Raw genomic sequence first — 57,671 nt, forward strand, 5'->3', positions numbered from 1 at the left:
CCCCCGACACGATCGCCTCGCGCAAGATCGCGGTGCTGTCCCCCGACGCCGTCGACGTCGTCGGAACGCAGCGCTTCATCGAGCTCATGCAGCAGCGCGGTGCAGTGGCGTGGGGCCAGGGGGCGGCGCGGTGTCAGACGGCGAGTTGCCCAGGGCCAGCAGCGTTTCCGCGGTGCGTCGGGATAGCTGCCAGCCGCCCTGGAAGGGGGTGAACTCCATCGGGAACGTGAACTTGCCGTTGTTCGCCCGCGGGGTGTTGACGCTGACCGTCGCCATCACGTCGGAGGGATTCTTGTCGGACCACGCGAGGTTGTTCGCCGCGAAGGTCATCGGGAGGTAGCCGTTGTCCCGCAGCGCGTTGGTGAATTTGTCCAGGGTGGCCGCGCTCTCGGGGGTTGCCCCCTCGACCAGGCTCACCTTGTTGATGCCCGGAACGTTCGGGTCGGCGAGCCGGTTCAGCACCTCGGTAAGCGCTTCGGGCGGGGGCAGCGGGGCGGTCGGCGGAGCGACGATGACCGGACTCGACGCGGCGGGCACCGGCGCAGACGGACTCGAAGACGCGACCTTGGGTTCCTTGTGCGAGCACCCCGCGAGCCCGATGGCCGCCACGGCGATGGCGGCACTTAACGCAACGGACGGGTTTCGATGCATCCGGTCGACTCAGTGGCGTGCTATTAGCGCACGCCTGATTCTTGCAGTGGCGTGGCTGCGAGCGTCGAGCCAACGGGTGCAATGCAAGTCACACCTGCCGTCGCCGCGGCGACGTCCGCGACGGCCGCCACGCCTGTGGCGAGGGCTTTTGGGATCACAGGTGTCCTTTCGGTGGTCCCGAATCGACGCTGAGGTTACCAGCGGGAGCAATGACGCGAATTTTGACGGCATTTGACTCCGCACATCTGGCGGCAATCGCCGGTAGCGTTGATGTATCCACCGCGTTATTCGGGGCGGGAAAGGAGCGCAACATGGGTGACTCAGAGCGTTCTGAAGCATTCGGCACAGCTAGCGAAACCGACATGTCCAGCGACGATGCTGCCGAATTGGAACAGTTACGCCGTGAGGCAGCGATGCTGCGCGAGCAACTGGACCACGCGGTGGGGCCGCACGGCGCCGCCCGCTCGGCCCGCGACGTGCATCAGCTCGAAGCCCGCATCGACTCGTTGGCCGCACGCAATTCCAAATTAATGGAAACTCTTAAGGAGGCCCGCCAACAACTGCTCGCACTGCGCGAGGAAGTCGACCGGCTCGGCCAGCCGCCCAGCGGCTACGGCGTTCTCCTCGCCGCGCACGACGACGACACCGTCGACGTGTTCACCTCGGGCCGCAAGATGCGCCTGACATGCTCGCCGAACATTGACGCCACATTGCTGCGCAAGGGCCAGACCGTCCGGCTCAACGAGGCCTTGACCGTCGTCGAGGCCGGCACGTTCGAATCGGTCGGCGAGATCTCCACTCTGCGTGAGGTGCTCGCCGACGGCCACCGCGCGCTCGTCGTCGGACACGCCGACGAGGAACGCATCGTCTGGCTGGCCGAGCCGCTGGTCGCCGAGGACCTGCCCGACGGCGTTCCCGACGCTCTCAACGACGACACCAAGCCCCGCAAGCTGCGCCCCGGCGACTCGCTGCTGGTCGACACCAAGGCCGGCTACGCCTTCGAACGCATCCCCAAGGCCGAGGTCGAAGACCTGGTGCTGGAAGAGGTGCCGGACGTCAGCTACCAAGACATCGGCGGGCTTACCCGCCAGATCGAGCAGATCCGCGACGCGGTCGAGCTGCCGTTCCTGCACAAGGAGCTCTACCGCGAGTACGCGCTGCGCCCGCCGAAAGGCGTGCTGCTCTACGGGCCTCCCGGCTGCGGCAAGACGCTGATCGCCAAGGCGGTCGCCAACTCGTTGGCCAAGAAGATGGCCGAGGTGCGCGGCGACGACTCTCGCGAGGCGAAGTCGTACTTCCTGAACATCAAGGGCCCCGAGCTGCTGAATAAGTTCGTCGGCGAGACCGAGCGGCACATCCGGCTGATCTTCCAGCGGGCGCGTGAGAAGGCGTCGGAGGGAACGCCGGTAATCGTGTTCTTCGACGAGATGGACTCGATCTTCCGGACCCGCGGCACCGGCGTCTCGTCGGACGTCGAGACCACCGTGGTGCCGCAGCTGCTCAGCGAGATCGACGGCGTGGAGGGACTCGAGAACGTCATCGTGATCGGTGCGTCCAACCGCGAGGACATGATCGATCCCGCGATCCTGCGGCCGGGACGTCTGGACGTGAAGATCAAGATCGAGCGGCCCGATGCGGAAGCGGCACAAGACATCTACTCGAAGTACTTGACCGAGGCCCTGCCGGTGCACGCCGACGACCTCGCCGAGTTCGGCGGTGACCGTACGGCCTGCATCAAGGCGATGATCGAAAAGGTCGTCGACCGGATGTACGCCGAGATCGACGACAACCGGTTCCTGGAGGTCACCTACGCCAATGGCGACAAGGAAGTCATGTACTTCAAGGACTTCAACTCCGGGGCGATGATCCAGAATGTCGTCGACCGGGCGAAGAAGAACGCCATCAAGTCGGTGCTGGAGACCGGACAACCGGGGTTGCGCATTCAGCATCTGCTCGATTCGATCGTCGACGAATTCGCCGAGAACGAGGACCTGCCCAACACCACCAATCCCGATGACTGGGCGCGGATTTCGGGCAAGAAGGGCGAGCGGATCGTGTACATCCGCACCCTGGTCACCGGCAAGTCGTCGAGCGCGTCGCGCGCCATCGACACCGAGTCGAACCTGGGTCAGTACCTGTAGCGCTAACCGCTACCGGGTCAGTCGAATTCGAGCGAGTAGCTGTTGGTGAGGTCGTCCTGCGTGACCTGGGCGGGGCGAGTCCTGGTATCCACCCGCAGCGTTTCGGTGAGCACGCGCGGCTCGTAGCGCCACCCGTCGGGCAGGTTCAGGCGGCCGGCCAAGCCGGGCAGGTCGGCCCTCGACAGGTTGGGGTCGACGACCTGGCTCCACGTCTGCATCACCCAGCGCCGCCCGTCGGGGTCGACGAGTTCGTAGACCTCTGCACCGGCGTCGAAGACGAAGACGGTGTTGCGGCTCACCTCGTTGGCGCTGTAGGGCGCGGGGTTCATCGACGACATCGCGACGGTGGCCTGCTTGATCATTTCGATTCCGCCGAAGGTCTTCCGCTCCTGCGGGCCCTGCGGCTCCTTTTCGATGGCGTTCATCAGCCAGTAGCGCGGACCGTTGAGCAGGGCTGCGGCCGCGCCGTTTTCGGCGGCGATGGCCTGTGCGTCGAGCTTGGACCACAGCTCGGCCGGACAATCGTTGAGCGGGAAGCTGTTGTAGACGGTGGCCTGCGGGCCGGACTCACCGACCTGGACGAGAAGCACCTCGCCGTAACGTTTTCCGGACAGATCCTCGGCCATCAGGCGAAATTAATCATTGGCGTGAGCGCCGTCAACAGCGCCGTCAACAGCGCGCCCGTCAACAGCACACGCGGTCAACGCGACGGCGCCGCGGTAGCGGTTGCGCGCGATCAGTGTGGTGCGCAGGTCGTCGATCAGCGGGTCGAGGAATGTCGAGCGGTACTCGGCGTCGCCAGCCGCGCGGGCACTGATGTACATGAACGTCAGCGCGCCGAGGAAAAGCGTCATGTGGATCAGCGAATCCGGCACCTGGAGCGTCAATCCCAACACCGTCGAAGTGCTCTTGTAGGTGTGGGTCCACTCGTTGAGCAGCTCAGGGCTGAGGATGATCAGCCCCAGGATGAAGTAGATGACGGTGGTGACCACCGCCACCACCAGGATCTGCGCCAACTGCGAGGCGGCGAGCACGAACACGACATTGGCGCGTTCGGTCCTTTTCAGCGGGGCGCAGTCATGCGTATCGAGCATCGTCGCGAACGGCGTCTGGGCGAGCTTCTCAGTGCCGGCGAGCTTCTCGGTGTCGTCGGGCCCGGTGTCATCGGGGCCGGTGTCATCGGGCCCTGTGTCATCGGGGGGCGTGTCGCTGGGCCGCACAGTCGTCGAGCGCAGCATCGGCCGCACTCGTTCGAGGGTGGCCGACACGACGAAGGCCGCGGCGATCGACACCAGAAACGCCATCGCCAGCACCAGCCGCTTGCCGCTGATCGTCGCGGCCATCAGCCAGACGTAGGTGTTGAAGAACACCAACGCGGTCAGCAGCACCACCGGCAGCGCCCGCACCGCCAAGGCGCCGACGGTGGCAAGGTGCGAGAGCATCATCCGCACCGCCCAGCCCACCACCGAACCCGCGCCGGCGCCGGTCAGGATCAGCACCGCGGCCACGACGACCGCTTCCTGCACCAGCTGCGAGGGCCCGCCCACGGTCGCCGCGACGCACGCCACGACGACGACCGCGACGGTCGCGACGGCCGCGCGGGTGCGGCCGCTGCGTGACCGGGACACCACCCAGCCGACAACGGCCATCAGCGGAAGCGCCAGCCCGATGATTGCGAGCACGATCCATTCGGAAGTTGTCGGCTCGCCGGTGATCTCGACATCGTTGCCGCCGGTGATCAAGTAGACCGGCAGGACGCAGGCCTGCAACGTCGCGTAGGCAGCCAGCATGGGAGCCGACCGCGGCCAGAGCCGTCGCCACCGCGCCCGCCTGGTGAGCACCGAGGGCAGGCCCCGCTCCAAGAACCAGCTTTCGGCCGCGGAGCCCGCCGTCTCGCGGCTGTCCGTCCGGCGGCCCGAACTCTGGCGCAGCGAGAGGTCCATGCCGGCTCACCCTAGTGTCGAAACGGCCCGCGCGGAGGCTGTTGCCAGGCTCAATTCGGAGCCCGGGAACATGACCGGTCATGTGCCCGGCTTACCCCCGCTGCGGGGGCCGCGTCGTCGCCGGGCCTATCTTGAAGTAATGCAACGGATTATCGGGACGGAGGTTGAGTACGGCATTTCGTCGCCGTCGGACCCGACCGCCAACCCGATCCTCACCTCGACGCAGGCGGTGTTGGCCTATGCCGCCGCCGCCGGTATCCAGCGCGCCAAACGGACTCGTTGGGACTACGAGGTGGAATCGCCGCTGCGTGACGCCCGTGGCTTCGACCTGAGCCGGTCGGCCGGGCCGCCGCCCGTGGTCGACGCCGACGAGGTCGGCGCGGCCAACATGATCCTGACCAACGGCGCGCGCCTCTACGTCGACCACGCCCACCCGGAATACTCCGCGCCGGAGTGCACCGACCCGCTGGACGCGGTGATCTGGGACAAGGCGGGCGAGCGGGTGATGGAGGCCGCCGCCCGGCACGTCGCGAGCGTGCCCGGAGCGGCGAAACTGCAGCTCTACAAGAACAACGTCGACGGCAAGGGCGCGTCCTACGGGTCGCACGAGAACTACCTGATGTCCCGCCAGACGCCGTTCTCGGCCATCATCGCCGGTCTCACCCCGTTCCTGGTGTCGCGGCAGGTGATCACCGGATCCGGCCGCGTCGGCATCGGGCCCTCCGGTGACGAGCCCGGGTTCCAGCTGTCCCAGCGGTCCGACTACATCGAGGTCGAGGTCGGGCTGGAGACCACGCTCAAACGCGGCATCATCAACACCCGCGACGAACCGCACGCCGACGCCGACCGGTACCGCAGGCTGCACGTCATCATCGGCGATGCGAACCTCGCCGAGACGTCGACCTACCTGAAACTGGGCACCACGGCGCTGGTGCTCGACCTCATCGAAGAGGGCCCAGAACACGGGATCGACCTGACCGACCTGGCGTTGGCCCGGCCGGTGCACGCCGTCCACGCGATCAGCCGCGACCCGTCGCTGCGGGCCGCGGTGGCCCTGGTCGACGGGCGCGAGCTGACCGGCCTTGCGCTGCAACGCATCTACCTCGATCGGGTGGCCAAGCTGGTCGACAGCCGCGACCCCGACGCGCGTGCGGCCGACATCGTCGAGACGTGGGCGCACGTGCTCGATCAGCTCGAGCGCGACCCGATGGACTGCGCCGAGCTGCTGGACTGGCCGGCCAAGCTGCGGCTGCTCGAGGGGTTCCGCCAGCGGGAGAACCTGAGCTGGTCGGCGCCCCGGCTGCACCTCGTCGACCTGCAATATTCGGACGTCCGGCTGGACAAGGGCCTCTACAACCGGCTGGTGGCGCGCGGCTCCATGAAGCGTCTGGTCAACGAACACCAGGTTCTCGACGCGGTCGACAACCCGCCCACGGACACCCGCGCGTACTTCCGTGGCGAATGCCTGCGCAGGTTCGGCGCCGATATCGCCGCGGCCAGTTGGGACTCGGTGATCTTCGATCTGGGCGGCGATTCGCTGGTGCGCATCCCGACGCTGGAGCCGCTGCGGGGCAGCAAGGCACACGTCGGAGCGCTATTGGACTCCGTGGACAGCGCGGTCGAACTGGTGGAACAACTAACCAGCTAGGCCCGTTAAACCGGGAAACGTCGGCGTTGACCGGTACTGTAGAGAAACAGGCCCAGACCTAGCAGGAGGCGGCGATGGCTCAGGAGCAGACCAAGCGTGGCGGTGGCGGCGGTGACGACGACGATGTCACCGGTACCACAGCCGCGGGCCAAGAGCGCCGCGAGAAGTTAGCCGAGGAGACCGACGATCTGCTCGACGAGATTGACGACGTCCTTGAGGAGAACGCGGAGGACTTCGTCCGTGCGTACGTCCAAAAGGGCGGACAGTGACCTGGCCGTTCTCTGATCGTCTGCCCATCAACTCGGCATTTTCCGGAACCTCAGGGTTAAACCCGTCCTCGTTCGCTGATTTGTTGCGCCGCCAAGCGCCCGAGCTGCTGCCGGCGGTCCTCGGCGGGGGTCAATCGGGGAGCGTTCAATCGGGGGGTGGTCCATCGGGGAGCGGTCAACCCGGTGGGCAATTTGCGCATGGCACCACGATCGTCGCGCTGAAATACCCCGGCGGTGTCCTGATCGCCGGTGATCGGCGTTCCACGCAGGGCAACATGATCTCCGGCCGTGACGTGCGGAAGGTGTACATCACCGACGACTACACCGCCACCGGCATCGCCGGCGTCGCCGCGATCGCGGTTGAGTTCGCCCGCCTTTACGCGGTGGAACTCGAGCACTACGAGAAACTCGAAGGGGTACCGCTCACCTTTGCCGGCAAGGTCAACCGGCTGGCGATCATGGTGCGCGGCAACCTGGCGGCCGCGATGCAGGGCCTGGTGGCCCTGCCGCTGCTGGTGGGCTACGACATCCACGCGGCCGATCCGGAAAGCGCCGGCCGCATCGTCACTTTCGACGCCGCCGGCGGCTGGAACATCGAAGAAGAGGGGTATCAGTCGGTGGGGTCGGGGTCGATCTTCGCCAAGTCTTCGATGAAGAAGCTGTATTCGCAGGTGACTGATGCCGATTCGGGGTTGCGGGTCGCCATCGAGGCGCTCTACGACGCCGCCGACGACGATTCGGCCACCGGCGGCCCGGACCTGGTCCGCGGCATCTATCCGACCGCGGTCACCATCGGCGCCGACGGGGCGGTCGACGTACCCGAGGGCCGCATCTCCGAGCTGGCTCGTGAGGTCATCGAAAGTCGTTCGCGCGCTGACACTTTCGGCCCTGACGCCGAGCCGCGGGGTGACAAGTGAGTTTCCCGTACTTCATTTCTCCCGAGCAGGCGATGCGCGAGCGCAGCGAGCTCGCGCGCAAGGGCATCGCCCGGGGCAAAAGCGTGGTGGCGCTTGCCTACTCGGACGGTGTGCTGTTCGTTGCGGAAAACCCGTCGCGGTCCCTGCAGAAGATCAGCGAGCTTTACGACCGCGTCGGCTTTGCGGCCGCGGGCAAGTTCAACGAGTTCGACAACCTGCGCCGCGGCGGCATCCAATTCGCCGACACCCGGGGTTACGCCTACGACCGCCGCGACGTCACCGGCCGGCAGCTGGCCAATGTCTACGCGCAGACGCTGGGCACCATCTTCACCGAGCAGGCCAAGCCGTACGAGGTCGAGTTGTGCGTCGCCGAGGTCGCGCACTACGGCGAGACGAAACCACCTGAGCTGTATCGGATTACCTACGACGGGTCGATCGCCGACGAGCCGCATTTCGTGGTGATGGGCGGCACCACCGAGCCGATCGCCAACGCGCTCAAGGAGTCCTACGCCGAGAACGCCGATCTGCACGACGCCTTGCACATCGCGGTGGACGCGCTGCGGGCCGGCAGCGACGGCTCGAACGGCGACCAGGCCTCCCTCGAAGGGGCCAGTCTGGAGGTCGCCATCCTGGACGCCAACCGGCCGCGTCGCGCATTTCGCCGGCTTGGGCGCTCCACCCTGGAACGCCTGCTCGACCAGGCCGGTTCGAAGGGCCCGAAATCCGACTCGAAATCCGACTCGAAATCCGACGACGAATCCGACGACTGACCCCCCGTAACATCCGTGGGCGCGGCATGCTCACGGTCGCGGTCTGAGAACCAGTACCCTCAATTGTGTGCAGCGTCGAATTATGGGCATCGAGACCGAGTTCGGTGTCACCTGCACGTTCCACGGCCACCGGCGGCTGAGCCCGGACGAGGTCGCCCGCTATTTGTTCCGCCGCGTCGTCTCCTGGGGCCGCAGCTCCAACGTTTTCCTGCGGAACGGCGCGCGCCTGTACCTCGATGTCGGCAGCCATCCCGAGTACGCCACCGCCGAATGCGACAGCCTGGTCCAGCTGGTCACGCACGACCGGGCAGGCGAATGGGTGCTGGAAGACCTGCTGGTCGACGCCGAGCAGCGGCTGGCCGACGAGGGCATCGGCGGCGACATCTATCTGTTCAAGAACAACACCGATTCGGCGGGCAACTCCTACGGCTGCCACGAGAACTACCTGATCGTGCGGGCCGGTGAGTTCTCCCGGATCTCCGACGTGCTGCTGCCCTTTCTGGTCACGCGCCAGCTGATTTGCGGGGCCGGCAAGGTGCTGCAGACCCCCAAGGCCGCAACGTTCTGCCTGAGCCAGCGCGCCGAGCACATCTGGGAGGGCGTCTCGTCGGCCACCACCCGCAGCCGTCCGATCATCAACACCCGCGACGAGCCGCATGCCGACGCCGAGAAGTACCGGCGGCTGCACGTCATCGTCGGCGACTCCAACATGTGCGAGACCACCACCATGCTCAAGGTGGGCACCGCGGCGCTGGTGCTGGAGATGATCGAAGCCGGTGTCCCGTTCCGCGACTTCTCGCTGGACAACCCCATCCGCGCCATCCGCGAGGTCAGCCACGATGTCACCGGCCGCCGGCCGGTGCGGCTGGCGGGCGGGCGACAGGCCAGCGCGCTGGACATCCAGCGGGAGTACTACAGCCGCGCCGTCGAGCATCTGCAGGTCCGCGAGCCCAACGCGCAGATCGAGCAGGTCGTCGACCTGTGGGGCCGTCAGCTCGACGCCGTCGAGAGCCAGGACTTCGCGAAGGTGGACACCGAGATCGACTGGGTGATCAAGCGCAAGCTGTTCCAGCGGTACCAGGACCGCTACGACATGGAGCTGTCCGACCCGAAGATCGCCCAGCTGGATCTGGCGTACCACGACATCAAGCGGGGCCGCGGGGTCTTCGACCTACTGCAGCGCAAGGGTCTGGCCACCCGCGTCACCACCGACGAGGACATCGCGGAAGCCGTCGACCAGCCGCCGCAGACCACCCGCGCCCGGCTGCGCGGCGAATTCATCAGCGCCGCCCAGGCCGCGGGCCGCGACTTCACCGTCGACTGGGTACACCTCAAACTGAACGACCAGGCCCAGCGCACCGTGCTGTGCAAAGATCCGTTCCGGGCCGTCGACGAGCGGGTCAAACGGCTGATCGCGAGCATGTAACTCTGGAGCAAATGACGACCTCGAAAGTCGAACGGCTGGTAAACCTCGTCATCGCCTTGCTGTCCACCCGCGGCTACATCACCGCCGACAAGATCAGGTCCAGCGTGGCGGGCTACTCGGATAGCCCCAGCGCGGAGGCGTTCTCGCGGATGTTCGAGCGCGACAAGAACGAGTTGCGCGACCTCGGCATCCCCCTCGAGGTCGGCAGGGTCTCGGCGCTGGACCCCACCGAGGGCTATCGGATCAACCGCGACGCCTACGCGCTGCCGCCCGTCGAACTCACGTCGGACGAGGCGGCCGCGGTCGCCGTCGCCACCCAGCTGTGGGAGTCGCCCGAACTGATCACCGCGACCCAAGGCGCGTTGCTGAAGCTGCGCGCCGCCGGCGTGGACGTCGACCCCTCGGATGAAGGGTCCCCCGTGGCCATCGCCTCCCCGCCCGGGGTGCCGGGCCTGCGGGGGTCGGAGGATGTCCTCGGAATCCTGTTGTCGGCCATCGATTCTCGCCAGGCCGTGCAGTTTCCGCACCGGCCGTCGCGGGCCGAACCGTTCACCACGCGCACCGTCGAGCCGTGGGGCGTCGTCACCGAGAAGGGCCGCTGGTATCTCGTGGGCCACGACCGCGACCGCGACGCCGTCCGCACTTTCCGGCTGTCGCGGATCGGCGCCGAGGTCGTGCCGATCGGTCCCGCCGGCGCGGTCACCGTGCCCGACGATGTCGACCTGCGCAAGATCGTGGCCCGGATCGTCGCCGAAACGCCGACGGGCGGGCAGGCGCGGGTGTGGGTCGCCGAGGGGAGGGCCACCGCGCTGCGCCGGGCCGGACGGTCCACCGGTGAGCGGCAGCTGGGCGGCCGCGACGGCGAGATCCTCGAATTCGAAATCGGCTGGAGCGACCGGCTGGCGCGCGACATCGCGGGCTACGGCGCCGACGCCGTCGTGCTCGAGCCGCAGTCGCTGCGCGACGATGTGGTCGACCGGCTGCGCGCCCAGGCGGGCCTCGGAGGATTGGGGGAGGCCTCATGACCCCGGTGTCCACCCGCCTGGTTCGGCTGCTCAACATGGTGCCGTATTTCCAGGCCAACCCGCGGGTCACCCGCGCCAAGGCCGCCGCCGACCTCGGGGTGTCGGCCAAGCAGCTCGAAGAGGACCTCAACCAGCTGTGGATGTGCGGTCTTCCCGGCTACTACCCGGGCGATCTCATCGATTTCGAGTTCTCCGGAGACAAGATCGAGGTGACGTTCTCGGCGGGCATCGATCGGCCGCTGAAGCTCACGTCGCCCGAGGCCACCGGCCTGCTGGTGGCGCTGCGGGCGCTGGCCGACATTCCCGGCGTGGTCGATCCGGAGGCCGCGCGCAGTGCGATCGCGAAGATCGAGGCCGCCGCGGGCGCGGTCGGGCACGACGCCACGGGTATTGCGGCGGCGGTCGATGAGCAGGCACCTGTCGAGAGCCGGGCCGCGGCCGCAGTACGCGCGGCGGTGCAGTACAAACACGCGCTTTCCATCGACTACTACGCCGCGTCGCACGACACGTTGACCAGCCGCATCGTCGACCCCATCCGGGTGCTGCTGATCGGCGGCCAAAGCTACCTGGAGGCCTGGTCGCGGGACGCCGAGGGGGTTCGGCTGTTCCGCTTCGACCGGATCGTGGAGGCCACCGAGCTGGGCGAGCCGGCCGCCGCGCCCGAGTCGGCGCTGCACGCGCCGCCGGACACGTCCCTGTTCGACGGCGATCCGTCGCTGCCGTCGGCCACGCTGCGGGTGGCGCCCTCGGCGTCGTGGATGCTCGAGTACTACCCGATGCGCGACGTGCGCGAGTTGCCGGACGGCTCGTGCGAGGCGGTCATGACCTACGCCTCCGAGGACTGGATGACGCGCCTGGTTTTGGGCTTCGGCTCGGCCGTGCGGGTGCTCGCTCCCGCGTCGCTCGCGCAGCGGGTGCGGGATTCCGCGGCGGTGGCGCTGGAGTCCTATCAGGTCGCGGCCCAGGGGTGAAGCAGCGCGGGACCTGCGCGCCTCGGCGCGGGGAAACCGGCAGTTCTCGCTACTGCGGTAGCATCGGGTGGACGTCTGGAGGTAATCAAAGTGGGCAGTCTTAGTCCGTGGCACTGGGCGATCCTCGCTGTCGTAGTGGTCCTGCTCTTCGGTGCCAAGAAGCTCCCCGATGCGGCGCGCTCGCTGGGTAAGTCGATGCGCATCTTCAAGTCCGAGATGCGGGAAATGCAGACGGAGAACAAGGACCAAACGCCGTCCCTGCAAACCCCGTCGGAGACCCCCGCGGTGAACCCCCAGCCCGTGCAGTCGGAGCGGGTCGACCCGCCGAAGGCGAGCGAGCAGGGTCACCACGAAGCGCGCCCCGCGTAGCCCGGCGTAGTCGCGGTTAGCCGTCGCGGTTGCCCGAGCGCCACTGACCGAGCGTCGTGAAACTTTTCAAGACTTCAGCGCGCACCGCTGCCTTGCTGAAGCGGCTCAACCCTCGTTACCGGCGCAGCCGCACCAACCCCGATGCGACCATGTCGCTGGTCGATCACCTGACCGAGCTGCGCGCGCGATTGTTGATCGCCTTGGCCGCGATCCTGATCACCACGATTTTCGGGTTCGTCTGGTATTCGCATTCGATCTTTGGGCTGGAGAGCCTCGGCGAGTGGTTGCGCCATCCCTACTGTTCGCTGCCGCAGTCGGCGCGCGCCGAGATCAGCCCCAACGGGCAGTGCCGCCTGCTGGCCACCGCCCCGTTCGACCAATTCATGCTGCGGCTCAAGGTCGGGATGACAGCCGGGATCGTGCTGGCCTGCCCGGTGTGGTTGTACGAGCTCTGGGCGTTCATCACGCCGGGGCTCTATCAGCGCGAGCGCCGCTTCGCGATCGCGTTCGTGATCCCGGCCGCGGTGCTGTTCATCGGCGGCGCGGTGCTGGCCTACTTCGTGCTGTCCAAGGCGCTGGGCTTCTTGTTGACCGTGGGCAGCGACGTGCAGGTGACCGCGTTGTCCGGGGACCGCTATTTCGGCTTCCTGATCAACCTGCTCATCGTGTTCGGCGTCAGCTTCGAATTCCCGCTGCTAATCGTGATGCTGAACATGGTAGGGCTGCTGACCTATGAGCGGCTCAAGTCGTGGCGGCGCGGCCTGATCTTCGCGATGTTCGTGTTCGCGGCGGTGTTCACGCCCGGTTCCGATCCGTTTTCGATGACGGCGCTGGGGGTTGCGCTGTCGGTGCTGCTGGAATTCGCCATCCAGATCGCGCGCCTGCACGACAAGCGGAAGGCCAAGCGCGAAGCGCAGGCGGAGATCCCCGACGACGAAGCATCGGTCCTCGAGGAGCCCGAGCCCATACCCGAGCCGTCGTTCACTGCCGGGCAGCATGACGACGTCACTTAGGCCCGCGTGACCGAGCTGGCCGAGCTGGCCCGGTTCAGCGCGGAGCTGCCATTTGGCCTCGACGACTTTCAGCAGCGGGCGTGCGCGGCGCTGGAAAGGGGTCACGGCGTGCTGGTCTGCGCGCCGACCGGCGCCGGCAAGACGGTCGTCGGCGAATTCGCCGTGCACCTGGCGCTGGCGGCCGGCGGCAAGTGCTTCTACACCACGCCGCTGAAGGCGCTGAGCAACCAGAAGCACACCGACCTGACGCTGCGTTACGGCCGCGACCGGATCGGGTTGCTCACCGGCGACATGTCGGTGAACGCCGACGCGCCCGTTGTGGTGATGACGACCGAGGTTTTGCGCAACATGCTCTACGCCGATTCGCCTGCGCTGCAAGGTCTTTCGTACGTGGTGATGGACGAGGTGCATTTCCTCGCCGACCGGATGCGGGGCCCGGTGTGGGAGGAGGTGATCCTGCACCTGCCCGACGAGGTGCGGGTGGTCAGCCTGTCGGCCACGGTGAGCAACGCCGAGGAGTTCGGCGGCTGGATCCAGACGGTGCGCGGCGACACGACGGTCGTCGTCGACGAGCACCGGCCGGTTCCGCTGTGGCAGCACGTCCTGGTGGGCAAGCGCCTGCTGGACCTGTTCGATTACGAGAACGAGAAGCCGGCCGCCGATCGTCAGCCGCGGGTCAACCCCGAACTGCTGCGGCACATCGCGCATCGCCGCGAGGCCGACCGCATGTCGGACTGGCAGCCCCGCCGCCGCGGCGGTGCAGGACGCGCAGGCTCGGGCCGGCCGCGGTTCTACCGCCCGCCGTCGCGGCCCGACGTAATCGCAACCCTGGATTCCGAGGGCTTGTTGCCGGCGATCACGTTCGTGTTCTCCCGGGCGGGTTGTGACGCCGCGGTCCAGCAGTGCCTGCGTTCGCCGCTGCGGCTGACCACCGAGGAAGAGCGCGCACAGATCGCGGAGGTGATCGAGCACCGGTGCGGCGACCTCGCCGACTCCGACCTCGCAGTGCTGGGCTACTACGAATGGCGGGAGGGGCTGCTGCGCGGGCTGGCGGCCCACCACGCCGGGATGTTGCCGGCCTTTCGGCACACCGTCGAGGAGCTGTTCACCGCCGGCTTGGTCAAGGCGGTGTTCGCCACCGAAACCCTGGCGCTCGGCATCAACATGCCCGCCCGCACGGTGGTTCTCGAGCGGCTGGTGAAGTTCAACGGCGAGCAGCACATGCCATTGACGCCGGGCGAGTACACCCAGCTGACCGGGCGCGCCGGCAGGCGCGGCATCGACGTCGAGGGCCACGCGGTGGTGCTGTGGCATCCCGCCGAAGAAACCACCGAGCCCTCCGCGGTGGCCGGCCTGGCGTCGACGCGCACTTTCCCGCTGCGCAGTTCGTTTGCGCCGTCGTACAACATGACGATCAACCTGGTCCAGCACATGGGCCCCGAGCAGGCTCACCAGCTGCTGGAGCAGTCGTTCGCCCAATATCAGGCCGACCGGTCCGTCGTCGGCGTGGTGCGTGGTATTGAACGCGGGCGCCAGCTGCTCGACGAGATCGCCGCCGAACTGGGCGGGGCCGATGCGCCGATCTTCGAATACGCCCGGTTGCGGGCCCGGATTTCCGAGCTGGAGCGCGCGCAGTCGCGCGCGTCGCGGTTGCAACGACGGCAGGCGGCCAGCGACGCGCTGGCCGCGCTGCGTCGCGGGGACATCATCAGCATCACCCACGGCCGGCGCGGGGGACTGGCGGTGGTGCTGGAGTCGGCCCGCGACACCTCCGATCCGCGGCCGTTGGTGCTCACCGAACATCGCTGGGCGGGACGCATTTCGTCGGCGGATTATTCGGGTGCCTCGGCGCCGGTCGGATCGATGTCACTGCCCAAGCGGGTCGAACACCGGCAGCCGCGGGTCAGGCGCGATCTGGCGTCGGCCCTGCGATCCGCCGCCGCCGGGCTGGATGTCCCGACAAAGCGCCGTCGCGGGGGCGGCTCCGACGACGACGGCGCGTTTCACGACCCGGAGCTCGCGTCGTTGCGGGAGCAACTTCGCCGGCACCCCGCCCACAACAGTCCCGGCCTGGAGGAGCGGATGCGACAGGCCGAGCGCTACCTGCGCATCGAACGCGACAACGCCCAGTTGGAGAAAAAGGTTGCCGCAGCGACCAATTCGCTGGCCCGGACCTTCGACCGGATCGTCGGTCTGCTCACCGAGCGTGCGTTCATAAAAGGCCCGGCCACCGATCCGCGCGTCACCGATGACGGCCGGTTGCTGGCCCGCATCTACAGCGAGAGCGACCTATTGGTCGCCGAATGCCTGCGCACCGGCGCATGGGCGGACCTAAAACCGGCCGAGTTGGCGGCGGTGGTCTCGGCGGTGCTCTACGAGAGCCGCGGCGGGGACGGCCCCGGCGGCCCGTTTGCCGCCGACGCACCCACATCGCGATTGCGGCAGGCGCTGAATCAGACGTCGAAGCTGTCGCTCGCGCTGCGCGCCGACGAGCAAACCCACCGGATCGGCCCGAGCCGCGAACCCGACGACGGCTTTGTCACCGTGGTTTATCGCTGGGCGCGGACCGGCGATCTGGCCGCGGCGCTGGCCGCCGCCGATCCGGCGGGCACCGGTTCGCCATTGTTGGCGGGCGATTTTGTACGGTGGTGCCGCCAGGTGCTCGACCTGTTGGACCAGGTCCGCAACGCCGCCCCGGACGCTGAGCTGCGAGCAACCGCCAAGCGCGCTATCAATGAGGTTCGGCGCGGCGTCGTCGCAGTTGACGCCGGGTAGGCTGAGCCCGAGCTACGGTGGCAGCCAAAGACCAGAGGCGAGGAGACACGATGAGCGGACCCCACGGATCGGACCCGGGCCAGCAATGGCAACCGCCCGGCGAGGGTGGCGATCGGTCCCAGGAACCGACCCAGGTGGGTTCGCCGTGGCAACAGCAGCAGCCCGCCCAGGAGCCGACGTGGCAGGCCCCGGCGTACACGCCCCCTGCCGAATACCCGCAGTACCAGCAGCCGACCGAACAGGCCTACCCCCAACAGCCCGGTCAGTATGGTCAGCCGGGTCAGTACGGCCAGCCTCAGTACGGGCAGCCCGGCCAGTACGGCCAGCCTCAGTACGGTCAGCCCGGCCAGTACGGCCAACCGACCCAGTACGGCCAGCCCCCGTACGGTCAGCCCGGCCAGTATGGCCAGCCGGGTCAGTACGGCCAGCCCGGCCAGTACCCGCAGCAGTACCCGACCTACGAGCAACCGGGTAAGAAGCGTTCGGTCGCGCTGATCGGCGGCATCGCCGGGGTGATCGCGTTTCTGCTCATCGCCGTCGTGCTGGTGCTCGGCTTCTGGGAGCCCGGGTTCTTCGTCACCACCAAACTGGACGTCAACAAGGCGCAGCAAGGCGTGCAGCAGGTCCTTACCGACGAGACCAACGGCTACGGCGCGAAGAACGTCAAAGACGTCAAGTGCAACAAGGGCCAGGACCCGACCGTCAAGAAGGGTGGCACGTTCGACTGCAGCGTCAGCATCGACGGTGCCACGAAGCACGTGACGGTGACGTTCCAGGACAACAAGGGCACCTATGAGGTGGGCCGGCCCCAGTAGTCCGCCCCCAGTAACCCGTCAGCCGGGCAGCGCGTCCAGCGCTTTCTGCAGGCGGCCGATCGACGACCCGACGCCCAGCTCGGTCGCCAATTCGGCGGTCCGCTTGGGGTGAGCGGCGGCCAGCGGTAGCTTGTCGGTCGGTGTTGAAAGCGTGACTGGCGCGTCGGTGGCCACGCGCACCACGTGGCCCGCGGCCTCGATGTAATCGGTGGCGGCAAGCAATTTCGCCCGTAGGCCTTTGGCCATCTTGGATTTCGGATCGTGTGCGGCGGCGAGGATCCGCTCCAGCGAGCCGTGTTGGGCCAGCAGGGTGGCCGCCGTTTTCTCGCCCACGCCGGGCACACCGGGCAGGCCGTCGGACGGATCGCCGCGCATCAGCGCCAGTTCGGCGTAGGCGGCCCCGGCCCGATCCGCCGGGACGCCGTATTGTTCGGCCACCTCGGCGGGCCCGAACAGCGTCGCCTTCGACAGCCCGCGGCCCAGGTAGAGCACCCGGACCGGGACGGGATCGTCGGCGACCACCTGCAGCAGGTCGCGGTCTCCGCTGACGACCACGACTGGGTCGCGGCGCTCGCGCGCCGCCAGCGTGCCCAGCACGTCGTCGGCCTCGAAACCTTCCGCGCCCGCCGTCGGAATCCCGAAAGCGTCCAGCAGTTCCATGATCATGTCGATCTGGGGGGTCAGGTCGTCGGGCACTTCCTCGATGTCGGGCTCACCCGGCGGCTCCGGCTCGGCGACCCGATGCGCCTTGTACGACGGGATGAGGTCCACCCGGAATTGCGGTCGCCAATCGAGGTCGAGACAGACCGCCAGCCGGGCGGGCCGCTGCTGGGTGATCACCACGGCCATCGAGTCGATGAAGCCCCTCACGGCGTTGACCGGCCGGCCGTCGGAGGCCGTGATCGACGACGGCACCCCGAAATACGAGCGGAACCACATGCTGGCGCCGTCGAGCAACAACACGGGTGCGGGCATGCCGGCTATGGTCTCACGCCGCCGAACTCCGGCGCGGGTTAGCCTGGCTGCCATGGATTCTGACCGATTCGACGCCGCGGTGTATGCCCGCCGGCTGGCCGCTGCGGCCGCCGCGACCGCCGACGCCGGGCTGGCCGGACTGGTGATCACCCCGGGCTACGACCTGCGCTACCTCGTAGGGTCGCGAGCCCAGACGTTCGAGCGGCTCACCGCGCTGGTGCTGCCGGCCTCCGGTGCGCCGACAGTCGTGGTGCCGCGGCTGGAGTTGGCGTCGTTGCGTGCGTCGGCCATTCCGGAACTCGGCCTGGCGGTGCGTGATTGGGTCGACGGCGACGATCCGTACCGGTTGGTGGGCGCCGCGCTGGGTGGCGGCCCCGTCGCGACGGCCGTCACCGATTCCATGCCGGCGGCGCATTTGTTGCCGCTGGCCGGTGTGCTCGGCGTGCTGCCGGTGCTGGCCACCGGCGTGCTGCGCGGGCTGCGGATGGTCAAGGAGGAGTGCGAGATCGATGCGCTGCGCAAGGCCGGCTCGGCCATCGACAGGGTGCATGCGCGGGTGCCGGAGTTGCTCCGGCCGGGACGCACCGAGGCCGACGTTGCCGCTGACATCGCCGATGCCATTGTGGCCGAAGGGCATTCGGATGTGGCGTTCATCATCGTCGGCTCCGGTCCGCACGGCGCCGACCCGCACCACGGCTATTCGGATCGTGAACTGCAGATCGGCGACATCGTCGTCGTCGACATCGGGGGAGCCTACGAGCCCGGATATCATTCGGACTCCACCCGCACCTACAGCATCGGCGTACCTAAACCCGATGTGGCCCAACATTATTCGGTGCTGGAGCGAGCCCAGCGCGCGGCGTTCGACGCGGTGCGTCCGGGAGTGACGGCCGAGCAGGTCGACGCGGCCGCCCGCGATGTACTGGCCGAGGCCGGGCTCGCGGAGTTCTTCGTGCACCGCACCGGCCACGGCATCGGGCTCTCGGTCCACGAAGAGCCCTACATCGTCGCGGGCAATGACCTTCCGCTGGCCGCGGGCATGGCGTTTTCCATCGAGCCGGGCATCTACTTCCCCGACCGCTGGGGCGCCCGCATCGAGGACATCGTCGTGGTGACCGAGGACGGCGCGCTGGCCGTCAACAACCGGCCGCACGAGCTGATCGTGGTGCCCGCGTCATAGCGATCGGGACAGCGGCCGTGCGCGTAGGTTGGGCGTGGTGTCAATCCTGGACCTAGCCCTGCTTCCGATCCGCATTGCACGACACGTCACCGACGCGGTGTTGCATCCCGCCTCGCCCCCGCCGGCGCCGCCCGCCCAACTCGTCGTGGTCGACGGCATGCCCGAGGGGGCGCCGCCCGCAGCGCGCCGGCCCGAGCCGCAACTTCCGGCGCCGGCCGGATGGCCGTTCGGCGAGGAGTTCCCGCGCACCTGCGGTAGCGGCCGGGTGGCCGGCGGCGCCCTGTTCTGGACCGACTTCCTCTACGACGACCACGGGGCGACGGGCCTGCCGGTCGGCGACCTGAAAATCCAGGCGCCGCCGCGCGGTACCTACGTCTATCCCGACGGCCCCGCGGCCGGCAACGGCGCCGACATCTTTCGCGTCGCCATCGGGCTCACCGACACCCACACGTGGTGGCGGATCGACTGGAACACGCTGGTGGACGCCTCGGTGCCAATCGCGGTGTTCGCCTTCGACACCGGCCCGAGCCGGTCGGCGCCGGAGCAGTGGCCGGCCGGGGCGGGCGTGCGCTCCGCGGGTATCGACCGGGCCCTGCTGGTTTCGGGCCGCAGCGCCGCGCTGATCGACCTGACCACGGGTGTTAGCACGCCGGTGCAGCACAGCGTCGACATGGCGTCGCGTTCGTTCGTGGCGCAGGTCCCGCGGGCGTTGGTGGACCCGGCAGGCAGCTGGACCGTGCGGCTGGTCGCGGGTTTGGCCAACGCCCCGGGGGACGGGTTCGCCGATGTGCCCGCCGGGCACGGCGCGCTGCCTGGACAACCGAACGTCTACAACGTGGCGTTTCGCACCAACGCGCAGGAACCGCCGCACCTGAACTTCTGGTCCGATGCCGCCCAGGCCGCGGCCCTGACCCGCGGCGACGTCTCGGAGTTCGCGGTGACGGTGCAGTGGGAGCAGCTGGCGGCGGGCGAAACCACGCCCGAACCGGTGATCACCGGCCCGTCGACGCGGTGGTACGTGTCCTCGGTCGAGCTCGGGCAGGGCGTAGAACAAGGCTGGGCGGCCAGCGATATTTTGAGTACCAAGCCGCAATTCCTCGGCCGGGTTCAGCCGTATGCGGTATGCCTGCCTTCGACGTATGCGCCTGGCCTGCCGTTGACTCTGCTGCTGCACTCGCTTGCGTTGGGGCAGAGCCAATTTGCCGCGATCGATCCGCGGCTGCTGCACGAGATGTGCGAGGGCCGCAATTCGGTGGTGGTAACGCCGCTGGCCCGGGGCCCGTCGACCTGGTACTTCGACACCGGCGAGCTCGACGTGTGGGAAGTGTGGGCGCGGGTGGCCGAACAACTGGGTACCGACCCCAATCGCACTGTGGTCTCGGGTTATTCGATGGGCGGCTATGCGGCCTACAAGTTCGGGCTGAGCTATCCGGAGGTGTTCGCGCAGGCCGTCGTGCTTGCCGGCCCGCCGACGTGCGGCGTGCGCCTGCTGCCCGATGTCGACATTCCAGCCGACCTGGACCCGGATTCGCCGTGCGCCCGCGAGGGCGACACGTGGAAGTTACTGGTGAACGCCCGCTGGCTGCCGTATGTCATTGCCCACGGGTTGGTCGACGAACTGGTGCCGTTCGCCTCGGCCGCCGAGCAGGTGCTCGAACTCGACCGCCTCGGCTACCGACACCGGTTCACCGTGTATCCGTTTGAGGATCACATCGCCTGGGTGTTTCAGGACAAGTTCGAGGATCCGATCGCTCACATGGGAACCGGTGTGCGCCAAGCTGATCCGGGGCATATCACGTTCGCGTGGTATCCACAGCTGGTGCGGGCCGACCTGGGTATCGGGCCCGATCGGGCGTGGTGGGTCTCGGAGCTGACCGCGGATCCGGCGGTTGCCGCTCGGCGCGGCGTGGTCGCGTCGGTGGATGCGCGGTCGTATGCCCGGCCGGATCCCACGCACACCGTTCGGCATCGCCGCGGCGTCATCCTCAACTTCGAGCCCTCGCCCGGGTTGTACAGCGAGCTGGATTGGCGCGTGGGATTGCCCGTCGAACCGCTGCCGTATCTGACGTTGCGATTAAGTGGGGTTGCCAGTCTCACAGTGGATCTGCGGCGCGCCGGGTTGGCGTCGTTGCCGTCGTCGACGATCACGGTCGCCACCGATTCCGCCGCGCGGATCACGCTTGGCGAACTACCCGCCGGGGTTGAGGTGCGCCTCGACGGTGAGCCGGCGGGATCGACTGTGGCGGTGCCACCGGGGCGGCACCGAATCACGTTGGGGGCGGCGGCTCGCTAACCGAACGTGGCAGAGCCGGGCCGCACCGCTCGCAATTGCGCGGCGTTGCGCTCCTCCATGTCCGTGAACCCGTTCGCGGCCAGGTGCGCGTTCTTGCCGACCGTCGTCGCCGTTTCCTGGTGTGCCTGCAGGGTTTTCACATGCTGAGCATGCGCCGACGTGACCGCCTCGTGAAACGATTCGGCCGCGGCGAACTGACCGAACATCCCGGGCGTCAGCGGCCCACGCGCCAGGTGACCCGCCGCCTCCTGGGCGTGCCCACCCGCGCGGTGCGACTCGTTGCCGCCCGAATGCAGCAATCCCGTGTCGACTTCCATCGCTAATCCCTTCCGAACAGGAGTAACTCTAATACGGAGGATTTGCTGGTCAATTCACCTTTGGCCGATTGTCGTTGTGCTGCAGGCCTTGAACCACGCGAGGTGATAGTTCGCGGATGTCTTGTCTCCGGTGATGAGTGCATCGATGGCGGCCAGCAGCTGCCAGTTGCCAATGTCGGTGGGGTCCACGTGGTCCGGATAGTTGTCGAGAACGCGGGTGCTGATGGTGGTCAGGTGCTCGTGCAGCTGGTCGACTTCCTTGTCCAGCACGCCGGTTCCCGCGGACGCCGCTTTGGCCAGCGTGTGGGCAAGCCGCGGCAGACCGTCGCGCCATTGGGTGGCTTGGTTGAGCTCCCAGCCGAGTTCGTCGATGTCGGGTAGTCGCCGAGCCCGCGGCGACGTGACGACTGGTTCGTCGTCCTCGGGGATGTGGTGGATCGGGGTGTAGCCGGCGGCGACGCTGACTTCGCCGAGGAGGGCCTCCAAGTCGCCTCGGCGTCGTTCGGGGGGCAGCAGCTTGACCGCGGATGGGAGATCGATGCCCGGGGGGATCCAGCCGCAGGCCAGATCGGTTGCCAGCACGGTGGTGTTGTCGGGGCGGTCGCCGGCTGCCCAGGCCAGCCGGGGCTGTTGGCGGGCGACGGCGAAGACCAGTCGCTGCAAGCGGGCCCTCGCGGTGGCGTTGGCCGATGCCGCGCCCGCAACCGCGCCGGTCGCCGTGGCCGCGACGGCCTGGGATCCAAGACTCGACGGCGAGGATTGCGGCATCGGCACGGCTTCTCGACGCACCACGGTCGGTTGGGCCGGCGTGGCCTGCCCGGCTGTCGGATGGACGGGCGCCGAAGCCGGCGTCGTCGAAGGCGGTGCGCTCGGCGGCGCGGAGGGCGCTGTGGCTGCTGAGATCGAGGGCCTGATGTCGGAGGCGTACGCGGGGAGAGGACCCGACGGCGGGGGCGCGGCCGCAACCGGTCCTCCCGTCGTGGCTGGCCCCGCCACCACCTGCGGCGCAGGCGTTGCGTCGGCCGTTGGCGCGTGCGCGACGGGCGGCGGTGCATCGAACGCCTGCGCGGTCACCGGGGCACTCACGCCGGCCGACGGCGTCGTTGCGGCCGCCGGGTCTGTCGGCGCCATTTGGGGCGGCGGAATCGCACCCGCCGCATTCGATAACGGCGCGCCTGTCTGCAGTCCCTGGTCGAAGCTCTGCAGCAATTGCGCAGGGGTCGTGCCTTGCACCGGGCCCGTCGGCGCCATCGGCGTGCCACCGGTCATGGGTGCCGGCGCGGCTACCGGCTGTGCCGAAACCTGCGGTGCACCCGGTAGCGACGGATTTGGCAACGATGAAGCAGAAGCGACAGATGTTCCCGAGAATGGGGGCCCGGCTTGCGCCGTACCGGGAAGGGGAGGCGGATTCGGGGTCACCCCAGCTTGAGCGACGTTACGTAGTGACTGGGGTGCGGGCGGGGGCGCGGGGACTCCGGGCGCCGTCGGCTTCGGTCCTGGCGGGACGTAGCCGGTTTGATTTGTGGCCGTCAGCGAGTTAGGAACTGGTTGCGGAGGCGCTCCTGGTGGTGCAAGATCCCCCGTGGTTGCCGCCGAACCCAGCGAACCCGATTTGTCGAGTATTCCCCGGACCTGTTCTGCCAACTCATCTTGGTTCCCTGGCGGTCGAAACATCTGCCCGACATCAAGGCCGTGGGATTGCGCGAATTGACGAGCGGACTGCCCTGTACTCTCCTCGTCGAGGATCCGCTGCATCGCATCAAAGACATTGCCGCTATATTTCGCGGCAGCAAGGCCGGCCAGGGCTCGATACTGGTTTATTGCGGCCACAATCTGCGGCACCTTAGCTGCCGCGGGCTCTTTGGAGTCCTGGATCTCTTTGATCCGTTGATTACCCTCGTTAGCCAAATTGGTCAGATCGTGTTGGAGACTCTCCATGCTGTCGTAGGCACTGCTGTACGCGCCCTCCTTGGTGCCGTTCTTTTCGGCAATTCGCCGCGCCTGATCCTCACCTTGGCGGAAAGCATTGCGGAGATCATCAGCCGTATAGCCCTGCTGTTCGGCGAGCGGGCCGGTTTGCGCGTTACGAAGCATGTCTGCGAAGTGCACAAATCCAGCTTTGACCTGGCCGCGATTCATCTTGCCGTGTGAAAGCGCCATCAGATCCTGGTCATCAGGCCATTGATCACCAACGAGCAAGAACGACCATTCGCCGGGAGGAAAAATCATTTGCAACACCTGTCGATTGTTGCTGTTGGCTGTTCGACAGCCTGACGCAATGGGTTTAGTTCGGAATCACTAACGTCGGCGAGGTAACTAACTGTTATTTCCTGGTACAGATCAGCTAGCTTCCGAACTGCCGTCGCAAGTTCAGGAGTTGTCGCTGGTTGCTCAGCAAGTTTGGTCAGCAGGTACCTGCTGCCGGCATCGAGGGCTTGTCGCGAAGCTGTAGCGACAGCCAGAGTCGCAGTCGAGTCGCTACTACCGTTGCGGGCACCAGCCACATCGAGCGCTCGGCGTACTTGTTGATAGGTGGCGCATACGTTGGACTTCGCGGCGGCGATCTGTTGATCGTTATAGCTCGTAGTCGGTGGTGGGGAGGACTGGTTGTTGGCTGGAAACGGACGAAACAAAGAAGCTATCGCGACGCCCAGCGCCAGCAGCGCGACCAGCAACGCGACAAACCCAGCCCACGGCGTACGGCGTGCAGTCGCACTCGCTCCTGCGTGTGGCCAGGGGGGCGGCGAAGGAGCACCCAACGCGGGCGGATTGGGCAGATCTGGCACGATTTGATCGTATCGCCCATCCGCGATCACGGTAGTCACCGTCACCGAGTTCACAATTCATTTACACATATTCCGGAGCGTTGAAGTCGTTTCATCACCTGACCGCACCGTTGGGTCTTTTTCAGAATCGGGGGCATCGGACTGCAATTCGATCGCAAGCAGCTGGTACGCATTCGCGAGGCTACGGATATTCGCTGCAAGATCAGCAGGGGTCGCTGGCTCATTGTTGAGTGTCGTTAGTAGATATTGGCTACCTGCGATCAACGATTGGCGTACATTCACCGCGGTGGCCAGCTGTGTGGCATATTCCGCACCCTTATCGCGAGCACTGGTCGCCTTGACTGCGCTATCCGCCTTCTCAAAAGCCGCGCATACCTTTGACTTGGCGCCAGCGACCTGTTGGCTGGAGTACGTAGGCGCAGATGCAGCCTCGGGTTTGGCCGGTACAGGTCGAAACCAGCCAACGATTGCTACACCGAGCGTTATAAAGAGAGCTACCGTCAGCAATGCGAACATCGGCCACTGCCGCGTTCGCCGCGCCGGCGATGTGGGCGGCCACGGGGGCGGGAAAGGCGGAACGGCAGGAGGCGGGGGGACGTCCGACACGTCCTGATCGTATCGTCTGTGGACTATATGAATAGTCACCGTTCGGGCACGGTCGACGTCAAAGCGGCAGCTGGCGAATGACCGGAAGTCCCTCTTTCCTGGACGGTCTGTCGGATTCGCGACTGGCGTAACGAACGGACAGGCAACGACTGCCGTTAGCGGCTTGACTCCGCGTCGTCTTCGCGCTTGTGGTCGGGCAGCAGGATGCGTCGGCTCGCAATCGGTTTGCCCTCACCGCGTTTGGTCACCTCGGGTGTCGGCGGGGGCGTAGTGATACGGCCTTGCACCGGCGCGCCGTTCTTCACGGACGGCGCAACGACGCGCTTGGTGTCGGCCTTTGCATCGCTGCCCGTCCCGCCCGCGCCGTGCATGGCGCCCGGCGGCATCATCGGCATCGCGCCCATCGCGCCCCTTTGCACCGCGGGCTGCGTCGACGCGTTGGCTGGCGGCGGTGTAGCGCTGTGAGCCGAGGCGGGCTCGGTACCGGCGGACGGGGCGGGAAGCGGCCCAAGCATCGCGGTCGGTGTAGTGGCGCCCAGGCCACCGCCGCCTACACCGCCACCGCCGCCACCGCCAAGCTCACCGGCACCGCCTTTAGCCCCGAGCAGTTCGCCCGGAATGGCCTCGCCTGTCTGCGCAGCTCCACCATGCTGCAGCCCGCTCATACCCGCTTGCATCGCTTGCTGCCCGATCTGAGCGACCTGCTGCGTCATCTGACCCAGCGGTTGCAGCAAGCCGCCGAGGGCACCCGAAAGGCTGCCGGCAAGGCCGGACGCCATCTGCGGGATCTGCTGAAGCATCTGCGACATCTCGTTTTGGCCGCCGGCACCGGCAAGCTTCGCCGATGAATCTGCTTCGTTGGCGGGGAATTTGGTAAGGGCATCACCGGTCTTCATGCCGCGTTCGTCATAGCCCGCCTGCGCGGCGGTCATGTCACCGGGATCGCCGCTATTTGCCGCTATACCAAGGATTTTCAGCAGTTGGCTGATGTACGAGCGACCGGCAGCAAGCGGGTCGGGCGGGATGCCCGGCGGTGGCGGCGAATCACTCAGCTGTGCGAGCTGATCGAGAATTATTTGGATCCGACCGTCGCCCCCACCCATCACGCCCCCCTAGGCACTGTGGCGTGGAACAGGTTGAAGGGATGAGCACGTGCTGATGGCCGCTCGCGCAGCGCGACTGGTTTACGGCTGACCGCAGCCAAACCAGTGCCGATCACCATCGCTAAGCCTTCCTCAGCTATCGACATTTTCGGTACCCGGCGGCTGACGGGTAGTACCGCCCTCGCGTGCTGACTACCCGAATGCTGCAGGTCCGACCTACATTGTGCCCCCGCGCACACCGATTCTGAGGCTAACGACGGCTTTGACATCGGTCAATTCACCCAGTGTTGCCGATCCTCCGAAGGGCCGCCGTAGTCGGCAGAGTGGTGGTCCTGGCTGCGGCGTGGCCGTGTTGACGGTGCTTGAGAGGCCTTTTCACCTACACGTAGTAGAGCACCGCAAACAGCGCCACGAAAATGAAGACGCCGAAAAAGGCTGCGAAAGCGCCCACCGAGAATGCGGATGTACGGCGGAAGGCCATTGTCAACCCACAAAGCATGAGGGGAAATATGGGCGCAAAAAACCACAGGAAACCGAACGTCAGCATCGTCGACATCACGCCCACAAACAGCCCCGCGACGAGCTGGACCGGTCGCTCGCGAGCCCGGTCGAACGGACCTATGTAGTCGGACGACGTCACGTCAGTGCATCCGGTGCATCGGAAGGACGATGGTCAGCGAAACGAACAGCAGAATCGACCACCCGGTCAACGGCGCCAAGATCACACCGATTGCTGTACTGCGCCAAAATGCGTTTTTGGAGTAGATGTACAGAACCACGCCGGCGGCGAGAACACCGAGGGATACCAGGGGAAGGAAGGTATAAACGTCACGAGTGGACATGTGGCCATGCGTGAGCACTGCCAGCATCTTCACCATGATCGCCCACAGAACGCCACCGATGACTGCCCCAGAAAACACCGCCCGTATCCAATCGACCGGCTCTTTCATGTGACTCCCATGTGCGCGTGCTTATTTGGACGGTAACGCCGGCAGCATGACAACCGGATCATGCACGCCGATTTCCGGCGGATGGTCGACGGGGCCGAGTGGATATGTACCTGGCGGGCTCGCGACCAGCGGCGGCGCAATCGGCGCTACCGGCGGAACGTGCCCCGGATGGGGGAGCGCAGGAATCTTCGGAGCCGGAAACTGGTCGTTAAAGCCCAGTTCGATAGCCGCGTCCCCGATCGGCTTATGCCACCCAAGACCCGCGGCCGGCCCACCGGCCCCATCCACGAAGAACGGCCACGACTGGACGAGCGGCGTCGTAGTCCTTCCCGCTTGGTCGCTGTAGATCTCGATCGCGGGGAAATTCGTCACCGTTCCACCGACGCGAGGACCCCCGGCCGATGGCTCGATCGCGATGGTGCCATTTACGTCGAATGACGTTGCCTTCGCGAGACCTTCGCCGCCTGGCGAGAACGGGTCGGCGGCGCTGTACTTGACCAGGACCGAGCCGTTACTTTGTTGGACGGCCGAGATGCTGGGTGTGCCAGCGCGAATCTGGCCCGTCGTTGCGTCGACCGATGGATTCTGTCGGGCCACGATGATGCCGTTCTCGTAGTCGACAAATATCGAGACCCTCGACTCTTCGGGGCCAACTGTGGGCGAGAAACCTCGGTTATCACCGAGATTGTCGTGGAACGGCGGCCAATCGACCTGGGGGTCCCAAACCGCTCGACCCGGGATGAACAGGTTCGTGCGCACGACGCCCTGGCCGGGCACTGGTTTGATTCGCCCGACAACGATGTTCGGGGGCACACCGCCGTTTTTCGGGTCGTAGCTGTGCGGATCCAGGGCCGCGGCGGTATCCCAGTCAGCCGGGGAACTCGGCGGCCGGCCGAAAACCTTTGCGAATGCCTCGATTTCATTCTGCCGTTTGTTAGCTATGGGTTCGGCCTTGGATGGCGTCCCAGGGGCATCCACCGGCTGGATTATGGCAGGGTCATAGCCGTCGTTGTTGAGCGTAGTCAACGAGCCTTGTAGACGGTCTGAGTAACCGTTGCGTAGTGACTGAAGCTGGCCCAGCGCTGATTTGGTGTCGTCGATGGCTTGCTGTTCTAGATGAGAGATGAGCGCCTCGAGCAAGCGTCGATAACCGGGGCTCAGATGGATGTCTTTTTCCTCTTCGACCGCTTGGCCGATTTCGTTGTCGAGCTGCTCGAGCTGGCCCTCCAAATTCGAGATCTGCACCGCGCCGGTTCGCTGTGCCTCCGCTAGCGCGGCCGCGATGTTTTCCAACTCGACGCCGATCTTGGGCAGCTGTTCGGACTGCGCTCCCAGTGATTTGGTTACGCGTTCTACTTCGGCCGCGTCGTTGATCGGGTTCTCACCGTTGTCCCGATTCCACGACGCCTCGAAGCGGCGACGGGCTTCATCGAAGGCCTTGCTGGACTCGGTAGTGCAACGCGCCGCCGAATGGAACGCCTCTGCCAGGTCGGAAATCTGGGCCGGACGCCCGGCTTGCAGGCTTTGGTTGATCGCCCATGGATCACCACCGGCCTCGGCGATCAGCGCCGCGATGCTTATGTAGCGCAGCTGCATCGCACCGCCCGCACTCCCGCGACATCGCCCGCCTCCGTGTCGGCGAGCTCAAGGGCAGCCACACACGGAGTGCCCTGGGGCCCGTTTGCCTCCGAGTGCGAGATTCGGCTGTCGACGAACATCGCTACCCTTTCAGAGCTGTCAGGTTCGAGATTGCCGCGGCGACCTGTCCGCTGATGCCGAGAGGCTAATCCCAGCAATAGACGCTGGTCAATTCACTGCAGGCCGCAAACGAATGGCGAACCAACCGCGCGCTACTCGCTACGGTCGAGCAGATCCGACGACCCCAGCACCCGCTCCACTTGCACCTCAATGACCACCCGCCGTGGGTTGGCGCGGGGGGTGCGGTAGCGCTGGGCGTAGCGCAGCTCGGCGTCGCGCACGGCGTCGACGTCGCTGTTGACCTTGGACCGGCCCTCCAGCGACAGCCACCGAGCCCCATCGACCTGGCTGAGCACGGCCACCCCGCCACGGTCGGCGTTGACGGCCTTCTGAGAACCGCCAGTGGTGATCACCCGCGCGATATGCGTCTTGGGATCGAAGGTGAAACCCACGGCCACCACATGCGGCGAATTGTCAGCGCGAAGCGTGGTCAGCATCGCCAGATGACGTTCGGACAGAAACGCCAAAGCGTCGTCCGTGAGCCGCGTAGTGGTGTTCGCCATCAACGCCCACGCTAGCGCAGGTCATAATCGCAGCCGTGGATGACACGGGCGCAGGTCCGGTACTAATTCTGGGCGGTCGCAGCGAGATCGGTCTCGAACTCGCGCGGCGCCTGGCTCCGGAAAAGGCGGTGATACTGGCCGCGCGCCGAGCTGATCAGCTCGACGAGCAGGTGGCGACGCTGACCGAGGCCGGGGCCGCGGCGGTGCACACCCGAGAATTCGACGCGGACGACCTCGCCTCGCACGGCCCGCTGGTCGCGTCGATCGTCGCCGACCACGGTCCCATCGGCACCGCGGTGCTGGCCTTCGGAATCCTTGGCGACCAAGCCCGCGCCGAGGCCGACGCCGCCCACGCGATCTCCATCGTCCAGACCGACTATGTCGCCCAGGTCAGCATGCTCACGCATCTGGCCGCCGCGATGCGGGCGGCGGACACAGGAGCGCTGGTCGTGTTCTCCTCGATCGCCGGAGCGCGCGTGCGTCGCGCCAACTACGTCTACGGCTCGGCGAAGGCGGGCCTGGACGGCTTTGCCGGCGGCCTGGCCGACGCGCTGCACGGCACCGGGGTGTACCTGCTCATAGCCCGGCCGGGATTCGTCGTCGGGCGCATGACGCAGGGCATGACACCCGCGCCGCTACCGACCACCCCGCAAAAGGTGGCCGCCGCGACCGCGCGTGCGCTCGCCAAGCGCCGGCGCACGGTGTGGATCCCCTGGGCGCTGGGGCCCGCGTCCGTCGTGATGCGGCTGCTGCCGCGATTCGTCTGGCGAAGGATGCCGCGATGATCACTGTGGTCGGTATCGGCGCCGACGGCATGAGGGGGCTTGCCCCGGCATCGCGCGCCGAATTGCAAAGGGCAACAATCATTTACGGTGCAAAACGACAACTCGCCCTGCTCGACGACACCGTAGCTGCCGCCCGCCGGGAGTGGCCGTCGCCGCTGCTGCCTGCCCTGCAAGCACTGCCGCTCGACGACGACATCCACGTAGTCGCCAGCGGCGACCCGCTGACGCACGGCATCGGCGGCACTCTGATCCGCCTGTACGGCACCGAGAGGGTGCGGGTGCTGCCGCACGTCTCGGCGGTGACGCTGGCGTGCGCGCGCATGGGCTGGAACGTTCACGACACCGAGGTGATCAGCCTGGTCACCGCGCAGCCACACACGGCGGTGCGCCGGGGCGGCCAGGCGATCGTATTATCCAAGAACTCGTCCACGCCGAAAGCGCTTGCGGTACAACTGAACACCCACGGCCGGGGCGATTCCGAATACAGCGTGCTCGAAAATCTCGGCGGCCCAACCGAACGCCGCCGCGACGGCACCGCGCGCCAGTGGGCCGACGACACACCCACGGACATCGACGATCTCAACGTCATCGCCGTCCGCTACCTGCCCGACGAACGCGCGTCACCGCTGCACGACGACGCGTTCGCCCACGACGGGCAGATCACCAAACACGGAATCCGCGCGGTGACCTTGGCGGCGCTGGCGCCGCGGCCGGGGGAGCGGCTCTGGGACGTCGGCGCGGGCTCGGGCAGCATCGCGGTCGAGTGGTGCCTGCGCTGGAAGGATTGCAGTGCGGTGGCTTTCGAATGCGACGAACGACGCCGCCTCAACATCGAATCCAACGCCGCCGCCTCCGGCGTGGAAATCGTAGTGCGCGGTGAAGCCCCCGACGCGTTCGACGGCGCCCCACCACCGTCGGTCATCTTCATCGGCGGCGGCATGACCCGGCCGGGTCTGCTCGACGCGTGCCTCGACAACCTGCCCACCGGCGGCAGGCTGGTCGCCAACACCGTCACCATCGAGTCCGAAGCCGTTCTGTTGCAGGCATATTCACGCCTCGGCGGCCAACTCCGCCGCTTCCAGCATTATCGGGCCCAGCCGCTGGGCGGCTTCACAGGGTGGCGCCCGCAGCACCCGGTCACGCAATGGGCGGTGACCAAACCATGACGGTGTACTTCATCGGCGCCGGCCCCGGGGCGGCCGACCTGATCACCGTCCGCGGCCAGCGCCTGCTCGAGTGCTGCCAAACATGCCTCTACGCCGGTTCGATCATGCCCGACGAGCTGCTGGCGCTCTGCCCGCCCGACGCGAAAATCATCGACACCGGCCCGTTGACGCTCGACCAGATCATCACCGAAATCGCCAACGCACACACCGCCGGCCACGACGTTGCCCGGCTGCACTCCGGTGACCCGTCGCTGTACAGCGCGCTCGCCGAACAGTGCCGCCGACTCGACGCGCTGGGCATCGACTACGAAATCGTCCCGGGCGTACCGGCTTTCGCCGCCGCCGCGGCCGCGCTCAAACGCGAACTCACCGTTCCCGGGGTGGCGCAGACGGTGACGCTGACTCGGGTGTCCACCCTGTCGACGCCCATGCCCCCCGGGGAAGACCTACGCACCCTCGCCCAATCCGACGGCACCCTGGTCCTCCACCTGGCCGCCGCGCAGATCGACGCCATCGTGGCCCAACTACTAGAAGGCTACCGACCCGAAACACCCACCGCGGTGGTGGCTTTCGCCAGCTGGCCGCGGCAGACCGTGTTGAAAGGCACCCTCGCCAGCATCGCCGGGCAAATGCATGACGCGAACATCACCAAGACCGCCGTCATCATCGTGGGCGACGTGCTGGCCGCCGAGGGATTCACCGATAGCTACTTGTATTCGGCCGCCCGCCGCGCCAAAGGTCCACACTAATGCGGGTGCTGGTGCTCGGCGGCACCGCCGAGGCCCGCGCGCTGGCGAAAACGTTGCACCCAAAGGTCGACATCATCAGCTCGCTGGCCGGACGGGTCCCGGACCCGGCGCTGCCGGTGGGGCCCGTGCGCATCGGAGGATTCGGGGGCCTGGACGGCCTAAGGCGCTGGCTCCAGAAGGAGCGCATCGACGCCGTCGTCGACGCCACTCACCCGTTCGCGGCGACCATGACCGCCCACGCCGCCGAAGCGTGCGACGAATTGCGGATACCCCACCTTGTGCTGGCCCGTCCGCCGTGGGATCCCCGCAACGCCATCATCGTCACCAAAGACGCCGAGGCCGCGGAAGTCGTTGCACGGGAGCGCTATTCGCGCGTCTTTCTCACCACCGGTCGTTCCGGGGTCAACGCGTTCGCCGGCAGCGACGCCTGGTTTTTGATCCGCGCGGTGACCGAACCCGACGCCGCCGCGCTGCCGCGCCACCACAAGATGCTGCTGTCCCGCGGCCCGTATCGCTACGACGACGAATTGGCCATCATGCGTGAGCACCGCATCGACGCGTTGGTCACCAAGAACAGCGGCGGCGACATGACCCGCGCGAAGCTGGATGCCGCTGCCGCGCTGGGCATTCCGGTGGTGATGGTGGCTCGCCCACCGCTGCCGGCCGGGGTGAAGGCGGTGGGCACCGTGCAAGAGGCGACCGACTGGGTAACAGGACGAGCCCGGCTGGACTAGCCCGTCAGGTCGTCGCGTTCGGCATCGGCGAGCAGCGCGTCGCGGGCGCGGGCGACCCGCGACCGGATGGTGCCCACCGGGCAACCGCACACGGCCGCGGCGTCGGCGTAAGGCAGCCCCAGCAGCTGGGTGAGCAGCAGGGCCTCCCGTTGTTCGGCGGTCAGACCGGCGATCATCGTCGTCACCTCGACGAGGTCTTCGAAGCCGCGGGCGTGGCGGTCGCCGTTGAGTACCTGCTCGGGATCGGCGCCGGGCGCCGTGCGCGGCCGCGATTGGGCGTGGCGGATGTGATCGGCCACGACACGACGGGCGATGGCCAGCAACCACGTTCGGGCAGTGGAGCGTCCGGAAAACCGTTCAATCGCGCCGATTGCCCGCAGGTACGTCTCCTGCGTCAGGTCGTCCGCGACGCCCGCGTCCGACAGGTAGGTGACAAAGCGCCACACGTCTTGCTGGGTAGCCTTGATGAACGCCTCGAGCGCTCGTGCATTCCCGCGTGCAGCCGACAAAGCGAGTTCGGTAACGGCCTCGTCGTCGCTTGACGCGGTCATGGCCAACCACCTTAGTTGCGCGGGCACGGCGAGTCTACGACGGGTTGTCGTAGAGGCGGCAAGGGGGTCTCGAGACGACCGGTTGATCGGCCACAGGTGCCCACGGCGCCGAGCATGACCCGACGCGGTAGGTGCGCTGGGGTGCTCAACATCGGCATCGCTGTCGCGCCTGCGCGGCCGATGCGACCCCGCACGCTCCCGCGCCACCAGCAACGTGAACACCAGGCCCAGCAGCACCGGCACGTGACTGGCGATTCGTGCCACGGTGACCTCGCCGTTGAACGCGTCGACGATCACGTAGCTCAACAACGCGACCGAATACACGCCGGTGATCGCCGCGACGCCGATCGCGGTGACGGGCCAGATGCCGGCGGCCATCATCGCCAGACCCAACGCCAGCAGCCACGCGGTTGACTCGTGCATCAGATGCTCTCCGGACATCGCGCCGTGCATGTGCATCGACACCATGCCGAAATTGGTTCCGCTGATTTGCGCCGCGGCGATCGCGACCTGGAACGCGCCGACGCCGATCAGACCCCAGCGCCGATAGTGCGATCGCAGCCAGCGCATCCCGCGCCGATACGCGGTGGACTCGGCCGCGGCGCTCGCCAGAATCTTGTCGACGAGGTCCGGTGCCTCGCCGGGCACCATCGAGGCCAGCCGGCGGGTCTGCACCGCCGCGCCGATCAGCCAGGTGCGGCAACCTCGGCACGTTTCCAAATGCGCGTCGACCTGCTGCGCGAGCACTTGGGGACGCTCGCCGTCCAATCGCGCGGAAAGCGCCTCACGGGCAACGTCACACCGCATCCCTGCATCGTTGCGCAAGCCCGGGCCGCGCGCAAAGGGCGCGCGAAAAATGACGGGGAACCAAACCGCTCGGCAAACCGACCACTGGAGGCAAGCACCCTCACACTCACGAACACTCATCGAAGAGGTATCCGTGTTTCCGCTCGAAGGCCGCCGAAGATGACCGCCCCGATCTGGATCGCCTTTCCGCCGGAGGTGCATTCGACATTGCTCAGCAGCGGCCCGGGACCCGGGCCGCTGTTTGCCGCGGCGGCAGCGTGGACGTCCCTGGGCACCGAATATGCCACGGCAGCAGACGAACTCGTCGCGTTACTGGGCGCTGTGCAGGGTGGCGCATGGGATGGGCCCAGCGCCGAACAATACGTGGCGGCACACGCCCCCTATCTGGGCTGGCTGATCGACAGCGCCGCCAAGAGCACGGCGGCGGCCACATTGCACACGACCGCGGGCACCGCCTACACCACCGCCCTGGCCGCCATGCCGACACTGGCCGAGCTCGCGGCAAACCACGCCACCCACGCCGTGCTGGTCGCCACCAACTTCTTCGGCGTCAACACCATCCCGATCGCGGTAAACGAGGCGGATTACGCGCGCATGTGGGTGCACGCCGCGGCGACGATGAGCACCTACCAGGCCGTCAGCGAATCCACGCTCGCCGCAGTACCCGCGACCACCCCCGCTCCGCAGATTGTGGCGACTCAACCTGCCACCACGGCGGCCGACAGCAGCACCTCGTGGCAGGACGAGCTAGCGAAGGCCCTTTCGGACTTCACCCAAAGCGTCCTCTGGCCGCTCGGGAAGGAGATATACCCCGACGGCTGGCCCATTGACGCGGTTCCATTTGCCAACGCGGTGTCCTCCTTCTTCATGCAAATTCCCGGCATGAGCCCCGCGCTGGCCACAGCGTTGGGTTGGTTCATCTTTCACTCGTTGATGCTCGTCTGGCCCTTAGTGCAAGCGGCTCAGCTGGGAGTAATGCTTGCCCCGGTCATGATCGCGGCTGTTTCCGCCGCCGCTGCCGCAGGCGTGGCCGCGGCTGTCGCCGGTGCTGTGAGTGCCGCCGCCGCGGCCGCTGCTGCGCCGGCGCTAAGCGTGCCGTTGGCAACGGCACCGCCGGCGCCGATGGCCACCACGCCGGCTCCGACGCCGACAATGTCCGCCAGTACCGCGGCGAACGCGAGCAGCGCCACGGCTTCCAGTCCGGCGCCGAGTGTGGCCACGGCGTCGGGTGGCGGTCCGGTCGGCGGCGGACCCGGAGTTGGCTTCGGCCCGACGGCGACCGACGGAATCGGCGCGGGCGTCTCCGACTCGCTGTACGCCGTGGGCCTGTCCGGACTGTCGGGACGCAGTAGCGCCCAAAGCCGGGCGCGCCGCAAGTCCGAGGAACCGGCGCCCGACGACGCCGACGCACCGGCCGCCGCGGCGGCGGACAAGCGAGCCCGGGCCCGCCGACGGCGCGGGGCAACGGCCAAGGATCTCGGATACCGCTACGAATTCATGGATCCGGAGGGCGTCTGGGCATCGGCGCAGAGCGCCGGATCGCTCGGATTTGCCGGGGCCGCAGCCAAATCCGACGGACCCCAACCCGCGGGGCTGATCACCGTCACCGGTGAAGGGATGAGCGACGGCCCAACCGTGCCGATGATGCCGAGCAGCTGGGACCAGGATCAAGACCAGGATTAATCAGCCGGCGGCCCATTGTTTGGCGCGCTCGAGTTCGTCGAGGCCGAACAGGGCGAGCTCGCCGGGGACCAGCCACGCCAGCGCGTGCAGGGTATGGGCGACCCACTCCTTGTCGGACACGACGGCGATTCGCTTGAACGCCGAATGATGCGGCAACACAGTGCCCAAGCCCAGCTTGATGTCTTCGACCAGCCCGCCGGGCCCGAAGCCCTCGTAGTCCGGCTCGATGACCTCGACTATCCGGATCTCGCCGGTCTTGACCAGTTCTTCGACGGTGGGCCTGATCTCGCGCAGTTCGTCACCGCTCAGCCGCCCTGACACGCGGATGCCGATCACGCCCTCGGGCACGTCCGGCAGCAGTTCGATCATCGACCTCTCCTTCCGTCAGGCAGGGTATGTCAGGCAGGGTAGCGACGGGGGGTGAACACCCGGTCACCGGAATCGTCTGAGTACCACTGGGTTTGCGACGATCCGACGATCAGCAGGCAGCGCATGTCGACCTCGGCGGGGTTGAGATCGGCCAGCCGCACCACGCGCACGTCTTCGTCGGGACCGGAAACGCTGCGGCCGATCACCACCGGCGTGCCGGCTTCGCGGTGTGCGAGCAGCACGTCGCGCATCGCGGCCACCTGCCAGGTCCGCGACTTCGAGGCCGGGTTGTAGATGGCCAGCACCAGATCGGCGGCGGCCGCGGCGGCCAGGCGAGCCGAAATGACATCCCACGGCTTGAGCCGGTCCGACAGCGAGATCACCGCGTAGTCGTGCCCCAACGGCGCGCCCACCCGGCTGGCGACGGCCTGCGCGGCGGTCATCGCGGGAATCACTCGGATCCGCACCCCCGGCCATTGTTTGGCCTCTTCCAAAACCGCCGTGGCCATGGCGAAGACGCCCGGATCGCCCGACGACACCACCGCGACGGTGTGGCCCTGCTCCGCCAACGCGCATGCCAGCCGCGCGCGCTCCGGTTCGTCGGTGTTGTCGCTGGGGTGGCGCCGCTGGCCGTCGCGGACCGGGACGCGATCCAGGTAGCCGCCGTAGCCGATCAGGTCGGTCGCGGCGGCCAGCTCGCGTCGGCTCTGCGGCGTCATCCAGTCGAGGTCGCCGGGGCCGAGGCCCACCACCGCGACGGTGCCCTCATGCGGGGGATGCTGCGCGCGACGTCCGCCCGGCAGCATGGCCAGCGAGAAGTACGGCACGCTGTTCTCGTCGACGTCGGCGGCGGGCAGAATGCGCTCTCCGGCGCTGCTGGCACGCTCCACATAGAACGCGTCATCAAGCTGCCCGGACGCCGAAAGCGCTTCTCGCACAGCGTGATACGACCGGCCCAGTTTGAGGACCACGGCAGCGTCGGCGTCGGCGAGCCGACGGGTCAGCTCCGCGACCGGCAGTGTGCCCGGCAGCACCGACAGCACCTCGTCGCCGGCCACCAGCGGTGTCGCGATGGCAGCCGAGGCCGCGCTGACCGACGTCACACCCGGCACGATGACGGCGTCGAACCGCTGCGTCAGCCGGGTGTGCAAGTGCATGTAGGAGCTGTAGAAGAGCGGGTCGCCCTCGGCGAGCAGCGCCACATTGCGTCCCGCGTCCAGATGCGCGGCGATCCGCCGGGTGGCATCGGCGTAGAAGTCCTCCAGCGCGCCGGCGTACCCGCCGGGATGATCTGTCGCCTCGGTAGTCACCGGATAGACGAGGTGCTCCTCGATCTGGCCGGGCCGCAGATACGGTTCGGCGATGCCGCGCGCGATGCTTCGGCCGTGCCGGGCGCTGTGGTAGGCCACCACGTCCGCTTCGCCGATCAGCCGGGCGGCCTTGACGGTCACCAACTCCGGGTCGCCGGGGCCAAGCCCGACGCCCCATAGCCTGCCGCGCGATGTCATTCGCTGTTGCTCGCAATCGCGTTGACGGCCGCGGCCGCCATGGCGCTGCCGCCCCGGCGGCCCCGCACCACCAGATAAGAGATGCCGCGCGGACGCTCGATCAGCTCCTGCTTGGACTGCGCCGACCCGACGAAGCCGACCGGCCCGCCCAGCACCGCGACCGGCGGCGCCACCCCCTCGTCCACGAGTTCGAGCAGCCGGAACAGGGCGGTCGGCGCGTTGCCGATGGCCAGCACCGCCCCAGCCAGCCGGTCGGCCCACAGCTCCACGCCGGCCGCCGAGCGGGTGGTCTGCCGGCGCGCGGCCAGGTCGGCCGCGCCCGGGTCGGCCACCAGCGAGACGACCTTGTTGTCGGCGGGCAGCCGCGCGGTAGTGATCCCCGCGGCCACCATCGACGAATCGCACAGGATCGGGGCGCCCGCTTGCAGGGCGGCGCTGGTCCGCGCGACGACGTCGTCGGTGAACGCGACATGCTCGGCGACGTCGACCTGGCCGCAGGTGTGGATCAGCCGGACCACCACCCGTGCCACGTCGTCGGGAAATCGCGACAGGTCGGCCTCGGCGCGGATGGCCGCGAACGACTGGCGATAGATCTCCGCCGCGTCGCGGATGTAGTCGAGCACGTGCTCACCCTAAGCGCTAGCCGCGCAGCAGCCGATAGCCCTGTCCGCTGGCGACCAGCACCTGACCGGCCGGTGGGCTGCCGCACGCGCGTTCGCAGCCGACGAAGTGACGATGCACGGTGGAATCCGCGTCGAGCGACAGCGCCGCGTCGGCCCGTACGTCGGCCGCCGAATGTTCGCACCCGGGGCTGCCGATGCACGCGCTGACATTGAGCCAGGGGGAGTTCTCGTCGAACACCAAGCCCAGCGGGGCAAGGACCCGCAGCGCGGTGTCGGCGACGCCCTCCTCGAGGTCGCACACGAATACCGAGCGCCACGGCGTGACCACCAGCGGCGCCTCGATCGCGGCGAGATACTCCGCGACGCTGGCGGGCAGCGCCCCCAGCGGCACCGCCGCGCCCAGCGCGACCCGGCCGTCGTCCTGGTCGATCCAGCCCACCGGTGGCTGGGTGACGGGCGGGAAGGTGGTGTCACTGAGCACCGCGCCGGGAACAAGTCCAGCGATGTCATCCAATTCGCTGACGCGCCAAGCTTTTCCGCGTATGTCCACGAAGCGGCGGGCTACTTCCACGAGTGTCTGGATCGCGTCGCGCGGGGCCAGCCGGACGCCGGTGTCCCGCCCCGCCAGCAGCAGCGCACAGTCGTCGCCCAGCACGTGCACGCCGACGTCGGCGCCCAGCCCCGACACGTCGGCGCGGCCGTCGTCGAGGCCGAACCAGAACCGGCCGCCGAGCTCCGCGAGCGCGGGTTCGGCGCAGATCGCAGCGTCCAGCTCACCAACCCAGGGACGCACGTCGGCGCGCCCGCCGGCCCGTCCCGACAGCGGCGACGCGACGATGTTGCGGACGCGCTCATGCGTCGTCGACGGCAACAGCCCGGAGCCCGCGATCGCCTCGGCCGCCGCAGTCACGTCGGTGATCCCGCGTAGTTGCACGTTGCCCCGGGACGTCAGCTCGAGCTTTCCCGAACCGAACCGGCTCGACACATCGGCGAGTGCGGCCAGCTGGGCGGCCGTGATCATGCCGCCGGGCAGCCGGACGCGCACCAGCGCACCGTCGGCCGCCTCGTGCGCCTGCAGTGCGCCCGGGCAACCGTCCGTGTCGCGCGATCTGGCCATCCGTTTACGGTACGACCCGTGGACTTTCCGGCGTAACGTGCAGGCCAGCGAGAGGTCGGGTGATTGCCATGGCACAGAAGCGCCCAGTGAAGGTCGCGATCATCGGCGCCGGGATGTCCGGCATCTGCATGGCCGCCAAGCTGCAGGACGCCGGCATCGACTCGTTCACCATTTTCGAGAAGGCCGACGAGGTGGGCGGCACGTGGCGCGACAACACCTATCCCGGACTTACCTGCGATGTCCCGTCGCGCTACTACTCCTATTCGTTCCGGCCGAATCCCAACTGGTCGCACTGGCTGCCGCCGGGCCCGGAGATCCAGGCGTATTTCCAGCGGGTGGCCGACGAACGGGGCATCCGTCCGTACATCCGGTTCGGCACCGTCGTCACCGCGGCCCGATATGACGACGGGACGTGGCGACTCACCACCCGCGACGGTGAGGAGACGTTCGACGTGCTCGTCACCGCGACGGGGGTCCTGCGGGTGCCTCGCTATCCGGACATCCCCGGACGGGACACCTTCGCCGGCCCGGCCTTTCACTCGTCGCAGTGGGACCACTCGGTTTCGTTGCCGGACAAGAGGATCGGCCTGATCGGCACCGGTTCGACCGGTGTGCAGATTACCGCGGAGCTCGGCGGCAAGGTGCGCCAGCTGAAAGTCTTTCAGCGCACCGCGCAGTGGGTTTACCCATTCCCTAACCCGCGCTATTCAAAGTTGGCTCAGGCGGCGCTGTCACGGTGGCCGGCGCTGAACGGTCTGCCCTATCGCTTCTGGGGGTGGCTGATGCGGCACTGGTTCGGCGTGGCACCGATCCGCCCGGGCTGGCAGCGCCGTCAGATCCAGGCCTGGTGTCGATGGAACCTGCGGCTGTCGGTGCGCGACCCGCAGCTCAGGGCCAAGCTGACTCCCACCTACCAACCGATGTGCAAGCGGCAGGTGATGGCCGGGCATTTCTACCGGTCCGTACAAAAGCCCGGAGTAGAGATCATCACCGACTCGATCGACCACATCGAGCCGCGCGGCATCGTCACCGCCGACGGCACGCTGCACGAACTCGACATGCTGGTCTATGCCACCGGATTCGACGCGCGCGCCTACGTGCGCCCACTCGAGGTGATCGGGGAGGGCGGAATCACCCTGGACGAGGTCTGGGAGGACGGTCCGATGGCTTATCGGTCTATCGCGGTGCCGGGATTCCCCAATCTGTTCATGCTGATGGGGCCGCATTCGCCGATCGGCAACCAGTCGCTCGTTCCGATCGCCGAGGACCAGGCCGGCTACGTGATGTGGTGGATCGAGCAGCTGCGTGACGGAGCGGTGCGCGCAGCGGCTCCGACCGAGGCGGCGACCAAGGAATACAACGAACGCATGAAAGCCGCTATGCCGCAGACGATTTGGGTTACCGGCTGCAGCAGTTGGTACCTTGGCAAGGACGGTCTGCCGGAGCTCTTCCCGTGGACGCCCGAGACCCACCGCGAGCTGTTGCGACGACCCGAGCCGACGCACTTCGAGGTGCGCACCGCCTGAGCGTCAGGACGTTCCCGTCCGTCGGGCATAGGTAGCGCGCTTATCCACTTCGACGTCGCTGGTGAAAACGCGTCCGGTGCCCAATAGCCGCCCTAGCGCCTCGTATGCGCCTTGCGGCATCAAACGCTGAGCGGACGCGACCACGCCTATGGAACGGGGTACGACGACACGTGATTTCGGTTTGGCGATCACGTCGGCGACTGCCCTGGCGACGTCGTCAGGCTCGGCGTTTTTGAAGCCGCGCGCGTGGCCGATGCCGGCGATCATCTCGGTGTTGGTCAACGTCGGCATGATCACCGAGAAATGGACGCCGCTCCCGCGGTTCTCCATGCGTACGGCGTCGGTGTACCCGAGAACGGCATGTTTCGTCGCGCAATACGTTGCGATGCCCTCGGTGGGCAGCACGCTCGCCAGCGACCCGATGTTGATGATGTGACCGCGTCCGCGGGGCAGCATGCGTTGGGCGGCCAGCTTGGTGCCCAGGATGACGCCGTAGACGTTAACGTCGAGCACCCGCCGGGTGATGTCGTCGGACTCGTCGACGGCGCCACCCACCGCGATGACGCCCGCATTGTTCACCACGACATCGATCGGCCCCAGGTCGCTTTCGACGCCGTCGAGGAAATCGGTGAAGGATTGACGATCCGTCACGTCCAGCCGACGGCCCGCGTCGGCGCCCACCGGATCGATGTCGCCGACGGCGACCTTGCCGCCCAGGTCCCGCAGAACCGTGGCGATGGCCAGACCGATTCCGCGCGCTCCGCCGGTGATGGCAATGACCTTGTCCGCAACCGCCGCAGCCTTCATCCCCTCACGCTAGCGGTGCCGCCGCTGGTTGCCGAGCCCCACTGCGGTACGAATGGTGGGTGGCCGAGCCGACCATCTTGCTGCTGTCGACATCCGACACCGACCTGATCAGCGCCCGGTCCAGCGGCAAAAACTATCGGTGGGCCAATCCGTCGCGGCTGCCCGACCCTCTAACCGATTCAGAACTGGGGGAGTTGCTGTCCGGCGCCGCGATCGTCGTGGTCCGGATCCTGGGTGGCTATCGCGCCTGGCAGAGCGGCATCGACGCCGTGATCGCCAGCGGTGTCCCGACGGTACTGGTCAGCGGCGAACAGGCCGCTGACGCGGAATTGACCGGCCTGTCGACGCTGGCGGCCGGCATCGCGGTGCAGGCGCACATCTACCTGGCCCACGGCGGTGTCGAGAACCTGCGGCAGCTGCACGCCTTCCTTTCGGACACCGTGCTGATGACGGGCTTCGGGTTCACGCCGCCCGTGGTGACGCCGACGTGGGGCGAGCTGCAGCGCCACGACGCCGCGAACACCGAAGGCCCGACGATCGCGGTGTTGTACTACCGGGCGCAGCACCTGGCCGGCAACACCGCATACATCGAATCGCTGTGCCGGGCCATCGAGGACGAAGGCGGGCGCCCGCTGCCCGTCTACTGCGCGTCGCTGCGCACCGCCGAACCGGAGCTGCTGCAACGGCTGAAAGATGCCGACGCCATGGTCGTCACCGTGCTGGCCGCCGGGGGACTGAAGCCGGCCACGGTGTCCGCCGGCGGCGACGACGACAGCTGGAACGTCGAACACCTTGCGGCGCTGGACATCCCGATCCTGCAGGGCCTGTGCCTCACCAGCCCGCGCGATCAGTGGCGCGACAACGACGACGGGCTCAGTCCGCTGGACGTGGCCAGCCAGGTGGCGGTCCCGGAGTTCGACGGACGCATCATCACGGTTCCGTTCTCGTTCAAGGAGATTGACGACGACGGCCTGATCTCCTATGTCGCCGACCCGGAGCGCTGCGCGCGTGTCGCGGGCCTGGCGATCCGTCACGCACGGCTGCGGCACGTCGCGCCCGCGGACAAGCGCGTGGCCCTGGTGTTCTCGGCCTACCCGACCAAGCACGCCCGCATCGGCAACGCGGTCGGCCTGGACACCCCGGCCAGCGCGGTCGCGCTGCTGCGCGCGTTGCGCGAACGCGGTTACCGGGTGGGCGACCTGCCCGGAGTCGAGTCCAACGACGGCGACGCCCTGATTCACGCGCTGATCGAACGAGGCGGACAAGATCCCGACTGGCTCACCGAAGGGCAACTCGCCGGCAACCCGATCCGGATGTCCGCCAAGGACTATCGCGACTGGTTCGCGAGCCTGCCGCCGGAACTCACCGACGTCGTCGAAAAGCACTGGGGCCCGCCGCCCGGCGACCTCTTCGTCGACCGCGGTAACGATCCCGACGGCGAGATCGTCATCGCCGCAATGCAAGCGGGCAATCTGGTGCTGATGGTGCAGCCGCCCCGCGGTTTCGGCGAAAACCCCGTTGCCATCTATCACGACCCGGACCTGCCGCCCAGCCACCACTACCTGGCTGCCTACCACTGGCTGGATGCCGGCTTCAAAGCCGACGCCGTCATCCATCTTGGCAAGCACGGCAACCTGGAATGGCTGCCCGGAAAGACGCTGGGCATGTCGGCGGCGTGTGGATCCGACGCCGCGCTGGGTAACCTGCCGCTGATCTATCCCTTCCTGGTCAACGATCCCGGGGAGGGAACCCAGGCCAAGCGGCGGGCGCACGCGGTGCTCGTCGACCACCTCATCCCGCCGATGGCGCGCGCCGAAACCTACGGCGACATCGCGCGTTTGGAGCAGCTGCTCGACGAGCACGCCAACGTCGCCGCGCTTGACCCCGGCAAGCTGCCCGCGATCCGCCAGCAGATCTGGACGCTGATCCGGGCCGCGAAGATGGATCACGACCTGGGATTGGCCGAGCGACCCGCCGAGGACTCGTTCGACGACATGATCCTGCACATCGACGGCTGGCTGTGCGAGATCAAGGACGTCCAGATCCGCGACGGCCTGCACGTCCTCGGCCAAAGGCCAACGGGCGAGGCCGAACTCGATTTGGTGTTGGCGATTTTGCGGGCCCGCCAGCTGTTCGGCGGCGAGCACGCCATGCCCGGCCTGCGGCAGGCCTTGGGGCTGGCCGAGGACGGCACCGACGAGCGGACGTCAGTTGACGAGGCGGAGGCCGCCGCCCGTGAACTGGTCGCCGCGCTGCAGGCCACCGGTTGGAATCCCGACGCCGCCGAAAGCCTCACCGACAACGCCGAGGTGGCAAGAGTGCTGCGGTTCGCGGCCACCGAGGTGGTGCCCCGGTTGGCCGGCACGGCCTCCGAAATCGATCAGGTGCTCAGGGCGCTCGACGGCCGGTTCATCCCCGCCGGCCCGTCGGGCTCCCCGCTGCGCGGCCTGATCAACGTGCTGCCCACAGGACGCAACTTCTACTCCGTCGATCCCAAGGCGATCCCGTCCCGGCTGGCGTGGGAAGCAGGTGTGGCGCTGGCGGATTCGCTGCTCACCCGGTATCGCAACGACCACGGCCGCTGGCCGCAATCGGTGGGGCTGTCGGTATGGGGCACCTCGGCCATGCGCACCGCCGGTGACGACATCGCCGAAGTCCTTGCGCTGCTGGGCGTTCGACCGGTCTGGGACGACGCATCGCGGCGGGTCGTCGGGTTGACCCCGATGCCGCTGGTCGAGCTGGGCCGCCCGCGCATCGACGTGACCGTGCGCATCTCGGGATTCTTCCGCGACGCGTTCCCGCACGTGGTGACCATGCTCGACGACGCGGTGCGGTTGGTCGCCGACCTCGACGAGCCGGAGCAAGATAACTACGTACGCGCCCACGCTCAGGCCGACCTGGCCCAGCATGGCGATCAACGCCGCTCCACCACAAGGATTTTCGGATCCAAGCCGGGAACATATGGCGCCGGCTTGCTGCAGCTGATCGACAGCCGCAACTGGCGCGACGACGCGGATCTGGCGCAGGTGTACACGGCGTGGGGCGGCTTCGCCTATGGACGCGACCTGGACGGACGCGAGGCCGTCGACGACATGAACCGCCAGTACCGACGAATCGCGGTGGCCGCCAAGAACACCGACACCCGCGAACACGACATCGCAGACTCCGACGATTACTTCCAATACCACGGCGGGATGGTGGCCACCGTGCGGGCGCTTACCGGTCAAGCGCCCGCCGCCTACATCGGCGACAACACCAGGCCCGACGCGATCCGCACCCGCACCCTCTCGGAGGAGACCACCCGGGTATTTCGCGCCCGCGTCGTCAATCCCCGCTGGATGGCCGCGATGCGCCGGCACGGCTATAAGGGTGCCTTCGAGATGGCCGCGACCGTCGACTACCTATTCGGCTACGACGCCACCGCGGGGGTCATGGCCGACTGGATGTACGAACAACTCACCGAGCGCTACGTGCTGGACGCCGAGAACCGCAAGTTCATGGCGGAGTCCAACCCGTGGGCGCTGCACGGCATGGCCGAGCGGCTGCTGGAGGCAGCCGGCCGCGGCATGTGGGCGGACCCGCAACCGGAAACCCTGGACGGGCTGCGCCAGGCACTACTGGAAACCGAGGGTGACCTGGAGGGCTGACACGGGCTACTCCGAATTCGCCGCCCCGGTCGCGAACGTGCGGCTAGCCGCACACTCGGAGCCGAACGTGCGGCTGGCCGCACACTCGGCTTGAGAGGGCCGCTGTCAGGAGTCCTCTCCCGGAGTAGGTTGACACCGTGACGCCTACCTTCGCCGATCTCGCCAAGTCGGAATACATCCTGCTGACCACGTTCACCAAAGACGGCCGACCCAAGCCGGTGCCAATCTGGACCGCCGTGGATAAGGAGCGCGGGGACCGGCTCCTCGTCATCACCGAGGAAAAGTCGTGGAAGGTCAAGCGGATCCGCCACACTCCGCGCGTGACGCTGGCCACCTGCACCATGCGCGGCCGCCCGACGAGCGAGGCGGTCGAGGGGACCGCGACTATCCTCGACAAGTCGGAAACGGCCGCCGTCTACGACGCGATCGGCAAGCGCTACGGCATCGTGGGCAAGGTGTTCAACTTCTTCAGCAAGGCGCGCGGCGGCATGGAAAAGAACGTGGGCCTCGAGCTCAAAGTGGCCGCGCCCTAACGCAAATGGGCAGCGTCCTGATCCCGATCCCGGATCGCGACTTCGACCCCACCGAGGTCGCCGTCAGCTGGCGTGTCCTGACGCGGAACGGTCATCGGGTGGTGTTCGCCACCGAAAGCGGCGCGGCGGGGGTGGCCGACGACATCATGGTCACCGGCCGAGGGCTCGACATCTGGTCTGCGCTACCGATATTGGGCGCCATCCCGGTCATCGGGCTGATGCTGCGGGCCAACAAGGACGGCCGCGACGCCTACGCCGCGATGGTCGATTCGACCGAATTTCGCCATCCCCTCAGCTGGTCTCAGGCCACCCTGGACGACGTCGACGCGCTGCTCCTGCCCGGCGGACACCGCGCCCGCGGCATGCGCAGGTACATCGACAGCGACATACTGCACCGGCTGGTGGTCGACGCGTTCGGCCGCGGAATGATCGTGGCCGCGATCTGTCACGGTGTGCTGCTCGCCGCGCGCAGCGTCGATCCCGCCACGGGGCACTCCGTGCTCTACGGACGCAGGACCACGTCGTTGACCTGGGCAATGGAACGGCTTGCCTGGCGGCTGACCCGCCGCACCCGATTTCGGGACCCCGACTACTACCGGACCTACACCGAGCAGCCCGGGCAGCCCGGCGGTTACATGTCGGTGCAGTCCGAAGTCACCCGCGCCCTTAAAGATCCAGCAGATTTTTGCGACGTCGTCCGCGGAGAACCGCACTGGCGGCGCAAATCCTCGGGAATGGCAAGGGATACCGCGACCGACTCGCGGCCGGCATTCGTCGTCGACGACGGCAACTACATCTCGGCGCGCTGGCCCGGCGACACGCACACCTTCGCCACCGTTTTGTCGCAGAAGCTTAAGAAGCTCTGACGGCACTACGTCGTCGCCCCGGCCCCCAGATGCTCGCCAAAGAACGCGAAGACCCGATCCCACGCATCGTCGGCCGCCGCCCGGTTGTAGCCGAAACCGACGACGCGAAGCAGCGGCTGGGCGGGGAGCTGGTTCGCGAAGCTGTGACCCGCGCCGGGGTACGCCTTGATATCGGTGGTGATCCCCTTGGCGGCCGTCACTTCGCGAAACTTCTTGGGTGCGCCGATGCCCAGCGGGTCACGGCTGCCGAAGCTGGCCACAATCGGGCAGGCCCCGTCCAGCGTCTCGCTCAGGTTGCGGGGCAGGGGCGTCCCATAGAACGGCGCGGAAGCGCCAAAACCCTTGGGCGACATGATGAGTGAGAAACCGCCACCCATGCAGAAGCCGGCGATCCCCACGCGGCCGGTGCATTCCGGCATCGACAGCAGGTGATCGCGCGCGGCCAGGATGTCGTCAAGCGCGCGACCACGCTTGGTCAGCAGCTCGCGCATGACCCTGGTGATGCATCGCGCGCGACCACCCCGGGCGTACATGTTCGGGGTCAGCGCCAGATAGCCCGCCTGCGCGATGCGCCGCGAAATCAGTTCATTGTCGGGGCCGTAGCCGACGGCGTCGTGGATCACCACCACACCAGGCCAGGGGCCGTCGCCCTGGGGAATGTCCAGCAGCGCATCGATGGGTCCGTCGGGGGCCTCGATCTGAATCGTCGTCATAGCGTCATCTAACTGCAGCCGGGTTGTGCCTCACCAGGGGAACTCAGCGTCGGTCCGCGGACGTTGGCGTGACATGCTGTCGCGGCTGTTGCTCGTCTATGCGGTCGTCGAACTCGCGGTGATCTTCGCGCTGGTGTCGACGATCGGGTGGGGCTGGACCCTGCTGGTGCTGCTGGCCACCTTCCTGCTCGGGTGGGGCCTCTTGGCGCCGATGGCAGGGTCGCAGCTCATTCGCCAACTCGGGCAACTGCGATCGGGCCTGACCGAACCGCAGACCGCGGTGAACGACGGCGCACTGGTCGGCTTGGCCATGGCGCTGGTCTTGGTTCCCGGAGTGGTCACCACAGTGTTGGGGCTGTTGTTGCTGGTGCCGCCGATACGGGCGGTTGCCGGCCCCGGCCTGAGCGGGGTCGCGCTGCGCGGGCTGCGCGGGCGGGCACCGCTGGTCACCCAGACGACGGTCTTCACGACCGACCCTCGCCGCGGCCAAGCCGGCGACGGCCGCGACTACATCGACGGCGAGGTCATCGACGGCGAGGTCATCGACGTGCACGACGTCGAGCTGCCACCGCGGCGCCCGTCGTCGCCTGGCTCGATCTAAGTTTTGGCGTGTGGCGCAAACCGATCGTCAGGCTACGACGCTGCTGCTGAACGGCCGGGTGCACAGCCCCAGCCACCCCGACGCCACCGCCATGGCGGTGCGCGGCGATGTCGTCGCATGGTTGGGCAGCGATGACGTCGGCCGCAGCCAGTTTCCCGACGCCGAGGTCGTGGATCTCGACGGCGGCTTCGTCGCGCCGGGATTCGTCGACAGCCATATCCACCTGACCGCGACCGGCCTCGCCCTCACCGGGCTCGACCTGCGGCCTGCCACGTCGCGCGCGCAGTGCATCCAGATGGTCGCCGAGCATGCCGCCGCGCACCCGGGCCAACCTGTGTGGGGGCACGGCTGGGACGAGTCGTCGTGGCCCGACAACACCGCGCCGAGCACCACCGACCTCGACGCGGTGCTCGGGGACCGGCCCGCTTACCTGGCTCGCGTCGACGTTCATTCCGCCCTGGCCTCGTCGGCGCTGCGACGCATGGTCGCGGAGCTGCCGGCGGCGGACGGCTTCAGCGCGGAGGGGCCGCTCGCCGACGATGCGCACCACCTGGTCCGGGCGACCGCCCGTAACCTGCTGACCGCCGGGCAGCTGGCCGACGCCCGGACCGCCGCGCTCCGCGCCGCCGCCGCGGTCGGCATCGTCGCGGTGCACGAATGCGCCGGGCCCGAGATCGGCGGCCTTGACGACTGGCTGGCGCTTCGCGCCCTCGATCACGGCGTCGAGGTCATCGGTTACTGGGGCGAGGCGGTGACCAGCCCGGCGCAGGCCCGCGCGCTGATGGACCTGACCGGAGCCCGCGGGCTGGCCGGCGACCTGTTCGTCGACGGGGCGCTCGGGTCCCGCACCGCCTGGCTGCACGAGCCGTACACCGACGCGCCCGACCAAATCGGCACCTGCCACTTGGACCATGACGTCATCGAGGCGCATCTGCGGGCCTGCACCCAGGCCGAGGTGACGGCGGGTTTCCATGTCATCGGCGATGCCGCGGTCTCCGCGGTCGTCGATGCCATCGAACGGGTCGTGGCCGACCTGGGGGCGGCCGCCGTCGCCCGTTGCGGGCATCGTCTGGAGCACCTCGAGATGGTGACGGCCGATCAGGCCGCCAAACTCGGCGCGTGGGGCGTCATCGCCAGCGTGCAGCCCAATTTCGATGCGCTGTGGGGTGGCGACGACGGCATGTACGCCCGCCGGCTCGGCGCCGAACGAGGCAGCCGGCTCAACCCGCTGGCGCTGTTAGCATCCCAAGGCGTGCCCCTCGCGCTCGGTACCGACGCCCCGGTGACGGGTCTTGACCCGTGGGCCAGCGTGCGCGCGGCCGTCAACCATCACACCGCAGGCAGCGCCGTGTCGGCGCGGGCCGCATTCGCAGCCGCGACCCGTGGCGGCTGGCGCGCGAGCGGCGTCCGAGACGGCGTGACGGGGACCCTGGCGCCGGGTGCGCCCGCCTCCTACGCCGTCTGGGACGCCGAAGCCCTCGACGTGAGCGCACCGCGCGACGCGGTGCAGCGCTGGTCCACCGACCCGCGCTCGCGGGTGCCCGCATTGCCGCGGCTGGGGCCGGCCGACGCTTTGCCGCGTTGCCGGCGGACCGTCCATCGGGGCGCTGTCATCTATGGCTAACGGTCGGCACGAGCGGCCCGACGACGCCGAATCGGAGCGCGACGAAGAGCCCACCGACGCGCCGGTACGCACGGACAGGCATGACGCTCCCGGCGTGGCCGAGCGCGCGGGCGCGATAGCGCGGCGGGCACTGGCGGGGGTGGTCGCCGCGGTGGTCGCTCGGCTGCCGGGCCTGCAGGCGGCGCTGCAGCCACGCCTGGCGCGGCTGCTGGTCACCGTCGTGGCCGGATTGCTGATGTGCGCCAGCTTCCCGTCGCTGAGCTGGTGGTGGGCCGCGGTGGTCGCCGCCGCGCTGTTGGCCTGGGTGCTCAAGCACCCCGCCACCACGGTGGTCGGCGGCCTGGGCTACGGATTTCTGTTCGGGCTCGCGTTTTATCTACCGCTGCTGCCGTGGATCAGCCTGCTGGTGGGCGACGTGCCGTGGTTGGCGTTGGCGATGGTGTGCGCGCTGTTTCCCGCGCTGTTCGGCCTGTTCGCCGTCGTGGTGCGGCGGCTGCCCGGCTGGCCGGTCTGGTTCGCGTTGGTGTGGGCGGCCCAGGAGTGGTTGAAGTCGATCGTTCCGTTCGGCGGGTTTCCCTGGGGGTCAGTGGCGTTCGGTCAAGCCGACGGTCCGCTGCTGCCGTTGGTCAAGCTCGGCGGCGTTGCGCTGCTGTCGACGGCCGTCGTGTTGGTGGGCTTTAGCGCGACCGCGATCGCGCTGGAAATCATGAAATGGTGGCGAACCGAGGCGCCCCACAAGGACGCCAAGGATGCCGAGGACGCCGATCAACGGCCGCCCGCGGTGGTGCTGCCGGGGATTTGCATCTGCCTAGTGTTGTTCGCTGCCGTCATCATCTGGCCGCAGGTGCGGCACGCCGGCGCCGGAGCGGGTGGCGAACCCACGGTCACCGTCGCGGCCGTGCAGGGCAACGTCCCCCGGCTCGGTCTCGACTTCAACGCGCAACGCAGAGCGGTGCTGGACAACCACGTCCAGGAGACGCTGCGACTCGCCGAGAACGTGCGCGCCGGGCTCGCACCACAACCTCAATTCGTCATCTGGCCCGAGGACTCCTCGGACGTCGATCCGTTGCTCAATGCCGACGCCGGGCAGCAGATCGCGCAGGCGGCCCATGCGATCGGCGCGCCAATCCTGGTCGGCACCGTCCTCGCGGCGCCCGGCAGCACGCCGGAACGCGAGGAATACACCAACACGATGATCGTCTGGAATCCGGTCAGCGGCCCGGCCGACCGCCACGACAAGGAAATCGTGCAGCCGTTCGGCGAATACCTGCCGATGCCGTGGCTCTTCAAGCATCTCTCTTCCTACGCCGACCGCGCGGGCAACATGGTGCCCCGCAAGAGCAGCGACGTGGTGCAGATCGCGGGGGTACCGGTCGGTGTGGCCACATGCTGGGAAGTGATCTTCGACCGCGAGCCGCGCAAAGCTGTCCGCAACGGCGCCCAGCTGTTGGCCGTGCCAGCCAACAACGCCACCTTCAACAGGCGCATGAGCGAGCAACAGCTCGCCTTCGCCAAGGTCCGCGCCGTGGAACACGACCGATACGTCGTGGTCGCCGGCACCACCGGGATCAGTTCGGTGATCGCGCCGGACGGGGCCGAGTTGGTCCGCACCGGATTCTTCGAGCCCGGCTATCTGGACATCCAGGTGCGCCTCAAGACGCAGCTGACGCCGGCCACCCGCTGGGGGCCGATCGTGCAATGGTTGCTGGTCGTGGCGGCCGGAGCGGCCATTCTGGTCGGGATACGGCACAATGGGTGGTCCCCGCGTCCGGTTCGGCCGAGGTTGCGGCCCTTCCGGGCGAGGCCTTCGGGTGAATCGGACGATTCCGGTAAGTTCCCGGGCGACGCCGCGGGCGACTTGGATATGACGCAAGACGCCGCGCCCGACGAGGACGGCGACCACAACTCGCCGGAAGAAGGCGGTGACGAGACCCCGCTCGACGAGGGCGGCCCACCCAGTTTCGGGCGACACAGTTTCGGGCGACACAGAGGAGCTACATGACCACCGGCCAGCAGGCGCCCCGCGTTCCGGGCAATCGGCCCAGCCAACGCGTCCTGGTGATCATCCCCACCTTCAACGAGCTGGAGAACCTGCCGGTGATCCACCGGCGGCTGAAGGACGCGTGCCCCGAGGTGCACCTGCTGATCGTGGACGACAGCAGCCCGGACGGTACGGGCGAGCTCGCCGACGAGTTGGCCGCGGCCGATCCGGGCCGCACCCATGTCATGCACCGCACGGCCAAGGACGGCCTGGGCGCCGCCTATCTGGCGGGCTTCGCGTGGGGGTTGAGCCGGGACTACTCGGTGCTCGTCGAGATGGACGCGGACGGCAGCCACGCGCCCGAGCAGCTGCACCGCCTGCTCGACGCCGTCGACGCCGGAGCCGACCTGGCGATCGGTTCGCGCTACGTCGACGGCGGAACGGTACGCAACTGGCCGTGGCGGCGCTGGGCCCTGTCCTGGACGGCCAACACCTATGCGCGGGTGGCGCTCGGCATCGATGTCCACGACATCACCGCCGGCTACCGCGCCTACCGTCGCGAAGTCTTGGAGGCGATCGACCTCGACGGTGTCGACTCCAAGGGCTACTGCTTCCAGATCGATCTGACCTGGCGGACGGTGTGCAACGGCTTCGCCATCGTCGAAGTGCCGATCACCTTCACCGAGCGCGAACTCGGCGTGTCGAAGATGAGCGGATCCAACATCCGCGAGGCCCTGGTGAAGGTCACTCGGTGGGGGATCCAGGGGCGAACCCCCAGCGCCCGTGCGGCGCGGGCCGACAACCGCACCAAGTCGGCGGGGGCCCAAGGGGCTTAAGGACGGAGTCAGCCCGCGTTAGCCGCGGCGCTTTGACCTGATCAGTTCGAGGCGCTCCTTGAGCAGCTCTTCGAGCTCATCGACCGTGCGGCGTTCCAGCAACATGTCCCAGTGCGTCCGCGGCGGCTTGACCTTCTTCGGCTCCGGCAAATCACCCTCGACCAGGGTGCCTTCCATGCCGTTGCGGCACAGCCAGGTGCCGGGGATCTCGGCGTCGTCGGCGAACGGCACCTCGAACTCCTCGCCGTTCTCGGTCCGGTAGCGCGCGATCTGGCGCGGCGCCAGGTCGTGGTTGCGGTCGGTTTCGTAGCTCACGGCTCCGAGGCGACTGCCCCTCAGTACTCGATCCGCCATGGGTGCTACTCCTCTAGGTTCTGTGGGATTCTCTCCGCTTTGGCAAACGTTACGGTGCTCGGCGTAGTTCCCGGGCCGACACGCGGCCTACGCGGCGCGACCATCAATGATACCGGGATGGCCGAACGTGGCCGACTAAAGTCGGCAAGCGTGACCCGCCGTGCCCGTCCGCAGCCCTGCCGTTGGTGTGGCCGAGACGTCGCCGATGTCGGCATGGGGCGCCGCCGCCAGTACTGCCGGCAGTCGTGCCGGCAGCGGGCCTACGAGCAACGGGCCTCGCTCAGCCGGGGCGAGGCGGGGGCAGCCCTGGCGCTGCCGGCCGATGCGGTGGTGCTGTCGGCCGACGAGGCGGCCGACCTCTCGGATCGCGTTTACCAGGTGCGATGCGCGGCGGAGGACGTCGCCACGGCGCTCGATGAGGGAGCCGAGGCAATCGAACTGCGCGCCCTGTGCGACGTGCTGATCCGCGCCGCCCGGGCCGCCGACGGCTGGCGCCGAGTGGGCGTCTGACCGCGACGCCCGTCAGCGCGGCGCCCGGACGGCTCGCGTCGAGATTCGCAGCGCCATGCGCCTGACCACCGCCGATGCGTAGGCGGGTACAGTCACGCCATGGACGGTGCACCGAATCTGAGGGACTTCGGGGTCACCGCACGCGTCGCCGGGCCGCGTCGGACGTTTTGAAATCCAGCCGGAGTTGGCCATACTCACCAGCGACATTCTTGGGTCGGACAGCAGCACGACGACGTCGCTTCGTGCCGCAACTTCCGTGACTCGGCGACAGCCGCATCCGGCGGTGAACGACGGCCAATGGTAGGCGAGGGGCAGTGATGGTGGACCAACTCCAGCATGCGACCGAGGCGCTGCGCAAAGCGCTGGTCCAGGTCGAACGCCTGAAGCGCACCAACCGCGCGCTGCTGGAGCGGTCGAGCGAGCCGATCGCGATCGTCGGGATGTCCTGCCGCTTCCCGGGCGGCGTCGACAGCCCCGAGGCTCTGTGGCAAATGGTTGCCGACGGCCGCGACGTGATCTCGGAGTTTCCCACCGACCGTGGGTGGGACCTGGCGGCACTGATCGACCCCGACCCCGACGCGCGCCACAAGACCTACGCGCACACCGGGGGCTTCGTCGACAACGTCGCGGACTTCGACCCCGCGTTCTTCGGCATCGCCCCCAGCGAAGCCCTGGCGATGGACCCCCAGCATCGGATGTTGCTGGAGCTGTCGTGGGAAGCGTTGGAGCGCGCGGGAATTGACCCCAGCGGGCTGCGCGGCAGCGCCACCGGGGTGTTCGCCGGGCTCATCGTCCAGGGCTACGGCATGCTCGCCGAGGAGATCGAGGGCTATCGCCTGACGGGCATGACGTCCAGCGTCGCCTCGGGACGCGTCTCGTATGTGCTGGGCCTGGAGGGCCCGGCGGTGTCGGTGGACACGGCGTGTTCGTCGTCGTTGGTGGCGCTGCACATGGCGGTGCAGTCGCTGCGCTCGGGGGAGTGCGACCTGGCCCTGGCCGGCGGCGCGACGGTAAACGCCACGCCGACGGTCTTCGTCGAATTCAGCCGGCACCGCGGATTGGCGCCCGACGGGCGATGCAAGGCCTACGCCGGGGCCGCCGACGGGGTCGGCTGGTCCGAGGGCGGGGCGATCCTCGTCGTGGAGCGGTTGTCGGATGCGCAGCGGTTGGGTCATCCGGTGTTAGCCGTGGTGCGCGGTTCGGCGGTCAATCAGGATGGCGCGTCGAACGGATTGACCGCGCCGAACGGTCCGTCGCAGCAGCGGGTGGTGCGCGCGGCACTGGCCAACGCGGGGCTCTCGGCGGCCGAGGTCGATGTGGTCGAAGGCCATGGGACGGGCACCACGCTGGGTGACCCGATCGAGGCCCAGGCCTTGCTGGCTACCTATGGCCAGGACCGCGACGAGCCGCTGTGGCTGGGATCGATCAAGTCGAACATGGGTCATACCCAGGCCGCCGCCGGTGTGGCCGGGGTAATCAAGATGGTGCAGGCCATGCGCCACGGGGTGCTGCCGGCGACGCTGCATGTGGATGCGCCGAGCCCGCACGTCGATTGGTCCGCGGGCGCGGTGTCGCTGCTGACCGAGGCGCGGGCGTGGCCGGCGGATCATCAGCGTCGAGCCGGGGTGTCGTCCTTCGGGATCAGCGGAACCAACGCGCACGTGATCGTCGAGGCCGCTCCCGCGGAGCCGGCGCGCGACGTTGCTCCGGCGCGGCCGGTGGTGCCGTGGGCGATCTCGGCGAAGTCGGAGGCGGCGCTGCGGGCGCAGGCGGCGCGGTTGGCCGCGCACGTGCGCGCGCACGACGAGCTCGATGTCGCCGATGTCGGGTGGACGCTGGCGGGGCGGGCGACGTTTGACCATCGGGCCGTTGTCGTGGGTGGCGACCGCGACCGGTTGCTGGCCGGGTTGGACGAGCTGGCCGACGACGACGTCGCCGCGTCGATTGTGCGCGGCACCGCGGCGCCGGCGGGCAAGACCGTGTTCGTTTTCCCCGGCCAAGGTTCCCAGTGGCTGGGCATGGGCATCGAATTGTTCGACACCGCACCGGTATTCGCGCGGCAGATCGAGGCATGCGCGGAGGCTTTCACGGAATTCGTCGACTGGTCGCTGATCGACGTGCTGCGCGGCGCCCCCGGTGCGCCGGGGATGGACCGCGTGGACGTCGTTCAGCCGGTCCTCTTCGCGATGATGGTGTCGCTCGCCGAGCTGTGGAAGTCGATCGGAGTAAATCCGGATGCGGTGATCGGCCACTCACAGGGAGAAATCGCCGCGGCCTATGTCGCCGGGGCGCTGTCGCTGCGCGACGCCGCCCGGGTGGTCACGCTGCGCAGCAAGCTGCTGACGTCGCTGGCCGGTCCCGGGGGCATGCTGTCCATCGCGTGCAGCACCGAGCGGGCCCGGGAGTTGTTGGCGCCCTACGGCGATCGGGTCAGCGTCGCCGCCGTCAACGGCCGGTCGGCCGTCGTGGTGTCGGGTGAGGTGGCGGCGCTCGACGAGCTCGTCGGTTTCTGTGCCGACCTGGAGCTGCGAACCCGGCGGATCGATGTGGACTACGCGTCGCATTCGGTTGAGGTCGAGGCGATCCGCGGCGAGCTGGCGGAGGTTCTCGCCGGTATCGAGCCGCAGTCCTCCCGCATCGCTTTCTTTTCCACCGTGACCGGAACCCGCTTGGACACAGCGGGATTGGATGCCGACTACTGGTATCGCAACATCCGCCAGACCGTGCAGTTCGACCAGGCCGTGCGCAGCGCGGGTGAGCACGGGTATCGAACGTTCATCGAATCCAGTCCCCATCCGGCCCTGGTCGCGGGGATCGAGGACACCGTCAACGACTGCCTGGGCGGTGACGGCGAGGCCATCGTCGTTCCCACCCTGGGCCGCGACGAAGGTGGACTCGAGCGGTTCCTGACGTCGGCCGCTACCGCGTTCGTCGCGGGAGTGTGCGTGGATTGGCGCGGTGCCCTGGGCGGCGCCGGCTTCGTGGAGCTGCCGACGTACGCCTTTGACCGCCGGCGGTTTTGGCTGTCCGGTGAGGGTGTTGCGGCCGACGCCACCGGCCTGGGGCTGGGCAGCAGCGAGCACCCGCTGCTGAGCGCGGTCGTCGAGCTGCCCGCGTCCGGCGGGGTGGTGCTGACGGGTCGTTTGTCGCCCAGCTTGCAGGGCTGGCTCGCCGATCACGCCGTGTCCGGCGCGGTCGTGTTCCCCGGCGCCGGGTTCGTGGAGTTGGCGATCCGTGCGGGCGACGAAGTCGGTTGCTCGACGGTCGACGAGCTGACGCTGCAGGCGCCGTTGATGTTGCCGGCCAAGGATTCTGGGCTCGGCTCGGCCGCCGTCCAGGTGGTGGTGGGCCCCGCCGACGAATCGGACCGGCGAAGTGTCTCGATTTTCTCGCGCACCGATGCCGACTCCGGCTGGGTCTGCCACGCCGAGGGCACGCTGAGCCCCGGCTCGATCGAGCCGGACGCGGATCTGTCCGCGTGGCCGCCGGCGAACGCGGTCCTGGCCGACCCGGCCGACGGCTACGAGCAACTGGCCGCCCTCGGCTACGGCTACGGCCCGGCCTTCAAGGGATTGACCGCGACGTGGGTGCGCGGCGACGAGGTGTTCGCCGAGGTGCGGCTGCCCGAAGCCGCCGGCGGCGTCAACGGGTTCGGCGTGCACCCCGTGTTGCTCGACGCGGCGATGCACGCCCTGGCGATGGGCCACCAAATCACCGGCCGGACCGGCGAAATGATGTTGCCCTTCTCGTGGCAGGGCGTGTCGTTGCATGCCGCGGGCGCATCGGCGGTGCGCGCGCGCATCGCACCGGCGGACGGCGCAGCCGCCAACGCGGTCTCCATCGAGCTGGCCGACGCGCTGGGATTGCCGGTGCTGTCGGTGCGCGCGATGGTGGCGCGCCCGGTCAACGAGCGGCAGCTGCGTGCGGCGGTGTCGGGCGCGGGCCCGGACCGGCTGTTCGAGGTGATCTGGTCGCCCGCCGCGACGCAAGCCGAGTTACCCGTTCATCAGGTATTCGAATCGCTTGCGACCCATGACAACCCGATCGCGGAAACCTACGAGCGCACCCACCAGGCCCTGGGCGCCGTGCAGTCGTGGCTGACCGAGCAGGACTGCGGCGTCCTGGTCGTCGCGACCCGGGGTGCGATGGGATTGGCGGGCGAGGACGTCACCGACCTGGCGGGCGCGGCGGTGTGGGGGCTGGCACGCTCGGCGCAGACCGAGCATCCCGGCCGGATCGTGCTCGTGGATTCCGACGCGGCGCTCGACGACAGCGCGATAGCCGCCGTTCTCGCGACCGGTGAACCCCAGGTGTTGCTGCGCGACGACAAGGTTTACACCCCGCGGGTGCACGGCAGCCGCGGGGTGTACGGGATCA

49 protein-coding genes and 2 pseudogenes (1 of these 51 running past the window's edge) are annotated in these 57,671 nt (G+C 68.0%); 29 read left to right on the top strand and 22 right to left on the bottom strand.

What is annotated here, in order from left to right:
* Positions 1 to 84: 84 nt before the first annotated feature.
* Positions 85 to 651 (bottom strand): hypothetical protein, encoded by a 567-nt coding sequence (locus A5744_RS03595; protein ID WP_076058479.1) that lies wholly within the window; start codon positions 649 to 651, stop codon positions 85 to 87.
* A gap of 311 nt (positions 652 to 962) precedes the next feature.
* On the opposite strand from A5744_RS03595, the gene arc reads away from it, so the two are divergent.
* Positions 963 to 2,792 (top strand): proteasome ATPase, encoded by a 1,830-nt coding sequence (arc, locus tag A5744_RS03600; protein WP_076058714.1) that lies wholly within the window; start codon positions 963 to 965, stop codon positions 2,790 to 2,792.
* 17 nt (positions 2,793 to 2,809) lie between these two features.
* On the opposite strand, the gene A5744_RS03605 is transcribed toward arc, so the two are convergent.
* On the bottom strand, positions 2,810 to 3,418 hold the full coding sequence (locus tag A5744_RS03605; RefSeq protein ID WP_076058480.1) for a hypothetical protein: 609 nt from the start codon (positions 3,416 to 3,418) through the stop codon (positions 2,810 to 2,812).
* A 9-nt stretch (positions 3,419 to 3,427) separates the two neighbouring features.
* Entirely contained in the window at positions 3,428 to 4,735 is a 1,308-nt protein-coding gene (locus A5744_RS03610; protein WP_076058482.1) for a hypothetical protein, read from the bottom strand.
* Between the two features lie 139 nt (positions 4,736 to 4,874).
* On the opposite strand from A5744_RS03610, the gene dop reads away from it, so the two are divergent.
* The 11 genes from dop (at position 4,875) to A5744_RS03665 (ending at position 16,733) form a co-directional block, all read left to right on the top strand.
* Positions 4,875 to 6,383, top strand: coding sequence for a pup deamidase/depupylase (gene dop / locus A5744_RS03615; RefSeq protein WP_076058485.1), 1,509 nt, complete (start codon positions 4,875 to 4,877; stop codon positions 6,381 to 6,383).
* Between the two features lie 74 nt (positions 6,384 to 6,457).
* The gene (locus A5744_RS03620) at positions 6,458 to 6,652 is read left to right on the top strand and encodes a ubiquitin-like protein Pup (RefSeq protein WP_076058487.1); all 195 of its coding nucleotides are present in this window, start codon (positions 6,458 to 6,460) and stop codon (positions 6,650 to 6,652) included.
* A complete protein-coding gene (gene prcB / locus A5744_RS03625) occupies positions 6,649 to 7,569 on the top strand; it encodes a proteasome subunit beta (RefSeq protein ID WP_076058489.1) in 921 nt (306 codons plus the stop codon). The genes A5744_RS03620 and prcB overlap by 4 nt, the downstream gene beginning before the upstream one ends.
* Complete coding sequence (gene prcA, locus A5744_RS03630; RefSeq protein WP_076058491.1) at positions 7,566 to 8,339, top strand: proteasome subunit alpha; 774 nt, start codon at positions 7,566 to 7,568, stop codon at positions 8,337 to 8,339. Before prcB ends, prcA begins: the two co-directional genes overlap by 4 nt.
* Before the next feature lie 67 nt (positions 8,340 to 8,406).
* On the top strand, positions 8,407 to 9,765 hold the full coding sequence (pafA, locus tag A5744_RS03635; protein ID WP_139329450.1) for a Pup--protein ligase: 1,359 nt from the start codon (positions 8,407 to 8,409) through the stop codon (positions 9,763 to 9,765).
* An 11-nt stretch (positions 9,766 to 9,776) separates the two neighbouring features.
* Complete coding sequence (locus A5744_RS03640) at positions 9,777 to 10,790, top strand: YafY family protein (protein ID WP_076058494.1); 1,014 nt, start codon at positions 9,777 to 9,779, stop codon at positions 10,788 to 10,790.
* Positions 10,787 to 11,761, top strand: coding sequence for a YafY family protein (locus tag A5744_RS03645; RefSeq protein ID WP_076058496.1), 975 nt, complete (start codon positions 10,787 to 10,789; stop codon positions 11,759 to 11,761). The genes A5744_RS03640 and A5744_RS03645 overlap by 4 nt, the downstream gene beginning before the upstream one ends.
* 90 nt (positions 11,762 to 11,851) lie before the next feature.
* Complete coding sequence (tatA, locus tag A5744_RS03650) at positions 11,852 to 12,130, top strand: Sec-independent protein translocase subunit TatA (RefSeq protein WP_076058498.1); 279 nt, start codon at positions 11,852 to 11,854, stop codon at positions 12,128 to 12,130.
* A 149-nt stretch (positions 12,131 to 12,279) separates the two neighbouring features.
* Positions 12,280 to 13,143, top strand: coding sequence for a twin-arginine translocase subunit TatC (tatC, locus tag A5744_RS03655; protein WP_076058716.1), 864 nt, complete (start codon positions 12,280 to 12,282; stop codon positions 13,141 to 13,143).
* Between the two features lie 6 nt (positions 13,144 to 13,149).
* Positions 13,150 to 15,918: an RNA helicase gene (locus tag A5744_RS03660; protein ID WP_076058499.1), complete on the top strand. Its 2,769-nt coding sequence runs from the start codon at positions 13,150 to 13,152 to the stop codon at positions 15,916 to 15,918.
* Between the two features lie 50 nt (positions 15,919 to 15,968).
* Positions 15,969 to 16,733, top strand: coding sequence for a DUF4333 domain-containing protein (locus A5744_RS03665; RefSeq protein ID WP_076058501.1), 765 nt, complete (start codon positions 15,969 to 15,971; stop codon positions 16,731 to 16,733).
* A gap of 18 nt (positions 16,734 to 16,751) precedes the next feature.
* Here A5744_RS03665 and A5744_RS03670 read toward each other — a convergent pair whose 3' ends face one another.
* Complete coding sequence (locus tag A5744_RS03670) at positions 16,752 to 17,708, bottom strand: 5'-3' exonuclease (RefSeq protein WP_076058503.1); 957 nt, start codon at positions 17,706 to 17,708, stop codon at positions 16,752 to 16,754.
* Between the two features lie 52 nt (positions 17,709 to 17,760).
* Between A5744_RS03670 and A5744_RS03675 the strand changes: the two genes are divergently transcribed.
* Both A5744_RS03675 and A5744_RS03680 read left to right on the top strand, forming a co-directional pair.
* Positions 17,761 to 18,888, top strand: a complete 1,128-nt coding sequence (locus tag A5744_RS03675; RefSeq protein ID WP_076058505.1) for a Xaa-Pro peptidase family protein — start codon at positions 17,761 to 17,763, stop codon at positions 18,886 to 18,888.
* Positions 18,889 to 18,925: 37 nt separating this feature from the next.
* Positions 18,926 to 21,181 (top strand): alpha/beta hydrolase-fold protein, encoded by a 2,256-nt coding sequence (locus A5744_RS03680; RefSeq protein ID WP_076058718.1) that lies wholly within the window; start codon positions 18,926 to 18,928, stop codon positions 21,179 to 21,181.
* Here A5744_RS03680 and A5744_RS03685 read toward each other — a convergent pair.
* On the bottom strand, positions 21,178 to 21,498 hold the full coding sequence (locus A5744_RS03685) for a DUF2563 family protein (RefSeq protein ID WP_076058507.1): 321 nt from the start codon (positions 21,496 to 21,498) through the stop codon (positions 21,178 to 21,180). The two genes, A5744_RS03680 and A5744_RS03685, sit on opposite strands and share 4 nt — an antisense overlap.
* 54 nt (positions 21,499 to 21,552) lie before the next feature.
* Positions 21,553 to 22,767: a DUF5631 domain-containing protein gene (locus A5744_RS24280; protein WP_139331224.1), complete on the bottom strand. Its 1,215-nt coding sequence runs from the start codon at positions 22,765 to 22,767 to the stop codon at positions 21,553 to 21,555.
* Positions 22,768 to 23,190: 423 nt separating this feature from the next.
* Here A5744_RS24280 and A5744_RS03695 point away from each other — a divergent pair, with 423 nt between their 5' ends.
* A complete protein-coding gene (locus tag A5744_RS03695; protein ID WP_076058511.1) occupies positions 23,191 to 23,649 on the top strand; it encodes a hypothetical protein in 459 nt (152 codons plus the stop codon).
* A 74-nt stretch (positions 23,650 to 23,723) separates the two neighbouring features.
* Here A5744_RS03695 and A5744_RS24285 read toward each other — a convergent pair whose 3' ends face one another.
* The 7 genes from A5744_RS24285 to A5744_RS03720 all read right to left on the bottom strand — a co-directional run bounded on the left by A5744_RS24285 (position 23,724) and on the right by A5744_RS03720 (position 29,204).
* Complete coding sequence (locus tag A5744_RS24285; protein ID WP_139331225.1) at positions 23,724 to 24,173, bottom strand: hypothetical protein; 450 nt, start codon at positions 24,171 to 24,173, stop codon at positions 23,724 to 23,726.
* 168 nt (positions 24,174 to 24,341) lie between these two features.
* Complete coding sequence (locus A5744_RS24290) at positions 24,342 to 24,800, bottom strand: hypothetical protein (protein WP_139331226.1); 459 nt, start codon at positions 24,798 to 24,800, stop codon at positions 24,342 to 24,344.
* 245 nt (positions 24,801 to 25,045) lie between these two features.
* Positions 25,046 to 25,993 carry a hypothetical protein gene (locus tag A5744_RS24295; protein WP_139331227.1) on the bottom strand — a complete coding sequence of 316 codons (948 nt, stop codon included), beginning with the start codon at positions 25,991 to 25,993 and terminating at the stop codon, positions 25,046 to 25,048.
* A gap of 379 nt (positions 25,994 to 26,372) precedes the next feature.
* Positions 26,373 to 26,633 carry a hypothetical protein gene (locus A5744_RS03705; protein ID WP_083679186.1) on the bottom strand — a complete coding sequence of 87 codons (261 nt, stop codon included), beginning with the start codon at positions 26,631 to 26,633 and terminating at the stop codon, positions 26,373 to 26,375.
* A 1-nt stretch (position 26,634) separates the two neighbouring features.
* Positions 26,635 to 26,943 (bottom strand): hypothetical protein, encoded by a 309-nt coding sequence (locus A5744_RS03710; protein WP_076058513.1) that lies wholly within the window; start codon positions 26,941 to 26,943, stop codon positions 26,635 to 26,637.
* A gap of 21 nt (positions 26,944 to 26,964) precedes the next feature.
* A complete protein-coding gene (locus A5744_RS24300; protein WP_076058515.1) occupies positions 26,965 to 28,539 on the bottom strand; it encodes a hypothetical protein in 1,575 nt (524 codons plus the stop codon).
* A gap of 254 nt (positions 28,540 to 28,793) precedes the next feature.
* Entirely contained in the window at positions 28,794 to 29,204 is a 411-nt protein-coding gene (locus tag A5744_RS03720; protein WP_076058517.1) for a F420-dependent biliverdin reductase, read from the bottom strand.
* 35 nt (positions 29,205 to 29,239) lie between these two features.
* On the opposite strand from A5744_RS03720, the gene A5744_RS03725 reads away from it, so the two are divergent.
* Genes A5744_RS03725 through A5744_RS03740 form a run of 4 tightly spaced genes read left to right on the top strand, consistent with a single transcriptional unit; the run spans position 29,240 to position 32,638 of the window.
* Positions 29,240 to 29,989 carry an SDR family NAD(P)-dependent oxidoreductase gene (locus A5744_RS03725; RefSeq protein WP_076058519.1) on the top strand — a complete coding sequence of 250 codons (750 nt, stop codon included), beginning with the start codon at positions 29,240 to 29,242 and terminating at the stop codon, positions 29,987 to 29,989.
* A complete protein-coding gene (cbiE, locus tag A5744_RS03730; protein ID WP_076058520.1) occupies positions 29,986 to 31,155 on the top strand; it encodes a precorrin-6y C5,15-methyltransferase (decarboxylating) subunit CbiE in 1,170 nt (389 codons plus the stop codon). The genes A5744_RS03725 and cbiE overlap by 4 nt, the downstream gene beginning before the upstream one ends.
* Entirely contained in the window at positions 31,152 to 31,904 is a 753-nt protein-coding gene (cobM, locus tag A5744_RS03735; protein ID WP_076058723.1) for a precorrin-4 C(11)-methyltransferase, read from the top strand. The genes cbiE and cobM overlap by 4 nt, the downstream gene beginning before the upstream one ends.
* Positions 31,904 to 32,638: a cobalt-precorrin-6A reductase gene (locus tag A5744_RS03740; protein ID WP_076058522.1), complete on the top strand. Its 735-nt coding sequence runs from the start codon at positions 31,904 to 31,906 to the stop codon at positions 32,636 to 32,638. Before cobM ends, A5744_RS03740 begins: the two co-directional genes overlap by 1 nt.
* On the opposite strand, the gene sigC is transcribed toward A5744_RS03740, so the two are convergent.
* Complete coding sequence (gene sigC / locus A5744_RS24890) at positions 32,635 to 33,189, bottom strand: RNA polymerase sigma factor SigC (protein ID WP_240562958.1); 555 nt, start codon at positions 33,187 to 33,189, stop codon at positions 32,635 to 32,637. The genes A5744_RS03740 and sigC overlap by 4 nt on opposite strands.
* A gap of 147 nt (positions 33,190 to 33,336) precedes the next feature.
* Positions 33,337 to 34,197 (bottom strand): annotated as a pseudogene (locus A5744_RS24895) (DUF2275 domain-containing protein); the annotation flags it as partial.
* Here A5744_RS24895 and A5744_RS03750 point away from each other — a divergent pair.
* On the top strand, positions 34,156 to 35,679 hold the full coding sequence (locus A5744_RS03750; protein ID WP_076058524.1) for a PPE family protein: 1,524 nt from the start codon (positions 34,156 to 34,158) through the stop codon (positions 35,677 to 35,679). The pseudogene A5744_RS24895 and the gene A5744_RS03750 sit on opposite strands and share 42 nt — an antisense overlap.
* Here the strand turns inward: A5744_RS03750 and A5744_RS03755 are convergent, their stop codons facing one another.
* From A5744_RS03755 to cobG, 4 genes are read right to left on the bottom strand one after another with little or no spacing between them, the layout of a single operon-like run.
* On the bottom strand, positions 35,680 to 36,048 hold the full coding sequence (locus A5744_RS03755; RefSeq protein WP_076058526.1) for an STAS/SEC14 domain-containing protein: 369 nt from the start codon (positions 36,046 to 36,048) through the stop codon (positions 35,680 to 35,682).
* A 29-nt stretch (positions 36,049 to 36,077) separates the two neighbouring features.
* On the bottom strand, positions 36,078 to 37,556 hold the full coding sequence (locus A5744_RS03760; RefSeq protein WP_076058528.1) for a precorrin-2 C(20)-methyltransferase: 1,479 nt from the start codon (positions 37,554 to 37,556) through the stop codon (positions 36,078 to 36,080).
* The gene (locus A5744_RS03765; protein ID WP_076058529.1) at positions 37,553 to 38,179 is read right to left on the bottom strand and encodes a precorrin-8X methylmutase; all 627 of its coding nucleotides are present in this window, start codon (positions 38,177 to 38,179) and stop codon (positions 37,553 to 37,555) included. Before A5744_RS03765 ends, A5744_RS03760 begins: the two co-directional genes overlap by 4 nt.
* A gap of 16 nt (positions 38,180 to 38,195) precedes the next feature.
* Positions 38,196 to 39,296: a precorrin-3B synthase gene (cobG, locus tag A5744_RS03770; RefSeq protein ID WP_076058531.1), complete on the bottom strand. Its 1,101-nt coding sequence runs from the start codon at positions 39,294 to 39,296 to the stop codon at positions 38,196 to 38,198.
* Between the two features lie 68 nt (positions 39,297 to 39,364).
* On the opposite strand from cobG, the gene A5744_RS03775 reads away from it, so the two are divergent.
* Positions 39,365 to 40,822 carry an NAD(P)/FAD-dependent oxidoreductase gene (locus A5744_RS03775; protein WP_076058532.1) on the top strand — a complete coding sequence of 486 codons (1,458 nt, stop codon included), beginning with the start codon at positions 39,365 to 39,367 and terminating at the stop codon, positions 40,820 to 40,822.
* A gap of 3 nt (positions 40,823 to 40,825) precedes the next feature.
* Here the strand turns inward: A5744_RS03775 and A5744_RS03780 are convergent, their stop codons facing one another.
* Complete coding sequence (locus tag A5744_RS03780) at positions 40,826 to 41,629, bottom strand: SDR family oxidoreductase (protein ID WP_076058534.1); 804 nt, start codon at positions 41,627 to 41,629, stop codon at positions 40,826 to 40,828.
* Between the two features lie 59 nt (positions 41,630 to 41,688).
* Between A5744_RS03780 and cobN the strand changes: the two genes are divergently transcribed.
* The 3 genes from cobN to A5744_RS03795 all read left to right on the top strand — a co-directional run bounded on the left by cobN (position 41,689) and on the right by A5744_RS03795 (position 46,675).
* Complete coding sequence (gene cobN, locus A5744_RS03785) at positions 41,689 to 45,276, top strand: cobaltochelatase subunit CobN (RefSeq protein WP_076058536.1); 3,588 nt, start codon at positions 41,689 to 41,691, stop codon at positions 45,274 to 45,276.
* A 137-nt stretch (positions 45,277 to 45,413) separates the two neighbouring features.
* Positions 45,414 to 45,809, top strand: a complete 396-nt coding sequence (locus A5744_RS03790; protein WP_076058537.1) for a PPOX class F420-dependent oxidoreductase — start codon at positions 45,414 to 45,416, stop codon at positions 45,807 to 45,809.
* Between the two features lie 5 nt (positions 45,810 to 45,814).
* Positions 45,815 to 46,675, top strand: a complete 861-nt coding sequence (locus A5744_RS03795; RefSeq protein ID WP_076058539.1) for a type 1 glutamine amidotransferase domain-containing protein — start codon at positions 45,815 to 45,817, stop codon at positions 46,673 to 46,675.
* Between the two features lie 5 nt (positions 46,676 to 46,680).
* Here A5744_RS03795 and A5744_RS03800 read toward each other — a convergent pair whose 3' ends face one another.
* Entirely contained in the window at positions 46,681 to 47,388 is a 708-nt protein-coding gene (locus tag A5744_RS03800) for a dienelactone hydrolase family protein (protein WP_076058541.1), read from the bottom strand.
* A gap of 73 nt (positions 47,389 to 47,461) precedes the next feature.
* On the opposite strand from A5744_RS03800, the gene A5744_RS03805 reads away from it, so the two are divergent.
* The 3 genes and pseudogenes from A5744_RS03805 (at position 47,462) to lnt (ending at position 52,430) form a co-directional block, all read left to right on the top strand.
* A complete protein-coding gene (locus A5744_RS03805) occupies positions 47,462 to 47,989 on the top strand; it encodes an FxsA family protein (protein WP_076058543.1) in 528 nt (175 codons plus the stop codon).
* 91 nt (positions 47,990 to 48,080) lie between these two features.
* On the top strand, positions 48,081 to 49,613 hold the full coding sequence (locus A5744_RS03810) for an amidohydrolase (RefSeq protein WP_076058725.1): 1,533 nt from the start codon (positions 48,081 to 48,083) through the stop codon (positions 49,611 to 49,613).
* A 139-nt stretch (positions 49,614 to 49,752) separates the two neighbouring features.
* Positions 49,753 to 52,430, top strand: a pseudogene (gene lnt, locus A5744_RS03815) (apolipoprotein N-acyltransferase).
* 18 nt (positions 52,431 to 52,448) lie between these two features.
* Here lnt and rbpA read toward each other — a convergent pair.
* Positions 52,449 to 52,784 (bottom strand): RNA polymerase-binding protein RbpA, encoded by a 336-nt coding sequence (gene rbpA, locus A5744_RS03825; protein ID WP_076058549.1) that lies wholly within the window; start codon positions 52,782 to 52,784, stop codon positions 52,449 to 52,451.
* A 117-nt stretch (positions 52,785 to 52,901) separates the two neighbouring features.
* Here rbpA and A5744_RS24785 point away from each other — a divergent pair, with 117 nt between their 5' ends.
* Together A5744_RS24785 and A5744_RS03835 are read left to right on the top strand one after the other, a co-directional pair.
* Positions 52,902 to 53,294, top strand: a complete 393-nt coding sequence (locus A5744_RS24785; RefSeq protein WP_076058551.1) for a hypothetical protein — start codon at positions 52,902 to 52,904, stop codon at positions 53,292 to 53,294.
* Positions 53,295 to 53,611: 317 nt separating this feature from the next.
* A protein-coding gene (locus A5744_RS03835) for a type I polyketide synthase (protein ID WP_076058552.1) crosses the window boundary here: on the top strand, positions 53,612 to 57,671 show its 5' portion. 8,432 nt of this gene lie beyond the right edge of the window; the window shows 4,060 of its 12,492 coding nt (coding positions 1–4,060); the start codon lies at positions 53,612 to 53,614; the stop codon falls past the right edge of the window.

It is taken from the genome of Mycobacterium sp. IS-1264 (assembly GCF_001954195.1).
Classification (GTDB): domain Bacteria; phylum Actinomycetota; class Actinomycetes; order Mycobacteriales; family Mycobacteriaceae; genus Mycobacterium.

Excerpts from the sequence above, each read along its gene's own strand:
- A5744_RS03645 (WP_076058496.1), top strand. The coding sequence starts at position 10,787 with ATGACCCCGGTGTCCACCCGCCTGGTTCGGCTGCTCAACATGGTGCCG.
- A5744_RS03750 (WP_076058524.1), top strand. The coding sequence starts at position 34,156 with ATGACCGCCCCGATCTGGATCGCCTTTCCGCCGGAGGTGCATTCGACA.
- A5744_RS24300 (WP_076058515.1), bottom strand. The coding sequence starts at position 28,539 with ATGCAGCTGCGCTACATAAGCATCGCGGCGCTGATCGCCGAGGCCGGT.
- A5744_RS24290 (WP_139331226.1), bottom strand. The coding sequence starts at position 24,800 with ATGTTCGCATTGCTGACGGTAGCTCTCTTTATAACGCTCGGTGTAGCA.
- A5744_RS03670 (WP_076058503.1), bottom strand. The coding sequence starts at position 17,708 with ATGCCCGCACCCGTGTTGTTGCTCGACGGCGCCAGCATGTGGTTCCGC.
- cobM (WP_076058723.1), top strand. The coding sequence starts at position 31,152 with ATGACGGTGTACTTCATCGGCGCCGGCCCCGGGGCGGCCGACCTGATC.
- A5744_RS03710 (WP_076058513.1), bottom strand. The coding sequence starts at position 26,943 with ATGAAAGAGCCGGTCGATTGGATACGGGCGGTGTTTTCTGGGGCAGTC.
- A5744_RS03795 (WP_076058539.1), top strand. The coding sequence starts at position 45,815 with ATGGGCAGCGTCCTGATCCCGATCCCGGATCGCGACTTCGACCCCACC.
- A5744_RS03760 (WP_076058528.1), bottom strand. The coding sequence starts at position 37,556 with ATGACATCGCGCGGCAGGCTATGGGGCGTCGGGCTTGGCCCCGGCGAC.
- A5744_RS03755 (WP_076058526.1), bottom strand. The coding sequence starts at position 36,048 with ATGATCGAACTGCTGCCGGACGTGCCCGAGGGCGTGATCGGCATCCGC.
- A5744_RS03665 (WP_076058501.1), top strand. The coding sequence starts at position 15,969 with ATGAGCGGACCCCACGGATCGGACCCGGGCCAGCAATGGCAACCGCCC.
- cbiE (WP_076058520.1), top strand. The coding sequence starts at position 29,986 with ATGATCACTGTGGTCGGTATCGGCGCCGACGGCATGAGGGGGCTTGCC.
- A5744_RS24295 (WP_139331227.1), bottom strand. The coding sequence starts at position 25,993 with ATGGGTGGGGGCGACGGTCGGATCCAAATAATTCTCGATCAGCTCGCA.
- A5744_RS24280 (WP_139331224.1), bottom strand. The coding sequence starts at position 22,767 with ATGACCGGTGGCACGCCGATGGCGCCGACGGGCCCGGTGCAAGGCACG.
- A5744_RS03800 (WP_076058541.1), bottom strand. The coding sequence starts at position 47,388 with ATGACGACGATTCAGATCGAGGCCCCCGACGGACCCATCGATGCGCTG.
- A5744_RS24785 (WP_076058551.1), top strand. The coding sequence starts at position 52,902 with ATGGCCGAACGTGGCCGACTAAAGTCGGCAAGCGTGACCCGCCGTGCC.
- A5744_RS03620 (WP_076058487.1), top strand. The coding sequence starts at position 6,458 with ATGGCTCAGGAGCAGACCAAGCGTGGCGGTGGCGGCGGTGACGACGAC.
- cobG (WP_076058531.1), bottom strand. The coding sequence starts at position 39,296 with ATGGCCAGATCGCGCGACACGGACGGTTGCCCGGGCGCACTGCAGGCG.
- dop (WP_076058485.1), top strand. The coding sequence starts at position 4,875 with ATGCAACGGATTATCGGGACGGAGGTTGAGTACGGCATTTCGTCGCCG.
- A5744_RS03740 (WP_076058522.1), top strand. The coding sequence starts at position 31,904 with ATGCGGGTGCTGGTGCTCGGCGGCACCGCCGAGGCCCGCGCGCTGGCG.
- A5744_RS03685 (WP_076058507.1), bottom strand. The coding sequence starts at position 21,498 with ATGGAAGTCGACACGGGATTGCTGCATTCGGGCGGCAACGAGTCGCAC.
- arc (WP_076058714.1), top strand. The coding sequence starts at position 963 with ATGGGTGACTCAGAGCGTTCTGAAGCATTCGGCACAGCTAGCGAAACC.
- A5744_RS03780 (WP_076058534.1), bottom strand. The coding sequence starts at position 41,629 with ATGAAGGCTGCGGCGGTTGCGGACAAGGTCATTGCCATCACCGGCGGA.
- A5744_RS03610 (WP_076058482.1), bottom strand. The coding sequence starts at position 4,735 with ATGGACCTCTCGCTGCGCCAGAGTTCGGGCCGCCGGACGGACAGCCGC.
- A5744_RS03810 (WP_076058725.1), top strand. The coding sequence starts at position 48,081 with ATGGCGGTGCGCGGCGATGTCGTCGCATGGTTGGGCAGCGATGACGTC.
- sigC (WP_240562958.1), bottom strand. The coding sequence starts at position 33,189 with ATGACCGCGTCAAGCGACGACGAGGCCGTTACCGAACTCGCTTTGTCG.
- A5744_RS03805 (WP_076058543.1), top strand. The coding sequence starts at position 47,462 with ATGCTGTCGCGGCTGTTGCTCGTCTATGCGGTCGTCGAACTCGCGGTG.
- A5744_RS03605 (WP_076058480.1), bottom strand. The coding sequence starts at position 3,418 with ATGGCCGAGGATCTGTCCGGAAAACGTTACGGCGAGGTGCTTCTCGTC.
- A5744_RS03775 (WP_076058532.1), top strand. The coding sequence starts at position 39,365 with ATGGCACAGAAGCGCCCAGTGAAGGTCGCGATCATCGGCGCCGGGATG.
- A5744_RS03675 (WP_076058505.1), top strand. The coding sequence starts at position 17,761 with ATGGATTCTGACCGATTCGACGCCGCGGTGTATGCCCGCCGGCTGGCC.
- A5744_RS03640 (WP_076058494.1), top strand. The coding sequence starts at position 9,777 with ATGACGACCTCGAAAGTCGAACGGCTGGTAAACCTCGTCATCGCCTTG.
- tatC (WP_076058716.1), top strand. The coding sequence starts at position 12,280 with ATGTCGCTGGTCGATCACCTGACCGAGCTGCGCGCGCGATTGTTGATC.
- A5744_RS03720 (WP_076058517.1), bottom strand. The coding sequence starts at position 29,204 with ATGGCGAACACCACTACGCGGCTCACGGACGACGCTTTGGCGTTTCTG.
- A5744_RS03595 (WP_076058479.1), bottom strand. The coding sequence starts at position 651 with ATGCATCGAAACCCGTCCGTTGCGTTAAGTGCCGCCATCGCCGTGGCG.
- rbpA (WP_076058549.1), bottom strand. The coding sequence starts at position 52,784 with ATGGCGGATCGAGTACTGAGGGGCAGTCGCCTCGGAGCCGTGAGCTAC.